Genomic DNA, 56,665 nt, shown 5'->3' with positions numbered 1-56,665 from the left:
AGGGGGCTATCCGCTCCGGATGCCAAAAAAGCCTCTGCGAATTCGGAGAGGCTGCGAGGTGGAGGTTTATATAGATTTGCGCGCCGTATAACCGAAACCGGCTCAAAAGGCCAGAGCACCCGCGAAACTATTTTCGCAGGCGCGAGAGGCAGGGGCGCGGCCCCTGCACCCGTAAGATTGAAGTACGATCAGTGACGTCACTTGAAGACTGATCACACAGTTAGGGCACGATTACCCATCACACTAAGCAACTCATGTTGGTATCGATCGTAAGTTTGTATTAATCGCCTTCAAACTTGGCAATTATTCGCAAAATAGAGGCTCCCAAAGAATCAAACTGTATCGTAAGCATGGACGATGCACGGCCTATATCTAGTTCGCCGCTTCAAGCTATTAATGGCTCGCGCGGCTCGATCTCAAGCTATTCAAATTCGGTTACAGACACATCCTGTAGCCGTTCCCTTTTGGTTGCTTTTATCTTTTCTGATTAGCTTTGGCGCCCCATTACAATCTGCGGTGATGGGAGCAATAAGTCACGACGCCGACACCATATTTGATGCGACAGTTAAGCACGGTTGCGCATGTATTGCGCCCAATTTAGCCTCTTGGATCTCAACAAGCCTATATTGGCCATATCCATTAATAGCAGCTTTGATAACTCTAATATCTATAGGTGCAAAAAGCCAAGGCGCCTTCGCGCTTAGGGTAACTATTTCATCAGCAGTATTTTTGTTAATTAGTGACATAGTGTCGAATATTTTTCAACATTCCGTTGCCTTTAGTTTGTCAGAAAACATTATTGGGAATGTAAGCGGCGGCTTTTTATTGGGGGCTATATCTTTAGTATGTGTAGAATTAATAAATATGATAATGAATAATTCACAATTGAGACCAATCAAAAATACATTCATTATTTCTTTGATTTCAATATTGATTGGGCTATCAACATCTGCAACGTGTTACTATGTAATGGCGTTTATCACTATTCCATTGCCAAAATCTGTAGACTTAGTTGCGAGGGAACCATTGAACTTCGCTTACATTACGTCCAAAAATGAGATGGCTGATTACTATATTCCTTCAACCTATGACGATGACGACCCTAAAGAGCAATTCGTGCTGACGCCACGCAACATAAACTTCTCATCAATCAGCCTAAAATCAAATGATAAATCCGCAGTGGCGTGGAGTAAGGATGCGGGCGACGTAGAGTATGATCTAAAAATTTATGCAGCTGAAATGTGTGAGGGCGATATACCAAACAATTTCAAACATCCAATTATGAGCGTGAACAATATAAACAATGCTGCGATTTATTTGGATAATAAAACAGATAAAATTCGCTTCGAAGCGGCGAACAATATATCAGCATTGGAAAACATAAAAAGCGGAACATCATCTACGTTGTACAGCAACAAGAGCAATGAAAAAATTGGAATTACGCAATTTATAAACTCATCTGACAAAATATCTCTTTATCCACACGGAAAATTTCGCACCATAGTTTCTCTATACCTATTTGACGATGAGGAAAATATGGTAAAGCCATCAAAATCAACTTACTCCATAAAATACAATAACGCTTCAACGTCACACACCTTTGCTTTCGACCGCAGCAAACTTCCAGGCAAGCCATGCCAAGAAATTCAGGTCAGCAAGATCAGTGACTTAGATAACGGCACAACCAAGGTAGGCTCCCCCGAAGTATCTTTGATCGCGGATTTTGTACCTAAAAATACTGACATTATGTCCCTTTTGTCGGACGAGCAAAGGGTCCAATTGAACACAAGTGCCGCATTCATATATTTGGATGGCACAATAAAATCCGAGTTGCAGTATGCAAAAAGCGGCCGCCTTTCGCTTTTTCAGGCAAGAGGAAATGTGGTTCGAATGGATGTCGGAGGTCAACAAATCCCTGTATCTCCGGATGAGATAGTAAATATTGTTGGACATTTAGTCGCAAAATACAATGAAAGTGGAGCGTTAGTTATAAGCTCAAAAGGAGCTTATGCATGGAAAAATCAAGAACGCCTCAACCACACAAAATGGGAAACCTTACAAAATGAATACAAGCTTGCAATTTTGACTGCTATTTTAACGGGCATAGGATTTCTAACACGGTGGTTATTTGTGTCGGTCAAGCCAATGATCGGCAAACCGTTGTGCAGATAAATATGGACAATGAACCGAAACGCGCAGTCATGGAATTACGCTGCAATAGGATAATAATGGCTCCCTTCCACTCCGATTTGGGAATAGAGAGCCATGCAAAATCCCCCTCCCCTCCATCCGCGCTTACCCTATCCGGATGGAGGCCAGCCTCGACACTGACGATCTGCCGGACACCGGCCAAGAGACCGACGCCGATATTTTAAAACGGCGGCGCGAGGCCTTGCGCGCTTTTGTCGACGATATCGCCAGCCATATCCAGACCCTCGACCTGCCCACAACCTATCTGGAGGCCGAGCGCGCCGCGCGGGCGATCACCGTCCATGACCGCGCCATCGAAACCCTGCCGCTGATCCCCGGCGACACCGCCAGCGACCATGCCGATGCCGCCATCAAACCCCTCCGCCGGTTGCTACGCCGCTATGCCGATCGCGTCATGGAGGCGGTTACCCTTATCACCAAACCCGATAGTTTTCTGGAAGGCGAACGCGCCGGGCGCTACGCCCTGGCCGCCGACCGTATGCTCTCCCAGCTCTATGAAGCCCCGCGCGCCGATACGCCCAAACCGGCCAAAGCCGCCCGCTTTGCCGACGATCTCGATGATGAAGACGATCAGGCAGAAGCCACCGATTGGCGCGCTGAATTCATGGCCAGGGTCGAGCGCTACGCCACCGGCTGTGTCCGCAGAAGCGGCATCTGGCCGGACGGCACCGCGTTTGACAAAGACGCCCCCGCACCGGAAGATCCGTGGCGGCTGGCGGACAGCCTCACCATTTTCCAGTGCGAGAGCGATCCGGCGCAAAAGGCGCGCTAGTCGGCCCTGCTGATGCTGAACCGCGCCAATGCGGTCACGCGCGCCATGGCCCGCCGTGATGGCCGCTGGCCCGACTATTCGCCCTTTGGCGAAGACGACCCGGACTATTACAGCCTTGCGGCGGATTTTGACGAACGCGTGCTCAATAAGCCGCCAGCCAAAAGCACGGGCAGACCGCCGCAAGATTACAAGGAACGCCCCAACACCATCGGCTTCCCGGCCTGGCTGGTACGCAAGGTGCCGCCTTGAGAGAGGAAGTAAGAAACCCCACCCCCACTCGTTTCACTCGTGGTCCCCCTCCCCGACAAGCGGGGAGGATCAAGAAAGAGAATATCCTTAATCTTGCACCTCCCCGCTTGTCGGGGAGGGGGACCGCGCCATTCTTCATGGCGGGGTGGTGGGGTATCTTGCTTTTTTAAAACCTCAATTCACCCGCTTGACCGAAACCGCCGTCACGATCTCTTCGAGCTGCTCCATGAGGAACGGCTTGCACAACACCTCGTCCATCCCGGCCAGTTGACACAGCCGGCGCGTCCCCATGTCCGAATGCCCCGTAATCCCCACGATAGGCACCGGCGGCACCAGCCCCTCGCCTTCCTGGCCGCGGATCGCCTTGGTGGCCGCCAGCCCGTCCATGACCGGCATCTCGATATCCATAAGGATCAGGGCATAGGCGCTGATGCCCGACATTTCCAGCGCCTCGCGGCCGTCCCGGGCCCGTTCGACGCCGAAATCCATCAGGTCGAGCATGGATTCGATGACAAAAGCGGTCTCGTCATTGTCATCGACCAGAAGGACGAGACGATTTGTCGCTGCGCTGACCTGACTCATTGCCCGCACCCTTTAAGCTACGCTGTGCGCGAAGGATATAGACCCATCCAAGTAAGGGATCAGTATGGCCTTTTTGCGGGAGACTTGCAGCAAAAATACATTCGCGCCATAATTCCGCACCACACCGGGCGCACTATACCGCGTCGGAGATTTATGATCATGCGCGCCTCCCGTCTTATCCTTACCCTGCCCCTGAGTCTGGCTCTTTTGAGCGCCATCCCTGGCGTTTCGCTGGCCATGGAAGGCGAGGAAGTCGTGGCCACCACCGCCCATACCGTAAAGCTGCCGACCGAGGCCGAACAGGAAAAGGCCAAGGCCGATGCCGCCGCCCGCGCCGAGGCCACGAAGCCAAGCACCGACCCGGCCGTGGTCATCGCCGCGCTGAACGCCGCCCCGGCGATCAAGCGCATCGATCCGGCCACAACCTACGCCACGGCCGAAGACACCCAGACCGGCCCCAGCGACCAGCGCCGCCAGATCCACGGCTCGGCCGGGGTCAGCATCGGCACCGGCGGCTATCGCAGCGGCTATGTCACCTCGATCATCCCGCTCGGTGAAACCGGCACATTGGGTTTAGCGTACAGCCAGACCGACTACGGAAAAAACAACCGCTATTTCGGTTACGGCTATGATGGCTACGGTTACGATGGTTATGGCTATGGAAGATATGGCCGCTATGGCCGCGGCGGCACCTCTCAGTCCTTCGGCGTGTCACTCGACCTGACCGGCAATAACGCCACGGATATTTCGGACGATTGCGCGCCGGGTTTCCGCGCCGGCGCCGAATATATCGAACCCCTGTGGGTCACCCGCATGCGCGGCAATCGCGCCTGCACCGACCTGCTGCCGTAAGCGCTCTATGGTTAAGGCGCTGGCGGCATACCATATCTGGTAGGGAACAGAACGGGTATCTGGCAAAGTCAGTGATTCGGACACGGTTTGTTTCCGGGGCGTTCAGCGATCCGGTAACACCTTGTTCAGATTTGCGATTAGCGCTTTTCAAATGACGGCGGCGCGCCTATTTATGCACCGTGTCAGAGATCGCCCCCCACCAGCCCCGCCCCATTATCCACGCCGTCAGCGACGCGAAGCTGATGGCCGTGCTCGGCCCCACTAATACCGGCAAGACCCACTACGCCATCGAGCGCATGTGCGGCTATGCCTCCGGCATGATGGGCCTGCCCCTGCGCCTGCTGGCGCGTGAGATTTATGAGCGCGTGGTGGCGATCAAGGGCGTCAATGCCGTGGCCCTGATCACCGGCGAGGAAAAGATCATTCCGCGCCTGCCGTCCTATTTCATCTGCACGGTCGAGGCCATGCCGCTGGAACGCCAGGTCGATTTCCTGTGCGTCGATGAAATCCAGCTGTGCGGCGATACCGAGCGCGGCTATGTCTTCACCGACCGCCTGCTGCACGCACGCGGCCGTTTCGAGACCCTCTTCCTCGGCGCCAAGACCTTCGCGCCCCTGTTCCACCGCCTCTTCCCCGGCGCCGAGATCATGATGCGCGAGCGGCTGTCATCGCTGACCTATTCCGGTCCGAAGAAGCTGACCCGCCTGCCGAAGCGCACGGCCATCGTCGCCTTCTCGACCGAGAAGGTCTACGCCATCGCCGAACTGATCCGCCGCCAGCGCGGCGGCGCGGCAGTGGTCATGGGCTCTCTGTCACCCAAAACACGTAACGCCCAGGTCGAGCTGTTCCAGAAGGGCGAGGTCGATTTTCTGGTGGCCACCGACGCCATTGGCATGGGCCTGAACATGGACATCCAGCATGTCGCTTTCTCCGGCCTGACCAAGTTCGACGGCAAGCACACACGCCACCTGACGGCGCAGGAGATCGGCCAGATCGCCGGTCGCGCCGGCCGCCATATGAATGACGGCACCTTTGGCGTTACCGGCGAATGCCATGAACTGGACGAAGACCTGGTCCATGCGGTCGAAAACCATATTTTCCAACCGCTCGATGCCGCTCAGTGGCGCAACCACAAACTCGATTTCTCGACCCTGGAAGCCTTGCTCAAAAGCCTGAGCCAGCCACCGCAGGCCATCGGCCTGCACCTGGCCAAGGAGGCGCTCGATGAAAAGTCGCTGCGTGCCTTGAGCCAGGACGAAGACATCGCCACCAAGATCAGGAACCCGGTATCTTTACGCACCCTCTGGGAAGCCTGCCAGCTGCCCGACTTCCGCAAGATCGGTTTCGATGAGCACCTGAAGCTGGTGTCGCACCTGTTCTGGTCGCGCCTCAGCCCCGGCGGCTTTATCGCCGAGGAGTGGTTCGAGGCCGGCATTCGCGATCTCGACCATATGGATGGCGACATCGATACCCTGTCCTCGCGGCTTTCAGGCGTGCGCACCCTCTCCTATATCGCCAATCGCGGCGCCTGGTTGGCCCGCACCGAGCACTGGCGCGACACGACACGCGATCTGGAAGAGCGCCTGTCGGACAAGCTGCACGAAGCTCTGATGCAGCGCTTTATCGACGCCCGCACCAGCGCACTCCTGAAGGCGCTCGATGCCGAGGAAGCCCCGCGTCCGGAAGTGACGCCCGAAGGTCAGGTGATCATCGAGGGTCATGTGGTCGGCGAGGTCAAGGGCCTGAGTTTCCGGCCGTCCAGCAGCGAAAGCGTGGTCGCCGACAAGGCCCTGCGCCAGGCCGCCAACCGCGCCATCAAGCCCTTGCTGCTCGATCGCCTGCGCGATCTGGCGCAAAGCGCCTCCAAGGCCTTCCATATCCGTAACCACGATGTGCTATGGCAGAAAGAGCCCGTGGCGCGCATAGAACCCTCGGACTGGTTCAATCCGCGCCTGAAGCTGATCGATGCCCCAGATCACCCGGTGCTGGCCGAACGCGCGCTGAAGCGCCTGACCGACTATGTCCGCCAGAGCGCACAATCGGGCCTGAAAAGCCTCTACAAGATGAAGCAGGTGGCCGACGACGAAAGCGTCTCGGCCAATGTCCGCGCCATCGCCTTCCGGCTGTATGAAAATGGCGGGGTCATGGTCCGTGACGAAGCCCTGAAACTGACGGCGGAAGACAAGACAGCGCTCAAAGCCTTAAGCATTGCCGGCCACCGCTATGCCTGGTTCCTGCCGGATATCCAGAGCCCACGGCTGCGCCCGCTGCTGCAGGCCTTCGGCAAGGGCGAAAACCCCGCAGACCATCCACAGCGCAAGCACAGCCTGCGTGGCCAGTTGCTGCTGCCTGATTACGGCGCGGTGGCGCTCAAGACCCTGTCGCAGCTCGACAAGATCATGAACCACGGCCAATGGCAGAAGGGCGCCACCTATGTGCGCGAAGACGCCTTCGCCGTGCTGGCCTTAGGCGAAAAGCAGCGCGACAAGCTGATGCAGGCCCTTGGCCTGGTGAAGGTCGAGCCTATGACCGTCACCGAAACAGTCGCGGCCGCGCCGGTGGCCGGAGAAGCTCCTCCCGAAGGCAAGAAGCGGCGCAAACGCCGCAAGAGCAAGGCGGCAGAGAGCGCTCCTGAGACTACGGAAACCGTTATCGAGTCGGCACCAGAATCAGAGACAGTTCCAGAGATGCCCGTTGAGACGGTTGTCGAAGTGGCGGCGGAAGCGCCCGCAGAAGCTACCAACGAAGCTGCGGCACTTCTGACGGAAACCCGCGAGATCCAGCTGCTGGGCTGGCGGCAGAAGTCGTTCGAACCGCGCCCGCCGCGTGAAAAACCGCAACGCCAGCGTCCGGAACGCAAAGCTCAGGCGCGCAAAGATCAGGGCGATCAGGCCACCGCCCGTTCTGAAGGCAAGCCAAACCGCAAGGGCAAGCCGCAGGGTGGGCCGCGCCCGGAACGTCAACACAAGGACCAGCCGCGTAAGGAACCGACGGTCAATCCCTACTCGCCCTTCGCCGACCTGCGCGCCCGTTTGGCGGAAAAGGTCGGACAGGACTAGGGTTACTTCGCCAGAACCTGCGGCACATACCCTGGAAGGTCGGTGTCGCTGAAGCCGAAGACATAGAGACTGTTCGGATTGGGTTTGCCATCGAGCGTGCTCAGGAAGTCGTTGTCGCTGGCAATCCACAGGGTATGGGTGGCGGCGCCATTGAGGGTCACATCCGGGCCGAAACTGACGCCCTCGATCTTCTCGGGGATGGCATCGTGGTCAATGCCGCCCGCCTTCAGCGTGGCGACCATATCGAGAAACACCGTCTTGCTGACAGCCTTGCCAGCCAGGGCCTCAGCGCCGGTTAGGCCGCTGACATCTACGGCATCCTTCAGATCGATCAGGAACAGGTTCTTGAACGCCGGTTCGCCGCCGGCGCCACGGCCCTTGCCATCGCGTTCATCGATCAGGAACTGGTGGTCATTGACCGCCACGATCTCGCTGATCCCGGCATATTTCGGCTTTTCCGCCGTGCCGATATTGCTCAGCCCATAGGCATATTCATGCGTGGCGCCGGTAGCGATATCCACCGTAAGAATACGCACATAAGGTGCCTTGGTGCCGCCATCCTGTGCCAGTGGACTCTGCATGATGCCGACCAGGGTCCGGCCATCCGGCGTAATCGCCAGGCCTTCCATGCCCTTGTTGGCAACGCGGCCGCTGTCATTGCCGGCGATTTCCTCGTCGCCCTTCGAGGACAGATGGGCCGCCGCGAATTTAGCCGGCAGGACGAAGCTTTTCAGGCGCTGGCCCGTGGCGCGGTCGAACTGGTAGAGACAGGGACCGTATTCATCGGAAACGAAGACGCTTTTGCCATCGGCCGAGACGCGGATGCCTTCGGGATCGAAGCGGGCATTGGCGGGATTGACCGAACCTTTAGCTACATCAAACTGGTCGGAGCGGCCGTTGAAATAAAAACGTCCCGCGGCATTGAGCGTCGGCGCCTCCCCCTTATAGGTCAGGGCCGTAGAACTCCACAGCAGGGTCGTGGCCTCCAGTGTTTCCTTCACCGTAAAAGGCAGGCCCCCGTTGGAGGATTCAAGCTGAAAACGGAAGCTATGGAAGCGGTTATAATAGCGCGTGGTGTTATCGACCGAGGCGTCGTAAGGCGTGGCGTTCGGTCCGCGATCCGGCAGCATCAGGAAGGTATCGCCCCCCGCATAGGCCAGCCCGGACCCCAGACCCCCGAGGATACTACCCGATACGCCATCTTCCAGCGCCCCTTCGGTCTGCGTCGCCAGGTCGTGACGCGAGGCATCGATATCCAGCGTCGCGATCAGACGCGGTTCGGCGGCGGCCGAAGTGGCGGCAAACAGGGCAAACAAAGCGATCAGCGGACGCATGGGCAGGTCTCCATTTCAGGGTCCGCTTATGCGCATACCACGTGACAGGCTTGTGACAGTTACCGCTTCTGCGCCGCCGCCAGGACCAGGAACATGTAGTTGGTTTCACCGCCGCCCATGACATACTCCGTCTGCTGCCAGAAATAGGGCCAGGTCTTCAATTCCGGCAGGTCGGGACGGATCAGGGCTGTGCCGGAAATGACGCCGCCGGGGATATAGGACCAGTCGGCGCGGTTGGCGCCATAGGCCGTGGTCGCCGACTTCGCCCCGACACCGGAGGCAAAAGACTCCGTGTTTTCTCCCGGATGGACTCCCAGCACGAAGTTCAGCGCCTCCATCTGCAGGGTATCGGGCGTATATTGCGGCCAGGCCTTGCGGAAAAAGTATTGCTGAACGCCAAATTCCTGAATCTGCCAGCCGGCGCCCCAGATATAAGGCACATAAGGCACGCCGTAAGGCGTCTTCGTCGCCTCATCAGCCAGCTTCGCCTGATAGGTCTTCACCGCCGCCCCGACATCGTTGATAAAGCGCTTGTCCTTTATCAGCGGCATGGCGGAAGCCAGCATCGCGCCCGTCTGATCGATATGGGTGACAATCTCAGGCTTGAGCGCTACCAGCCGTTTGAGGATGGCCGCATCCTGCGTGGTCTGGGCCAGTTCGGAAAGGACAAAGACCCTGGCTTGCAAATCGGTGGCGCGGTCATAGGCCCTGGCATAGATATCCTGCGCCGCCGACAGCGCATCGGCCGACATCTGCGGATTGGCCGTTTTCAACACGCGCGAAGCCGTGGCCAGTTGCGCGGCCGTGCCCAGTTCGCGATTGGGATTGTCCTCAGTAAAGACCCAGCGGTCATCGGTCAGTGACGAGGTCGTGGCGGTGCGTTCGCCCGATTTCAGCGCCGGGTCGTAGTCGAGATTATCTGTCTGGGTCGAGATATCGCCGAGCAGGGTATATTGCTCAAGCGTCGGCTCTATGATGCCTCGATAGGTCCGCCCCAGCGCCTTGTAGCCGCCCAGCACCGACAGCAGGCCGTGCTCGATCTGCTGGATGGCGTCATTCTGGCCGTCCGGCCGGTGGATGTCGGCTTCCTTCTTCGCCTCGTCGATGGTGGTCGCGTCGTAATTCAGGCCGAACTCCTCAACCATCTTCGACAGCAGCCACACCGTGCCCATCTGGCTCTCGACGCGCAGGTCATAATCGCCGGCATCGTGCCAGCCACCGGAGGCCAGACCCGGCACGCGGTCGCCGGGCTTGTATTTGGTGAGGGTATCAGCACCCTGGTCATAGCCGTCGAAATGATTGCCAACCTGCGCCATGCGGGCATCGTCCTGATGATCGAGACCGTGCCAGGTGCGGTAGTTTTCCCTGACCAGCATATGACACATCTGAACCGGCAGGAAATATTCCAGGGTCGGCTGCCAGACATGGCGATCATAGACATCATCGGCGATTCTGAACGTGCCAGTGTCCGCACCACGATAAGCCAGCAGATACATACCCGGCGTTTTTACCGCCGTCAGGTCGGCGGTCAGGTAATTGTAGCGCAGGAACTGCCCCCATGGTTTCGGTGTATAGCGCGCCACCTCCACGCGTCCTGTCTCCGTCAGTTGGTAAAGTATCAACGGATCGGCCTGCGTGTCGCGCTTATCCTGCTCAATAATGATGGTCTTGGCCTGATCCGGACGGTAACCGACCTGGCTGACCTGCACTATGGGCTTATAACGCCAGTCGGGATCGACATTCGGTGTAATCGTCCAGGTAATCGCGTCTTTGGTAGCCCCCGGACGCGTAACTTCCCGGACTATATACCAGCCATTATTGACATTGCCGCGGCCATCTAACAGTTCCAGCTCGCCGGTCTGGCTCTGAATGGTCATGCGTTGCAGTGGGCTTTCCGGCGCCACGGTCAGGCTGTGGCCCTTGGCCAGCGGGGCGGTGATGGTCTGACCATGATCATCCGACATGCCGCCATTGGCCTGGCGCGGGAAGATGCCGCTCCTGTCATCCATCAGCCAGGACTTGCCGAACAGATCGGTTGGGAACAGCTCGAAATTGAAGCCCACCTTGCCTTCCCAGTCCCTGGGCAGGGGCTTGTCGAGATCGACGGATACCCTGAAGCTATTGCCCTCCAGAGGCGTGACGCGAACCTTATAGCTGAAGTTCAGATCGGGATAATCGATCGGATTGAAGCCCTTTCGGTTCTTGGTCTCGTCCGGATAATGCAACGCCTGGGAAACGCTGTTGGTCGTCGCATCGACCACGGGCTGGCCATCGCCGGCCGGCATGGGCGACCACTGGCCGGGTGAGGGCTCCAGCCGCAAATCGCCATTGGCCGCCACGCGCACGCCATGCTGGATGACCGTCACGCCGGTCTGGTGGCCATCGGGATAGATGTCGGCGAAAACGGTAACGTTCAGTCCCGGCGCTTCGAAATAGCCCTTGTCATTGAGCTTCAGATTGGGCTCGGCCGCCGCAGTTCCCGCCATCAGCGCCAGACATGATACGGCCACCATCCACTTGATCATGATATCTTCTCCCGAATAGCCCTCTCTGTGACGGGGCCTGTTTCTTTTGGCGACTATAGCGAATGACCATGCCGTCACAAGCGCCGGTTTGACATTTGCCCGCGCCGTTCCAATATCTGCGCCATGCAGACAGATTCCTCTTCGGTCCGGCTCGATGTGTGGCTCTGGCGGGCGCGTTTCTTCAAGACGCGGGCGCTCTCCGCCCGAGCGTGCGAAAGCAGCCATATCCGGCTGGAACGCTTCGGCAAGGTGACGCGCATTGAGAAAGCCTCTGCCACTATCAAGCCCGGCGATCGGCTGATCTTCGCTATCGGTACGCGTCTGTTCGATATCGTCGTACAGGAAACCGGTGAGCGGCGCGGTCCGGCAACGGAGGCGCAAGGCCTCTATCTCGTGAAGGCCGCACCAGAAGAGGCCTGAGCATGCCCGCCTCAAAGCACATGAGAATGAGGCGCAAAGTCTTTGCAGGCAAGCTTTCGCGACGATAAGGACGGATACTAATCCGTCGGATTAGAACAAATCAGGTTTTCACAGACGGCGGACTCTTGACATGGCGGCCTTATCTGAGCATGAGGCACTTTCCGCTTTTGTAATCGAGGCTTTTGACTATGACCTACATCGTTATGGACCCTTGCGTGAAGTGCAAGTTCATGGACTGCGTGGAAGTCTGTCCGGTCGACTGCTTCTACGAAGGCGAGAACTTCCTGGTCATCAATCCGGACGAGTGCATCGATTGCGGCGTCTGCGAGCCCGAATGCCCGGTTGACGCCATCAAGCCGGACACCGAGGACGAAGGCACCAAGTGGCTGGAGATCAACACAAAGTACGCCGCCGTCTGGCCGAACATTTCGGAAAAGGGCACCCCACCCGCCGATCGAGAGGAGTTTGAGCGCGAAACCGGCAAGTTCGAGAAGTACTTCTCGGAAAAGCCCGGCGACGGCAAATAGGCCATTGCCCTTCTGGCCGGTCTGCCTGCTTTATGGCGCACTTATCAATCTCGTGACATGGCACGCCTGGCGGCTCGATAAAAAATACGCCGTTATGCGAGAAAAACGTATTTCCGAGCGGACACTCCTGACCCTCTGCTGGCTTGGCGGATGGCCTTCTGCCCTCATCGGATCGCGCGTTTTTCACCATAAAGGCAGTAAAAAAGCCTTTATTCACAAGGTTTATCGCGCAGCAGGCTTTGAATGCGCAACTCTGTGCGCTATCCTGCTACTATTGTGGCGGCCCGTGTGAGCGCTAACGCTCCAGCCCTTTATTTTGCCGTAAATTTGTGATATACACGTCATATTGCAAGAGTCGCACGGCCTTCTTCTGTCCCCGTATAGGGATAAGCCAGACCAATACGATCCGCGCAAATCTTCGTTTGTTTCAGGCGTTCATACCCGCGGTTCCCGCGGGTTTTAAATGCACCATCGACGCAGGTCGGATGACAACCTTGTCTTAGTTAAGAATAGCGCACGCTGACCATCCCCATGAGGGCTCTCTTGAGGATGATTTTGTGCGCTCTAATGTGTCCTTCAGCCCCTCCCCGGTTGCTGGAGCGAGACGTCTTGACACCTAAGAGACCCGATTGTCCGCCGCTTTGCCCCAACCTCTCGAAAGGTTCGCCATGTCCGACACCCTCACCCTTTCCCGTCACGAATTCGCTGTAGGCGACAAGGTTGTCTATCCTGCTCACGGCGTTGGCCAGATCGTTGCCATCGAGACCCAGGAAGTGGCCGGTTATACTCTGGAAGTGTACGTGGTGACTTTCGATCATGAGAAAATGACCCTGCGCGTGCCGACCAAGAAGGCCAAGGTGGCCGGCCTGCGTCACCTCGCCCATGAAGCCGTCATGTCGCAAGCCCTGGTCACCCTCAAGGGTCGCGCCCGCATCAAGCGCACCATGTGGTCGCGCCGCGCCCAGGAATATGAAGCCAAGATCAATTCCGGTTGCCTGGTTTCGCTGGCCGAGGTCGTTCGCGACCTCTACCGTTCGGACAGCCAGCCCGAGCAGTCCTATTCCGAGCGCCAGCTCTATGAATCGGCCCTCGACCGCATGGCCCGCGAAGTGGCGGCCATCGAAAAGATCGACCGTGACTCGGCCGTGGCTATCCTCAACAAGAACCTGACCAAGGCCGCCTAGGCCTTTTTCGGATTCGCTGCGATCAAGCCTCCTGACTCCGGTCAGGAGGTTTTTTGTTTTGCGCGCATGCTGGCTGTAAACCTTGCGACGACTGAGTTTAAGAGTCTAAAAATGCCTTTTAACTCTTGACCTCCCCCTCTCATTTGCCTATAGAACCGCCTCTCGCGCGACGGACAGGTGTCTGGACGTGCTCATATATTCGTTTTAATCGAAGGTATATCCCATGTCGCGTCGTTGCGAACTGACCGGTGTCGGTCCCATGGTCGGCCACAGCGTCAGCCACTCGAACATCAAGACCAAGCGCCGCTTCCTGCCGTCGCTTCGTCAAATCAACCTGCAGTCGGACGCGCTGAACGCAACGTTCCGCCTGAAGATCTCGAACGCCGCCCTGCGCACGCTCGACTTCCGCGGCGGCCTGGATGCCTTCCTGGTCAAGGCCGACGACGAAAACCTGTCGATCCGCGCTCGCCGCATCAAGAAGCAGATCAAGGACAAGCTGGCCGAGAAAGCCGCTTAATCCCTGCGGATTATCGAATACATAAAAGCCCTGAACCATCGGTTCAGGGCTTTTTCTTTGGTTCACAGTGTCCAGTCGAAGACCAGCAGTTTCGGCTTGCCGTCGTCCTTAAGGCTGTCGCTGATCAGAAAGATGCGGTAGCCGGTCGCGGTTTTGACCGCTGATACGCCCTCGAAATTATCGACCGGCAGGGGCGGTGTGATCTTCGCCATGTCGCTGACCACGGCGAGCGTATTGCCCTCCAGATGCAGCAGGCGCAGCATATTGCGCGGGCCGGTGATCGGGTCGTAATAGCGATAGAGACCCAGAATATCGTGATCGCGGCGCGCATCGGCATAATCGACCACAGCCAGCGAGGTCATCATGTAAAGAAAACCCGGCGTGGCGGGACCGTGCACTTCGATGCATTTATTGAGCGCCAGTCCGCAGCGCCAGAAACCACCCGATTCGACGCCGATCAGCAGGGTGTCACCCCTCGCTTCCTGTATGTAGGTCACCGCCTCCATACCCTGATTGGGAGGGAAGTTAGGCAGGCCGGCCAGCGGCAGGGTTTCACTGGCCGCTTTCCAGGGATTGCGCTTGCCGGCGGCCGTAAATCTTAATACCCGCTGATAACCTTCGAAGGAGACATACCGGTCAGACGTCAGCGGATCGACCGTCATGCCTTCGGAATCGGCCAGATCCTTGTAATCAAAGCGCTTGCCGTCGCTGCCCAGCAAAGGGTCAATCTCCAGCGGGCTGTCGAGATAGCCGCCCTTGCCATCCGGCTTCAGTTCGAATTGCGCCATGGCACCGAAATCGCTGACGGCTTCCACCTTGAGCGTATCGCCAGCAGGAACGACATGCAGATCGGACAGGCCCACCAGTTCGGAAGTGCCCTTCGCCTGCAGCTCATAGCCACCGACATAGCGCACTTTCGGATTGACCGGTTTCGGGTCGCTGCCCTCCAGGACGCGAAAGCTGACGGTCGGCTTTTGCAGATAGGGCTGCGGCTCGGCACGGACCGAGGTGGCAAGAAGGGCCAGGCAAACCAGAATAACGCGCATAAAATTTCCTAGCACAGGAAAACAAGAAACCCCACCAGCGACGCGCAGCAATGGTGGTGGGGTTTCTTACTTCTCTTCAAACAACTCGGTGAGCTTATCCATCAGCCCGCCTGCCAGATGCTCTACATCGATCAGGGTCAGGGCGCGCTTGTAATAGCGCGTCACATCGTGGCCGATACCGATGGCCACCAGCTCGACATGCCTTCCCGAGGTTTTGGGCGCCGTCTCGATATCGTTGATCACCTTGCGCAGGTGGTTTTCGAGATAATGCCCGCTGTTGACGCTCAGGGTCGAGTCATCGACCGGCGCGCCGTCCGAAATCACCATCAGGATCTTGCGTTGCTCCGGGCGATTGACCAGACGCGAATAGGCCCATTGCAGGGCTTCGCCGTCGATGTTTTCCTTGAGCAGGCCCTCGCGCATCATCAGGCCGAGGTTCTTGTGCGTCCGGCGCCAGGGATTATCGGCCGCCTTGTAGATGATATGGCGCAGATCATTGAGCCGCCCCGGATTGGCCGGCTTGCCCGCCCGCACCCAGGCCTCACGCGACATCCCGCCCTTCCAGGCCTTGGTGGTGAAACCCAGGATCTCGACCTTGACGCCGCAGCGCTCCAGGGTCCGTGCCAGCACGTCGGCGCAGATGGCGGCCACCATGATCGGCCGGCCGCGCATCGAGCCGGAATTATCGAGCAGCAGGGTCACCACCGTGTCACGGAACTCGGTGTCCTTTTCCTGCTTGAAGCTGAGCGGCGCCGATGGATCGGTGATCACGCGGGTCAGCTTGGCGGCATCGAGCACGCCTTCTTCGAGATCGAACGACCAGGAACGGCTCTGCTGGGCCAGAAGCTTGCGTTGCAGACGATTGGCCAGTCGCGACACCACCGAGGCCATATTGGCCAGTTGCGCGTTCAGGAAACCGCGCAGGCGCTCCAGTTCTTCCGGATCGCACAGCTCCTCGGCCGTGATCACCTCGTCGAACTGCTTGGTATAGACCTCGTAGTCTTTTTTGATATTGGCGTCCGGCTGGTCATTCTCGCGACGCTCGGCCTCACCGGCCTCGCCATCGGGCGTCTCGTCGGTCGAGGATTCGGAGGCCATTTGCGGGTCGCCCTGCATCTGGGTGTAGTCGTCCTCACCCTCCTGCGGCTGATCCTGTCCGGTCTGCTCCTCCGGCTGATCCTGTTGCGACTGGCTATCGTCCTGCTCGTCTTTTTCGGGGGCGTCTTCCTTGGGGCTGTCGCCCTCGCTCTCGCCCTCCTCGCCTTCGTCCTTCTCGTCCTCGGCGTCCTGGCTGTCGTCCTTCAGATCGAGCGCCGTCAGGATATGGCGCGCCTGTTTGTTGAAAGCCTTCTGGTCGTGGATAAGCGCAGCCAGCTTTTCCAGTCCGTCGCCGGTCTTTTCCTCGATTTCGGCGCGCAGCAGATTGACCACGCGCTGCACGGAATGCGGGATCGGATCGCCGGTGACCGCTTCACGCGCCATCAGGCCAAGGATTTCCGGCAGGCCGATATCCGCCTTGTCTTCCTTGCGATAGAGGCCGGAGCGTTCGAGATCGCCTTCCTGCGCCGCCAGCAGATTGCTGCGCACACCCCGCATGGCGCGGGCGCCGATCGCTTCCAGCCGCGCCTCTTCGAGCGCATCGAAGGCATCGGCGCTCATATCGTCACGCGGCCGCGCACGGGCATGAACCGCATCGTCGTGGTGGGCGCGTTTCAATGCCAGTCGGTCGGCCTGGCCGCGCACACGCTGGGCCAGTTTCGGCGCGAGGTCACGCGGCGGGTGCGGCAGGATCAGCTTGTTGCCGTCGATGCGCGGGCCATCGGAGCCGAAAACCACCTCCAGCTCAGCATCCTCCGCCAGGGCGCGGGTGGAATGCACCAGCGCCTTCTTGAACGGTTCGGAAAGGATGGTCGGCTTGTTGGCCATGGTCGGACAGATTTACTCTTCTTTCGCCTGCCCCATTTTGGCTGCCGCCGAGGCTGGGGAAGATGGCATTGAGCGAAGCGAAATGACGGAAGGGGCATAAGACAGAAGCTCCGCCCACCATCGCAAGCGATGGTCCCCCCTCCCCATAAATGGGGAGGGCGAGACAGGATCAGATCACCTTTACCTTCAGGGCACTTTCCTTCACGTCGGTGCCGAAAGCGCGCTGATAGAACTCGGCCAGGGTATGGCGCTCCAGTTCGTCGCTCTTGTTGAGGAACGACAGGCGGAAGGCCAGTTCGGGGTCGTTGTTGAAGATCAAAGTATTTTGGGCCCAGGTGATGACCGTCCGCGGCGACATGACCGTGGAGATATCGCCATTGGCGAAGGCCGAGCGCGACATGTCGGCGACGCGCACCATAGCGTCGATCATGCCCTTGCGTTCGCCGGTGTTGAATTCCGGCACCTTGGCCAGCACGATCTCGACCTCGGCCTCATGGCTGAGATAGTTGAGCGTGGTGACCAGCGACCAGCGGTCCATCTGGCCCTGGTTGATCTGCTGGGTGCCGTGATAAAGGCCAGTGGTATCGCCCAGACCGATGGTGTTGGTGGTCGAGAACAGACGGAAGAACGGGTTCGGCTTGATGACCTTGTTCTGGTCGAGCAGGGTCAGGCGGCCTTGCGCTTCCAGCACGCGCTGGATAACGAACATCACGTCCGGGCGGCCGGCGTCGTATTCATCGAACACCAGGGCGACCGGGCGTTGCAGCGACCACGGCAGGATGCCTTCCTTGAACTCGGTGACCTGCTGGCCGTCCTTCAGCACGATGGCGTCCTTGCCGATCAGGTCGATACGCGAGACGTGGCTGTCGAGGTTGACGCGGACCAGCGGCCAGTTCAGGCGTGCGGCGATCTGCTCGATATGAGTTGATTTCCCGGTGCCGTGGAAGCCCTGCACCATGACGCGGCGATCGAAGGCGAAACCGGCGCAGATGGCCTGGGTCGTCTGCGGATCGAAACGATAGGCCTCATCGATATCGGGCACGTGGCTGTCGCGGTGTGTGAAAGCCGGCACCTGCATGTCGATATCAATGCCGAACACGTCACGGACATTGACCTTTTTATCGGGCACATGGGACAGCAGCGGATCGGGATATTCAAGCTCGGCAGACATATAATCAGGCTTTCGGCAGCAAGGATGTACGGGTTTCAGCTAAGACTTTAGAGATCAGGAAACAACCCGTAATTTCGCGCTGCGCGAAGTTTTTTACTTATCGCTCATCCGGATACTGACGGCTTACCAGCTTGTCGAGAAATGGCGCAGCCTCGATATCTTCCAGCGTCGTGCGGGCGGGCCAGTCATTGACGTGATCGAGCCAGCCGATCCGCGCCTCCGTACCATACTGGATATGTGGCTCCAGCGTTTCGGGATGATCGAAGGCGCCTATCGACACCGCCATGCCGTCCGGCGCTTCATAGGTCAGGGGCGTGCCGCACTCAGGGCAAAAGCCGCGATTGACCAGATTGGAGGACGCGAAACGTTTCGGTTCGGCTTTCGTCCAGCGAAAATCAGTGCCGCGCACCGAGACCAGTGGCGCGAAGACATTGCCGAACGCCTTCTGGCACATGCGGCAATGGCAGATCGAGGCGTCCGGCAGCGGGCCGATCACTTCAAAACGGATGGCGCCGCACTGGCAGCCGCCTTTCAAGAGCTTGTTCATAAGCGCCTCCATAGCCATTTATAGCGCAAGATTCCGGCAGCAGCCGAATGCCTTTTCTGTTAGACGCACCGCATGAAGATCACTGAACTCGATAATCCCGCCTGGTCGGCCTTGACCGCCCGTCATTCGCACCTGGCCATCGGCGACGGACCGGTGCGGCGCTATCCGGCCGAGGTATCTCCCTTCGCCGCCATTGAAACGCCCAACGCCCTGCCGCTTCTCACCGAACGGATGGCCGAGGGCGAGACCGCCGTTTTATGGGCGCCCGAAGAACTGCCGACACCGCAGGGCCTGGACCTGCTCGTCCATTTCCCCATCCTGCAAATGGCCGGATATGATTTCCAGCCGGCCGATGTCGCTGATAACGCCCAACCATTGTCATCTGAAAACGTTGACGAGATGATCGCCCTGACCACCCTGATGAAGCCGGGGCCTTTCGGTACGCGCACCATCGAGATGGGCAGCTATATCGGCGTGTTCGAAAACGGCCGGCTGGCGGCCATGGCCGGCGAACGCATGAAACCGGCGGATTTCACCGAGATCAGCGCCATCTGCGTCCATCCGGACTTCCAGGGGCGCGGCCATGCCCGGCGACTGACATCGATTCTGGGCAAGCGCATCGTCGCCGATGGCCGCGTGCCGTTTCTCAATGTCCTGCCGGAAAATACCCCCGCTATCAGTCTCTATGAAAGCCTGGGCTTTACCCTGCGCCGCCGCCTGCATGTCCATCTGTTCCGCAAACCGGGCGGGGATATGGCGGACGATCCGTTCTTCAGCAGTCTTTAAATGAAAAAACCCTCGCACACCGGCGAGGGTTTTTTACTATGGAAAGGATGGCAAAAATCTATGCCAGGCTCATCTTTTTCAGAATTTTGTACGCCTTGATGACCCGTTGCAGCTTGTCCTCGGCCGAACGGTCGCCACCGTTGTTATCCGGGTGGCAGCGCTTGAGCATTTCGGTATAGCGCACGCGAATCTGTTCGGCCGTGGCGCCGACTTCCAGATCGAGATCGGCAAAGGCGCCGCGTTCGATCTTGCCGTACTGGCGTTCGGACTGAACACCCTTTTCCTTCATCGGGGCTGCGCCTGCGCCAAAGACGCTGTGCGGATCGTAGAAACCGCCGGCCTTGGTGCCCTTGGTGGCGAAGTTCGCCGCTTCCCGGCTGACGCGCGAGGCGCGGAAAGCCCAGGTCGGACGATCACCGGTGGCGATCGATTCGCGGTGGCGGCGGGCCTCGCCTTCGCTCATACCGGCGAAGAAGTTCCAGTTCTTGTTATATTCGGCCGCGTGAGCCATGCAAAAATTATAGTGCTCGTTCATCATTTCGCGCGACTTCGGCGCCTTGGCCGTGGCCGCCTTATGACATTCCGGCCATTCGCAGGGCTTTTCGCCCGGCTTGAGTTGCAGCACGTCGTCTTCGGGACGGCGCGTCTTTTCCTCGCCTTCCTTGGGCGGACGAATGCGCATATCCATGCCCATACGCGGTTTGTACTTAAATCCTTCGCTCATACCTTGAAATATGATCCCTAAATCTTAAAAGAAGCTGACATCCGGTCCATACCCTGAAAGTGAGGCAGAATATGGGAATCATTGCCGACCGCCTGAAGGCGAAGCTCAACCAGGCTCTCGCCCCGCAGCAATTGGAGATTCATGACGACAGCGCTAAACATAGTGGACATGCGGGCGCACGTGAAGGGGGCGAAAGTCATTTTTCCGTGCGTGTGGTATCCGAGCGCTTCGAAGGCCTGAATCGCGTGGCCCGCCAGCGCCTGATCAACAGCACCCTGGCAGAGGAACTGGCCGGTCCGGTTCACGCGCTTTCCCTGCAAACCCTCACTCCGGCGGAGGATGCGGCGCAAAAGCCGCACTGACGGGTCAATTGTGACAGGACGGTTGACGCGGCGCAACAAACGCCCTAGGTCCGCCGCGTGCCAACGGTGCCCGCGCGTCAAACCCGCGGGATAATAGGGAATCGGGTTGAACTCCCGGACTGTCCCCGCAACTGTAAGCGCCGAGCGAGCGACACACGTCACTGAGAGATCGGGAAGACGTCGCCCGCGTTCGAGGCGCGAGTCAGGAGACCTGCCTTGGCTGTCGTCCTTTGCGTGGCCGGGAAGTGCAGCGCAAGCAAGTCAGTTGCTTGAGAGACGATACCTTGTAAGCCGTAAGCGGCGCGGGCTTCGTCAGGCGCGTTTACGGCTTTCGTTTCTGACCGAAAGTCCCTTCGATGCGAAATCGCAAAACCGCCCTTATCCTGTCCACCGCCTTGCTGGCCCTTCCCGTCTTCGCGCATGCGGACGAGACCCCGCAGGAAATCATCGTCACCGTCACACGCGAGGCCCTGCCGGTCTCGAAAGTCGGCCAGAGCGTCGATGTGCTGACCGATGCCGATATCAAATCCTACCAGTCGCTGTTCGTGGCCGACCTGCTGACGCGCACCACCGACCTCAGCATCGCCCGTAACGGTGGCCCAGGCTCCACCACCACGGCCTCGATTCGCGGCGCCGGTGCCGATCACACCCTTTACATGCTGGATGGCGTGCGCCTCAACGACCCCTCGCAGGTCGGCGGCGGCACCAATCTCGGCCTGGTCAGCACGGACGATGCCTCGCGCATCGAAGTCCTGCGCGGACCTCTGTCCACCCTCTGGGGCTCCGGCGCCATGGGCGGCGTGGTCAGCATCACCTCGCGCACCCCGACGGAAAAGCTGGAAGGCGACCTGCGCGTCGAAGGCTTCGACCAGTACGGTTCCGCCCGTGCCGGCATCGGCGGCAAGGTGGATCGTCTGACCTGGCGCCTGTCGGGCAGCACCTATAATGATCGTGGTGTCTCCACCTATGCCGGCGGCAGCGAAAAGGACGGTTTCACCCAGACCACTCTGAACGGCAAGCTGCGTTACGATTTCAACGAGTCCTTGAGCCTGCAGGCCTTTTCGACCACCAGCCACAGCCGCGACGATTTCGACGGTTACCCGGCGCCGGACTATGTGTTTGCCGATACCGGTGAGTTCGGCAAGAACGATACCAGCCTGTCGGTCGTCGGCCTCACCCATCGCTTCGCGAAAGGCGAACAGGTCCTGTCAGTCAGCGTGACCGACAACGACAACACCTATTACAATGATGACCACACGCCGAACTATGACGCCAACGGCCATATTGAGGCCGCCGACTATCACGTCAGCTACCGCCTCGACGCGGCGACCCGCCTGCTTGGCGGCCTGAGCTACGAGCGCGACACCATGCGCATAGCCTATCCGTCCAGCTATGACCCGGATCCGGTGCCGACCCGCGCCTCTTCCACCCTGGCGAGCCTCTACGGCCAGGTGACTCACGATTTCGGCCCGCTCGATGTCGCCTTGAGCGCCCGTCATGACGATGCCTCGTCTTTCGGCGGTAACGACATTGCCCAGGTGACGGTCAATGCGCCACTGGGCGACCATTTCCGCCTCCATGCCAGCGCCGGACAGGGCGTCAAGGTGCCCAGCCTCTACCAGCTCTACAGCGACTACGGCACCTCCGGCCTGACCGAGGAGAAATCGACCACGCTCGATGGCGGCGTCGATTATGATTTCACCGGCGGCGTCTTCAGCGTCAGCCTGTTCACCCGCTCGGTGCGCGACCAGATCGACTTCGTCTATAGCGGCTGCCGCGATGACCAGGTCTACGGCTGCTACGGCAATATCGACCGTACAGAAACGCGCGGCGTTGAACTGGAACTGTCCAAAGACCTGACCGACGCCCTACACCTGCGCGGTAATTACACCTTCCTGCACGCGCGTGACGATGCCGGCAGCCTGCTGCCGCGCCGCCCGGACCAGATGGGCAGCCTCGATCTGACCTGGAATGCCACGGCAAAGCTCGACCTGGGCTTCGGTCTGCGTCATGTCGGCGAAGCGCTCGACACGGCCTATACCGGCATGCTCAAGGCCTACGACCTGGTCGACCTGCGCGCCGATTATGCCCTCAACGATCGCCTGAGCATCTATGGCCGTATCGAGAACGCCGGCGACACGCGTTACCAGACAGCTGGCGGCTACGGTCAGACCGGGCGCCGGGTGTGGCTCGGAATCCACGCCAGGCTCTTTTAAGTCGTAAACTCTTTTTGCAGCGCAGCATTCTTGGTATGTGCGGCGCGTTCGAATATTGTCATTACTGACTATGACTTTTGCGCGGAGGTCTCAGGCCTCCGCGTTTTTTTATGCGCTGCCTATGTTCAGGGCCACTCCGACTTGCCGCCGCTTTTGGCGGTGACTTCGATCCCTTCGATGCGCATGGCCTTGTCGACCGCTTTCAGCATGTCATAGAGCGTCAGGGCGGCAACGCTGGCGGCGGTCAGGGCCTCCATCTCGACGCCTGTCTGGCCGGTGGTGCGCACCTCAGCCTCGATATCGAAGCCCGGCAGGGCATCGTTAATGGCTATTCGCACCGCCACCTTGGTCAGGGCCAGTGGGTGACACAAGGGGATCAGGTTCGCCGTCTGCTTGGCGGCCATGATGCCTGCCAGTTCGGCGGTCGAAATCACCGCGCCCTTCGGCGTCCGGTTCTCGCGAACGAGGGCCACGGTTTCCGCCGCGCAGACCAGCCGCCCCCGTGCGGTGGCGATACGGGCGGTCACCGCCTTTTCCGAAACATCGACCATGCGGGCGCGGCCGGTTTCATCGAGATGCGACAGGTCGCTCATGTCTGGCTCCAGCGTTTCAGGTCTTCACCATCCTTATCCGTCGGCTCGACCCAGTGATCGACCTGCGGACCGACCTCGCGTTTCCACAGGGCAGCCTCGGATTTCAGACGGTCCATCATATAGTCCACGGCCTCGAATGCCGCCCGGCGATGAGCGCTGGCCGCCGCCACGAAGACGATCGGTTCTCCCGCCCGCACCTTGCCGCAACGGTGATGAATGGCCAGGGCCTGGATACCGAATCGCGCCGCTGCGCTCTCGGCAATCGCCTGCATCGTGGCTTCGGTCATGCCGGGATACCAGTCGAGATAGAGATAATCTACCGCTCCCGTTTTCGCTTCACCCCGCACCACGCCGGTGAAGGCTGCTACCGCGCCGGTCGCACCAAAGCACGTCAGGAAATCGCTGTGCGCCTGCGCCGCATCGAGCGCCTCAGGCAGAAGATAGACCGCGATCTGCGCCATGTCAGCCGCCGGAAAAGACAGAGAAGAAGGCGACCTCATCGCCATCGGCCAAAGACTGGTCAGACGTGACCACGACCTGGTTGACGCTCATGCGCAGGCGCGGGTCGCCTTCCGCAAAGAGCTGGTTACGCAGGGTTTCAAGGGTCAGACCGCCTGCAGGCAGAGCCATGTCCATCCGCCGTTTACCCAACAGATCGGCCACACGGCCAAAGAACAATATTGCGATCATAACCCTGTTTACGTGTAAACCCGCAGTCGGTTGTAAAAAAGTGCGTCACGCGCGTGCAGAGGCCTTGCTAAAACCGTCATTACACGCTCAATACGCAATCTAATATCCCAAGCCCGCCGGAATATCCATGAGTCTGTCCAATTATCGACTGTTGCGTTTTCTGGCTCGGCTGGCAGCGTTCGGAAAGAAAAACGGTTCCCTGCCCCTGCCGGAACCGAGCGATCCGGCTTCGTTCAAGGTGCTGCTCCATCGCCCACAGGTTCAGCTCGATACTGAAGGCCTGAAGGCCTTCTATACCGGCAAGCGCATACTGGTGACCGGCGCCGGCGGTTCAATCGGTTCGGAAATCTGCAAGCAGGTGCTGGCGCTCGGTGCGTCGCATGTCAGCCTGATCGATCACTCCGAACTGGCGCTCTACGAAATCGACCGTGACATCAAGCTGGAATTTCCGAACAATGGCGCCGGTGACCGGGCGCGGCCCTTCCTGTGCAATATCCGCAGCCGCGAACGCATTGCCGCCCTGGTGGCCCAGCAGAAGCCGGACGTAATCTTTCATGCCGCGGCGCTCAAGCATGTGCCGATGGTGGAGCTGAACGCCAGCGAAAGTGTGCTGACCAATGTGCTGGGTACCCAGTGCGTCATCGATGCCGCCAAGGCCGCCGGGGTCAAGCAACTGGTGCTGATCTCCTCGGACAAGGCCGTAGCTCCCTCTTCGCTGATGGGCGCCACCAAGCGCCTGGCCGAACACCTGATCCGCACGCAGATTTCCGACACGCACCAGGCCTGCGTCGTCCGCTTCGGCAATGTGCTGGGCTCGACCGGTTCGGTGGTGCCGCTGTTCAAGTCGCAAATCGAGCGCGGCGGACCGATCACTCTCACCGACCGCGATGTCGAACGCTATTTCATGACCATTTTCGAGGCGGTACAACTGGTGCTGACCGCCGCCATGAACAATGCCAAGACGCCGGAGCACAAGTCGGGCCTGTACATCCTGGAGATGGGTACGCCGGTCAAGATCATGGACCTGGCCACGCGGATGATCCGGCTTTACGGCCTGAAGCCGGACAAGGACATCAAGATCACCTTCACGGGCCTGCGCGACGGCGAGAAGATCACCGAGGCGCTGGTGGACGACAATGAGGTGCGCGAACTGGTGCTGCCGGGCATTTTCGAGGTGGTCAATCAGGCGCACGTGCCCCCGATCGCCGAGCCGGTGATGGAAACCCTTTACGGCCTGGCCCAGGGCGGTCACGATGACGAGGCCAAGACCATGGTGTTTAATCTCGTCAATTCATTGCGTGAATAAACAAAAGCCGGCCTGACGAATCAGACCGGCTTCCGGATCGGGTGCGGCAGGGGAAGACCGCGCCTGACATAGCTATTCGGTGTAGGGATCTTCGGCATCCGGATCGTCGGTGGTATGGAATTCATACCAGATGCCATTGAGGATGCCGACGGCGACGGCCAGGCCGACACCCAATATCCAGGAAAAATACCACATGTCTCTTGTCCTTCTGAGGGGCCTGGGGAGGCTCGCCTCCCCAGCCTTGATTAATACAGATCCGGGTTGGTCTTAAGCTGTTCCGTGCTGATCCGGCCGAACAACACCTTGTAGACCCAGGCGGTGTAGAACAGGATGATCGGAAGGAAGACCACGGTCACCAGCAGCATGATGAACAGGGTCAGGTGCGAGCTGGAGGCGGTCCAGATCAGCAGGCTGGAATGGGCATCCACCGTGCTCGGCAGGATGATCGGGAACATCGAACAGCCGACCGTGGCGATGATACCCAGAATCGCCAGGGACGAGCCGCCGAAGGCCAGCCAGTCACTGCGCAGACGTTGACCGGCAATAGCGACCAGCGGTCCGGCGAAACCAAGTAGCGGTGCGGCCCACATCCACGGATACTTGCCGTAGTTGGCCAGCCAGGCGCCGGCCATCGGCACCACTTGCGCGCGGGTGGGATTGGAGGCGCCGGCCGGATTGACCGCATCGACAACGCTGAAACCAAGGCCCGAGAAGCGGACAAAGACGTAGCCCGCGGCGAACAGCACGATCACAGCCAGGGCAGCGAAGAAACCGAAGCGCAGGGCGCGGTCACGGACAATGCCCTTTTCCAGCTTGAGGCCCAGCCAGGTCGAGCCCTGCAGGACCAGCATGGCGGCGGAAACCAAGCCGCACAGCAGAGTGAAGGGCGAGAACAGGCCGAGGAGACCACCCAGGAACATGTCATGATAGGTGGCGCGCAGATCGCTGTCGAAGCTGAACGGGGCCCCTTGCAGCACATTGCCCATGGCCACGCCGAAGACCAGTGCCGGCACGAAGCCACCAACGAACAGCGCCCAGTCCCAGTTGCGGCGCCAGGCCTTGCCGGGACGCTTCGAGCGGTACTTGAAGCCGACCGGCCGCAGGATCAATGCGAACAGCACCAGGAACATGGCCAGATAAAAGCCGGAGAAGCTAACCGCATAGACAAAGGGCCAGGCGGCAAAGATGGCGCCGCCGCCGAGGATGAACCAGACCTGGTTGCCTTCCCAGGTCGCCCCCACCGTATTGATGACGGCACGGCGCTCGGAGTCGTTTTTGGCGACAAAAGGCAGCAGGGCCGCCACCCCCATGTCAAAGCCGTCCATGATGGCGAAACCGATCAGCAGAACGCCGACAAGGCCCCACCAGATGACCCTGAGGGTCGGATAGTCGAAAGGTAATTCCATTAGAGTAACTCCTTATTCCGCGGGGCCGACAACGGGCATGGCGGGATCATCGGTGTGGCTGACTTCGGGATCGTCGTGCATTCGGCCGAGCTTGTTTTCATACGGCCCCTTGTTGATGGCGCGGATCATCAACTTGACCTCGATCACGGCCATGGTGGCGTAGACCGCGGTAAATCCGAAAATGGTGGCCCAGATCTGGCCCTTGGTGAGCGAGGAAGCGCCCATGAAGGTCGGCAGCACGCCATCCACCGCCCAGGGCTGGCGACCGATCTCGGCCAGCAGCCAGCCCGCCTCGATGGCGATCCACGGAAAGGGAATGGCGATCATGCAGGCCAGCAGGAACAGGCGATTGTTGTGCTTCTCGAAGGTCACCATCAGGAAAGCGGTGGCAAACAGCAGGATAAAAGCGAAACCGAGATAGGCCATCAGGCGGAAGGCCCAGAACATCACCGGCACATTGGGAATGGTGTCGAGCGAGGCCTGAACGATCTGCTGATTGCTGGCGGTGCGCGGATCGGAGACGTACTTCTTCAGCAGCAGGGCGTAGCCGAGATCGGCCTTGTGCGCCTCGAATTCGCCCCTGGCGGCCATATCATCGGCATTGACCTTCAGCTTCTCCACGCCGTCATAGGCGATGATGCCGGAACGGATGCGCACTTCCGCCTTGTCGGTCAGGTCGAGGATACCGATGACCGGCGTATCGACGCTGCGCGTGGCGATCAGGCCCAGCACATACGGAATCTTGATGTCGAAGTCAGTGCGCTGTTCCTTGACGTTCGGGATGCCGAAGATCGAGATGCCGGCCGGCGCCTTTTCGGTGTGCCACATCGATTCCAGGGCGGCCAGCTTCATCTTCTGGTTATCGGTGAGCGCGTAACCCGACTCATCGCCCAGCACGACAACCGACAGCGAGGACGCCAGGCCGAAGGCCGCGGCCACAGCCATCGAACGCTTGGCGATGCTGGTCCACTTGTCGTTCCACAGATAGATGGCCGAAACCCCCATGACGAAGACCGCCGCCAGTACGTAACCGGCGCTGACCGTATGGACGAACTTGGCCTGAGCCACCGGATTGAACAGCACCTCGATGAAGTTGGTCACTTCCATGCGCATGGTGGCCGGATTGAACTCGGCGCCCGTGGGATGTTGCATCCAGCCGTTGGCGATCAGAATCCACAATGCCGACAGATTGGTGCCCAGCGCCACCAGGAAGGTCACCATCAGGTGCGCCGGCCGGGAGAGTTTTTCCCAGCCGAAGAACATCAGGCCGACGAAGGTGGCTTCCAGGAAGAAGGCCATCAGCCCCTCGATCGCCAGCGGCGCGCCGAAGATGTCGCCGACATAATGCGAATAGTAGGACCAGTTCATGCCGAACTCGAATTCCATGGTGAGACCTGTTGCCACACCCAGGACGAAGTTGATGCCGAACAGAAGCCCCCAGAAGCGGGTGATCGTGCGCCAGATCTCCTTGCGCGTAAGGACATAGACGCTTTCCATGATGACGAGCATGAAGCTCATCCCCAGGGTCAGCGGAACGAATAGAAAGTGATACATAGCCGTCAAGGCGAATTGCAGCCTTGAGAGTTCTACGGTACTGAGGTCCATAAAGACTTCTCCCCAAAAACTTCGCGTCTCCGGTGAGAAGACACTGAAAAACAGCCCTTAGCAACGCCCAAATTCAACCCTTTGGAGAACGGCGCCGCTAAAACCATATAAACAGTAAGGCTTAATCTTGCGCCGCACAATGAGCATGATGTCGCACCCCCCCAAGCTATCGGAGGCCGATAACAGGTTAGTGACGCCGCGCGATCGTCTGCGCCTGTGGGCGAAGACCGACAGCCGCACGGTGCGGCTTATGGACGGGCTCGCCCTGCTGGAGGGTGTCGCCATCATCGGCTTTGCCTGGGGCCTCAGCCACACCGTCAGCGACCTGTTCGACAAGGGGCAGACTATCAGCCGGCTGGCCTTGCCCGTTGCGATCACGCTGCTGTCCCTGATCCTCAAAGCCGGTTCGGGACTGATGACGCAGAAGCTGGGTCTGGCGTCGGCGCGGCGTATCATCGCCGGTATCCGCCTGGACTTCATGAAACAGGCCCTGACCGGCCGTATCGACGCCGCCCGCCATCAGGGCCGCCTCAATGCCCTGTTCGAGGATACCGAAGCATTGGAGGGGTATTATGCCCGCTTCCGGCAAAGCGAATTTCAGGCGCGCCTGCTTCCCCTCGCCTTTCTCGCCATCATGGCCCTGGCCAGTCCGGTCTGCGCCGGTATCCTGCTGCTGACCCTCGTGCCGTTTGTCGCCCTGATGGCCATACTCGGCCTGAGCAGCGCAGAGGAATCGAAACGGCAACTCGACGCCCTGTCGCGCCTGTCCAATCTGTTTGTCGATCGTATCAAGACCCTGCCGCTCATTCTCAGCTTCGAAGCCGGACCGCGCCAGGTTCGTACCGTGGCGCGCGCCGCCGAAAACGTCGCCGAACGGACCCTCAGTGTCCTCAAGATCGCCTTTATCACCTCGGCCGTGCTGGAATTTTTCAGCGCGCTCAGCGTGGCCCTGATCGCCGTCTATTGTGGCTTCTACCTGCTGGGCGAACTGCCCTTCAAGGTGCCGGAACATCTGACCTTCGCCGCCGCCTTCTTCGTGCTGGCCCTGGCGCCGGAGGTCTATGCCCCGATGCGCCGCCTCGCCGCCGCCTATCACGACCGCCAGACCGCCCTGGCGGCGGCGCAAAGGCTGATGGATATCGACATGCGCCCGGAGCAGCCGGCCTCGCCTTCCCCCTCCGTCGCCCCTGAAATCACCTACGATGCCGTAGCCTGCGGTTTCCCTGACGATCCGGATTTCCATATCGGTCCTGTCAGTTTCACCGCGCGGCCCGGTCATGTGATCGCCCTCAGGGGGCCGACCGGCGCGGGCAAGACCACCCTGCTGCGCCTGCTGCTCGGCCAGGGCCTGAAGCGTGCCGGCGAGGTGCGCATCGATGGCGCGCCCCTGCCGGAAGGCGGCGATATCGGCGCGCACATCGGCTGGGTATCGCAAAACCCGCCGATCCTCGCCGGCAGCCTGACCGATAACCTGACCCTGGCCAATCGCGGCGCCACGGCCGGGCGGATCGCCGAAGCTATCCGGCTGTTCGGCCTCGGCGAGATCGCCGTGCAACGGACGGCAGATCTCAACGAGCGCGGCTCAGGCCTTTCCGGAGGGGAGCGGCGACGCATAGGCCTGGCGCGCGCCTGGCTGAAGGATGCCCCGGTCCTGCTGCTCGATGAACCGACCGCCGATCTCGATGCTCAGGCCGAGGCCGAACTGATTGCCCGCCTGCCAGACCTTTTCAAAGGCCGGACGGTGATCCTCTCCAGCCATTCGCCGGTGCTTTGCGCCCTGGCCGATCAGGTGGTGGAACTGACATGAGCTTCGATACCTATTTCAAAAAACTGATCGACCGGTTCGGCACGCGCCTTTTCCTGACGGCGCTTTTCGCGGCAGGTGTCAGCGTTTCCGCCGTACTGCTGCTGGGAATTTCCGGCTGGTTCCTGACCGGGGCCGCGGTGGCGGGCGCGGCCGGGATCGTGGCGGCGCAGGGTTTCAACTATCTGCTGCCGAGCGCGGCCATCCGCTTCTTCGCCATCGCCCGCACCGTCCTGCGCTATGGCGAACGCTATGCGGGACACTCGGCGGCCCTGCGCGCCATGGCCGAGTTGCGCCCGGCCCTGCTCGGCCGCGTGCTGGCGGGCGATCCGCGCCGTAGTCTGGGTTTGAGCCGGGGCGAGGCCTCCAGCCGCTTTATCCAGGACGTGACCACGCTGGAAAATGCCCTGGTGATGCGCAGCGCGCCGTGGGCCGGTGGCGCAGGACTCCTGACTGCCCTGCTACTGATCACCCTGGCATCGCCCTGGGCAGCGCTGGCTGCAGCGATCGTCATGGGCGTTACCTTTTGGGCAGCGCGCCATATCCATGGCCGCCCGGAAGCAGACGCATCAGAAGGGGAAGCCCTCGGCGCGCTGAAGGATCGTTTCTTCGCCCTGATGCCAGTATTGCCCGATATCCGCGCCTATGACCTGTCCGCTCCGCTGCTTGCCGAACTGGAAGCGCGCGAAGCCGCCCTGCTGGCCGCGAAGACCCGTACATTCGGCAAGGAAGCGATGGTCAATGCCCTGCTGACCGTTCTGACCGGGATTGGCCTGGCCGTCATCGCCTTCACTGGCCTGGACCGGCCCCTGCCCCTGATGGCCCTGGCTTTGCTGGCGGGCAGCATGGGCTTCGAGAGCCTGAACATCCTGACGCGGGCCCTGGCCCAGAAGGCGCTGTCGGATCAGGCGAGGGTCCGCGTGGCGGCGATTTTTGACCACCCGGCGGCTCCGGCCAGCGAAGCACAGACCTTTTTCCGGCTAAACGGCCAATCTTACCCGCTCGACCGCGCCTTACGCCTGCGCATCGATGGCCCTTCCGGCAGCGGCAAGACGCGCGCCATCGAGGCCCTGACCGGGTTGAGGGATCAGGGCGGCGCGCCGGACCTCTTCGCCCTGTGTCCGCAGGATGCTGCCGTACTGACCGGCACGATCCGCGAAAACCTGCTGATGGCCGTGAGCGACGAGCGCTTGAAAGGCCTGGATCGCGCGGCGCAGGAAGCGATGATGTGGGAAGCGTTGCAGCTGGCCTGCCTGAAAGATCGGGTCGCAGCCCTGCCCCGGACGCTCGATACCTGGATCGGCGATGGCGGGGTCACACTGTCAGGCGGCGAACGCAAGCGCCTGACCCTGGCCCGCGCACTGCTGCGCGAGGCGCCGGTCCTGATCCTCGACGAGCCAACCGAAGGCCTCGACCTCGCCACGGAGGCGCACGTGGTGACGAACCTCGCGCGACGGCTGAACGAAAAACCGCAGGGCCTGATCCTGATCAGCCATCGCGAAGCACCGCGCGTATTGGCCGCTCAGGTGATCAGGCTCTAGGCCTTTTTCACGCCATAGGCGGCGAAGAAGACGAACATGGCGGCATTGACCTCGGCGGCAATCTCTTCGTCGCTGGGGGCCGGCATGTAGTTGAGCAAGCGCGCCTTGATCATGCGGCCATGGATCAGCGACGTGAAATGGTGAGCGGCGGTCATGACATCTGGCACCACCAGTTCACCGCGCGCCACGGCCTTTTCGATATAGTCGGCAATGATGCGCGCGCCGGCGAGCGGGCCGCTTTCATAGAACAGCCGGCCGACTTCAGGCGACTTGTGGCTTTCCGCCGAAATGACACGCCAGTTCTGCAGGGCCGGTTCGGCGGTGAAGGCGCGGACATAGCCCTTGGCAAAGGCCGTCATCACCGTGCGAGCATCACCCTCGTCGGTCAGCAGCTCATTGATCTCGCCACGATGGAAGATGCAGCTGCGCTGCACATAGGCCGTGAACAGCTCTTCCTTGCTCTTGAAGTAGTTATAGAGCGTGCCCTTCGAGCCACCGAGCTTCGCGGCGATGGTCGACATCGACGCACTGGCATAGCCTTCTTCCAGAAAGATTTCGGTGGCCACATCGAGGATCGCTTCGCGGCGGTCTTCGCCACTCATGCGCCCCTTATGTTCCGGGCAGGTTTGGTCCTTGGCCTTCAACTCAGCTACTTTTTCGTTTTGCATCGCAAGATTTTTCCTAAACCGTACGGTATGGTCAGTTGACAGATACAGCGTGCCGGACTATATGTCCAGCCAAAATGACCATACCGTACGGTTGTTTCAAGAGTCCGCCCATTTGAGACTTATTATAATGACACATAACATGCCCTCCTCCCATATACCGCGCCCTTTCCCGCAGCGCGGTCTGTTTGTCGCAGCCCTGCTGGCTGCCACGTCGCTTTCCGGTTCTCTGGCGGCCTGCACCACGATTCCACAAAGCGCGCCTTTCGCATCTGAGCCCAGCCAGGCCAAGAAGGTCAACCCCATCAATGCGGTCAGCGAGCAGACCTGGTGGAAGGATCTCGGCGATCCGCAGCTTCAGCGCCTGATGAACCAGGCTTTCAATAATTCACCCTCGCTGGCTATCGCCGAAGCGCGCCTGAACCAGGCGGAAGCCACGGTTTCTCAATACCGCGCCGCCAACCGCCCGCAGGTGGGCACCAGCGCCACCGCTTTCGATGCCAAGCAGAGCGCCAATTTCCTCTACCCGGAAGGTGATTATACCGCCGGCTACATGGATTACGGCCAGACGACGCTGAGCTTCAACTGGGAGCTGGATTTCTGGGGCAAGAACCGCGCCGCTATCGCCGCCGCCAGTTCCAGCGCCGAAGCCGCCGAAGCCGATGCCGCCCAGGCCAGGCTGGTGCTTTCGACCGCCATCGCCACCGCCTATATTGACCTCGACCGCCTCTATCAGGAACGCGACCTGGCCGAGCGCGCCGTCGGCATCCGCACGGACAGCGCCAAGCTGGTGCAGGACAAGCTCAATAACGGCGTCAGCAACAAGGCGCAGGACGCCCAGGCCCAGGCTGGCATCTTCGCCGCCCGGGCCGATCTGGCCGCGCTGGACGAGCAGATCGACCTCAACAAGCACCTGCTCGCCACGCTGACCGGCGCCGCGCCGGACTTCGCCAACACCCTGCAACGGCCAGCCCTGTCGCTTAATCCGCAAGCCTTCGGTTCAGTGCCCAGCCAGGTCAATCTCGACCTGATCGGCCGCCGTCCGGACATCATCGCCGCGCGCTGGCGCGCCGAGGCCGCCTCGGCCCATATCAAGCAGGCCCATGCCGCCTTCTACCCCAATATCAATATCGCCGCCTTCGCCGGCTTCCAGTCTCTGGGCCTTGACAAGCTGTTCTCGCCCGGTTCGGATATCGGCCAGGTCGGCCCGGCCATCAGTCTGCCTCTGTTCGATGGCGGCGCGCTGAAGGCTAACCTGAAATCGGCCGAGAGCGAGCATGCCCTGGCCATCGCCTCCTATAACCAGGGTGTACTGGAAGCCATGCAACAGGTGGCCGACACCCTCTCCAGCCAGAAGGCGCTGCAAGCCCGACTCGACAATTCCGAGAAGGCGCTGGCCGCCTATGAGGACGCCTACAGCCTCAGCAAGCTGCGCTACGATGGCGGCCTGTCCGACTACACCTCGCTACTCGTGGCCGAACAGAGCCTGATCAGCCAGCGCCGGGTGGTGGCCGACCTCAAAAGCCGCGCCATGACGCTCGATATCGCCCTGATCAAGTCCCTCGGCGGCGCCTACAGCTCGCAAAATATTGCCCAAAATTAAGCTCTAACACAGAGATCCGCACATGCCCGATACCGCTCAAACTGCCGACAAGATTTCGGCCGCCCCCGCTGCCCCTTCACAGGCTTCCACCCAGGCCGCCGGCAATGCCAAGCGCAAGCGCCTGCTGACCTATCTCGGCGCCGCCGTGATTGTCGGCGCCGTCGCTTACGGCGCTTACTACGGCCTCGTCGCCGCCCACTATGTCTCGACGGACAACGCCTATGTCGGCACCGATACGGCCCAGGTCAACGCCCTGGTCGCCGGTCCTGTCGCCAGCATCGCCGTTTCCGAGACCCAGGCCGTGAAGGCCGGCGACGTGCTGCTGACCATCGACGATGCCGACGCCAAGATCGCCGTTGCACAGGCCCAGGCCGCCCTGGCCCTGGCCCAGCGCCGCGTGCAGGGCTTCTATGCCAGCGATGAGGCCCTGGCCGGTCAGGTGGGGGCCCGTCAGGCCGATATCGCCAGCGCCGATGCGCAGATCGCTGCCGCCCAGGCCAATCTGAGCAATGCCAAGACCGAACTGACCCGCCGCCAGAATCTGGCGCAATCGGGCGCCGTCTCGCAGGAAGAACTGACCACGGCCCAGAACGCCTTCACCCAGGCTCAGGCCGCGCTGAACGCCGCTCAGGCCGCGCACGCACAGGCCGTAGCCGGGGTTCAGGCCGCCGGTGGCCAGCGCGCCACCAATGCCGCCCAGTTCGCCGGCGTCGACGCCGCGCAGAACCCGGAGATCCTGGCCGCCCAGGCGAAGCTTGACGCCGCCAACCTGGCGCTGGAGCGTACCATCGTCCGTGCCCCGACCGACGGTATCGTCTCCAAGAAGGCGGTCCAGGTTGGTCAGCAGGTTGGCGTCGGCACACCGCTGATGACGGTCGTGCCGATCGCCCGCGCCTATGTCGATGCCAATTTCAAGGAAGGCCAGCTGCGCAAGGTCATTGCCGGCCAAAAGGTTGAACTGCATTCCGATCTCTATGGCAAGGGCATTACCTTCCACGGCACGGTCCGCGGCATTTCCGGCGGCACCGGCTCGGCCTTCTCGCTGATCCCGGCACAGAACGCTTCCGGCAACTGGATCAAGGTGGTCCAGCGCCTGCCGGTCCGCATCGATCTCGACCCGAAGGAACTGAAGGCGCACCCCTTGCGCGTCGGCCTGTCGATGAGCGCCAAGATCGATACCAAGAACTAGGCTTCCCTGGCCCCGCATCTGTTCTTCCCCCCGGATGCGGGGTCCTTTTTCTATTCTGTTTGAGAGGCTTTCCATGTCCTCCCCCGCTAATGCCGCGCCCGCCGGTCCCGCCCCCATGACGGGTGGCCTGCTGGCCATCACCGCCCTGGCCCTGGCGCTCGGCACCTTCATGCAGGTGCTCGACGGCACTATCGCCAACGTTTCTGTGCCTACCATTGCCGGCGATCTTGGCGTCTCGACCTCGCAGGGCACCTGGGTCATCACCTCGTTTGCCGTGGCCAACGGCATTTCCGTCCCCCTGACCGGCTGGCTGATGGGCCGCTATGGCGTGGTGAAGACCTTCACCGCCTCGGTTATCCTGTTCACCATCGCCTCCTTCCTGTGCGGCGTGGCCTGGGACATCAACTCCCTGATCTTCTTCCGCATCCTGCAGGGCGCGGTCTCCGGGCCGATGATCCCCGGTTCGCAGGCCCTGCTGATGATGATCTTCCCGCCCAACAAGCGCGGCACGGCCCTGGCCATCTGGTCGATGACCACCCTGGTGGCGCCGATCTGCGGCCCGATCTTCGGCGGCTGGATATCGGACAACATGACCTGGCCGTGGATCTTCTTCATCAATGTGCCGGTCGGCATCTTCTGCGCCTTCTTCTGCTGGCGCGGCATGTCCGACCGCGAAACCCCGACCTTTCAGCGGCCTATCGACCGCACCGGTTTCGCCCTGCTGGTTGTCTGGGTCGGCGCCCTGCAGGTCATGCTCGATACCGGCAAGGAAGCCGACTGGTTCAATTCGCCCGCCATCGTCGTCGAAACCATCATCGCCATCATCGGCTTTATCGCCTGGGTAATCTGGGAACTGAACGACAAGAATCCGATGGTCGACCTGAGCTTCTTCAAGACGCGCAACTTCGCTTTCGGCACCACGGTCCTGTGTATCGCCTACGCCATCTTCTTCGGGGCCAACCTGCTGATGCCTTTGTGGCTGCAAACGAACATGGGCTACATCGCCACCTGGGCCGGCCTGGCGGCCGCCCCGTCCGGCGCCGTGGCGGTCATTATGACGCCATTCGCCGCACGCCTGCTCAACAGGTATGACGCGCGTATCCTCGGCACGGCGTCACTGCTGCTGTTCGCCCTGTCCTTCTATATGCGCTCGCTTTTCACCACCGATGCCAGTTTCCTGGTGCTGGCCATGCCAATGCTGGTCATGGGCGCGGCGATGAGTTTCTTCTTTATCGCCTTTATCAGCATCGGTCTGAACGGTATTCCGCATCAGCGTGTACCGGCAGCTTCGGGCCTGAGCAATTTCGCCCGGATCATCGCCGGTTCCTTCGCCGCCTCGCTCGTCACCACCCTGTGGGAACGCAGCGAGACCCAGCACCAGACACGTCTGGCCGAGGTGATGGGCATGAACGATCCGACCTTCCTGGAGGCCTTGCGTCAGGCTCAGGACTATGGCCTGTCGGCGGCACAGAGCGTCGGCTCGATTGTACGGCAGGTCACCAACCAGGCCTTCCTGCTGGCAACTGTAGATCTGTTCCGCATTTCATCGATCATTATCCTTCTGCTGGTGCCGGCCGTCTGGCTATGCCGCAAGACCCTGGTCCAGGGGCCGGTTACCCACGCCGCGGATTAAACTTGAAACCTTAAGGGAGAGCGATCATAGGAACGTCCGAAACTATCCGGAGATTCCAATGATCGCTCTCGCCTTACACGGTGGTGCCGGTGCCAAAAAGGGCCGCGACTACTCCGTCGAAATCGCCAATATGCGCGATATCGCCGAAGCCGCCCGCGACCGCCTGAAGGCCGGAGCCACAGCGCTGGATGTCGTCACCGAGGTGGTGCGTCAGCTGGAAGATTCCGGCCTCTATGTCGCCGGCCGGGGCGCCTCGCCCAACCAGGCCGGCAATTATGAACTCGATGCCAGCCTGATGAACGGCGCCGACCAGACCTGCGGTTCGGTCACGGCCCTGCAGGGCTTCGCCAATCCGGTCCTCGTTGCGCGCGCGGTCATGGAAAAGACGCCGCACGTCATGCTGGCCGGCGAGGGGGCAGCGCTTTTCGCCCATGAGCAGGGCTTTGCCCCTATCGCCGATGAGGCCGAATATTTCACCCGCGCCGGCCGCTTCGAATCCAACCATCCGCCCGGCACCCTGGCGCACGGCACGGTGGGCTGCGTCTGTCTCGACAGCCACGGCAATCTCGCCGCCGCCACCTCGACCGCCGGGGTTTTCGGCAAGATGGCCGGGCGCGTTGGCGACACGCCGGTGATCGGCGCCGGCACCTGGGCCGATGGCCAGACCGCCGTTTCCTGTACCGGCCAGGGCGAATACTTCATCCGCGTCAACGCCTCGGCGCAACTGGCCTTTCGCCACGCCGGCGGACAGGCCCTGCCGGAAGCCGCCGACACAGTGCTGCAACAGATTGTCGACATGGGCGGCGAAGGCGGCCTGATCGCACTCAGCCAGCAGGGTGAAGTGATCGTGCCCTTCCGTTCGCAGGGCATGAAGCGCGCCTGGTTCTGCGGTGACAGCGAAATTGTCTCGGAAGCTTTCTGATTAGCGGCAGACCGCGTCGAGGTTGCTGATATCAACATCGGGCGGGGCGTCGCTCCACAGGTCGATACCCTTTTCCTTGGCCACGCGTTCGAGCAATATGCCCTCGCCCTGATGAGCGCTCGGCGCGCTGTAGGCCGAATCGCTCTGCGCCTGGTCGAGCGTGACGAAATGCGCCCCCTCTTCCTCGAACGCGGTCAACACCTCCGGCAGCATCATGGCGGTAAAGGCGCCTTCGTGGATTAGCAGGACGTGCGAAATCTGCCGCCCATAGACCTTCTGCGAGGCGATCAGGCCCCGCGCGATGGAGGCCTTCACCCCCTGCATGTACTGGATCTTCATGGCCTCGATCGCCGCCGTATCGCCCTTGGTCACGCAGCGCGTATAGGGCTCGGTATAGGCCCAGTCGTTAAAGCTCATGGAAACGTCGGCGATTTTGTAATCGTGCGCCTTCAGGTAGGCAATGATCCCGGCATGATGCGCGTCGTCGCCGGCGCTGAGATAGGGAAAGCGCAGATAGCGCCAGTTCTCACCCTGCATGCGGTCGCGGATCGCCGGCTCCCCCTTTTCCAGATCGGCCTCGAAGGCTTCCAGCGTCCCTGAATTGATGTTCATATGGGTGTAAGTGTGATTGCCGAGCGGATAGCCGGCCGCCCGCCACATATCGAGCGCCGCCCCACTGCCCGGCTCGCGCTCCAGGGCCACGGCATTTACGAAGCCATAGACGGCCGGGACATTATGCGCTTTCAGCGCCGCCAGATAGTCGCGCGCCACATCGGTGCGACTGATGCCCGGCGGCACGCTGCCATGCGCCGGCAGGTCATCAACCGTGATGGCGACATCGAAACCCGGCTGGGCCAGGCTATGCGAAGGCAGGGCAGCGACGACGCCCAGACACAGGGCAGCGGAAATCAGGGCGGCGGCAGTCTTCATAGGCAATCTCTCCTCAACCCGCCTCTCTTGTTTTCCCGGTGGGCGTTTCAGGGCGGTATCCTGACTTTGCGCCGGAATGCCCCGGCTGACAATCGACACCAAAGCGTAATTTGCAGAAATATCGCGGTTACGTTAACCATAAGCCGTTTCAGCAAGCCAGAACAGGCTCATAAAGGGGGACTATCATGAATGGCAATCTGTTCCTGCGTACCAGTGTCGTGTTCCTGTGCATCGGAATTGTGCTCGGTCTTTTCATGGGCGCCACCGAGGACTTCACCCAGGCGCCGACCCACGCCCATATCAATCTGGTGGCAGGCGTGTGGATGTTCCTGGCAGGGCTTTATTACAATGCGCATCCGCATACCTCGCGCAAGGCGATTGCCATCCACTACTGGCTGACCGTGGCGGGTCTGGTTTTCTTCATCCCCGGCATTTGGGGCGCCCAGATCCGTACCCCCTGGTTCATCCCCGTGATCGGCATAGGCAGCCTGCTGACCACGGCGCAGATCGTCTTCTTCGCGGTCATGGTCTTCCGCGGCACGGGCAAAAAGGCCTCGCTCACGCTGTCGTGACGTCCAGAGCGTCATAAGGCGCAAAAAAGACCGCATGCGGGTATTGCCAGATGGTAACAACAGGGATAGTTTCAATAGATACCATCTTTGTGAGCCACCATGACCGCCGATACCCGCGCCACCCTTTCTCACCCGCCGCTCTTCGACGCCCTGGACAACCAGGCGCTTGACGCCATGCTGACCCTGCTCAAGCTGCTGCGCGACGATCCGCGCGACGGCAAGATCGATCTCGGCATCGGCGTCTATGGCGATGAACTGGGCCGCACGCCGGTCATGCAGGCCGTCCGCCAGGCTGAACACATCGTGGCCGATGCGCAGACCACCAAGGCCTATGTGGCGGCGGAAGGCGATATCCGCTTTGTCAATCTGCTGACTCCGCTGGTGCTGGGGGCTGAGCGCGCCGCCGATGACCGCTACTGCGGCATGCAGACGCCGGGCGGCACCGGCGCCCTGCGTCTGGCGGCCGAACTGATCGCCCGCGCCAACCCGCAGGCGCGCATCTGGCTGGGCGCCCCGACCTGGGTCAATCACTATGCCCTAATGCGCTCCACCGGCCTGCAGGTGCTGGAACATCCTTTCTTCGATCAGGCGACTCAAACTGTCCTGTTCGACGAAATGATGAGCGCGCTCAAGGCCGCCCGCCCGGGTGACGCCCTGCTGCTCCACGCCTGCTGTCATAACCCGACGGGCGCCGGCTTCAGCCCAGAGCAATGGCGGACCATCGCCACCTTCTGCGCCGACAATGGCCTGTTGCCTCTGGTCGATATCGCCTACCAGGGCTTGGGCCACGGTCTCGAAGAAGACGCCGCCGATCTGCGTGCCCTGCTCGACCTCGTGCCGGAAGCCATCGTGACCGCCTCCTGTTCGAAGAATTTCGGCCTCTACCGCGAACGCCTCGGCGCCCTGTGGATCAAGGGCAGCAACGCCCAGGCCGCCCAGCGCGCCCGCGCCACCTGCGTCAAGGCCGGCCGCTCGATGTGGTCCATGCCGCCCGACCATGGCGCCTCTGTGGTCCGCACCATTCTGGAGTCGACCGAGCTGACCGCCAGCTGGCAGGCCGAACTGGCCACCATGCGCACCCGCCTGAACTCCATGCGCGCCGAGCTGGCTCACGCCGTGCCGCAACTGGCCTCGGTGGCGCAGCAGACCGGCATGTTCGTCCTGCTCCCCTTGAGCCGCGAGGCCGTGACCGAGCTGCGTGTCCGCGACGGCATCTACATGGTCGAGAACGGCCGCATGAACATTGCCGGCCTGCGACCGGAAAACCTGCCGCGCTTCGCGGCCTGCCTGAAACCCTACCTCTGAGAACAAGGAGAATTAAAATGAATGCCAATCCTTTAGGTCTCAACGGTTTTGAGTTTGTCGAATTTACCGGCCCGGATACCGAAGCCATGGCCGGTCAGCTGGAAATGCTGGGCTTTGTCGCCGCCGCACGCCACAGGACACGCGATATCGTGCGCTACAAACAGGGCCATATTAACTTCCTGCTGAGCACCGCCGGCAGCCCGCAGGCGGAGGATTTCGCGGCGCACCATGGTCCTTCGGCTAATGGTATGGCCTTCCGCGTTGCCGATGCGAAAGCCGCCTATGACCTGGCCTTGCAGAATGGCGCGCAGGCGGCCGATGCATCGCAGGGCGCCCTCGGCGAAGGCAGTTTCGCACTGAAGGGCATCGGCGGCTCGCTGCTCTATCTGGTCGATCATGACATTTACGCAGATTGGGACGCCATCCCCGGTGCCATCGACGATGAAGCCCTGAACAGCGTCGGTTTCCAGGTGCTCGATCACCTGACGCACAATGTGGCGCGCGGTCAGATGCGCACCTGGTCGAGCTTCTACGCGCAGATCTTCGGTTTCGAGGAGCAGAAGTATTTCGACATCAAGGGACAGGCGACCGGTCTGTTCTCGCAGGCGATGATAGCCCCGGACGGCGCCATACGTATTCCGCTCAATGAGAGCCAGGACGATACCAGCCAGATCGAAGAATTCCTGCGCCAGTATAATGGCGAGGGTATCCAGCATCTCGCGCTTACCACCGACAATATCTACGAAACAGTCGAGAAGCTGCGCGCCCGTGGAGTGAAATTGCAGGACACGATCGAGACCTATTATGATCTCGTCGACAAGCGCGTCCCCGGCCATGGCGAGGATCTCGAACGCCTGAAAGCCAACCGCATCCTGATCGACGGCAATGTCGGCGAAGAAGGCATCTTGCTGCAAATCTTCACCGAGAATACCTTCGGGCCGATCTTCTTCGAGATCATCCAGCGCAAGGGCAATGAGGGCTTCGGCAATGGCAATTTCCAGGCGCTGTTCGAGTCGATCGAGCTGGACCAGATCCGGCGCGGGGTTATTAAAGTCGCTTAAGTCAGATACCCCACCACCCCGCCCTTCGGGCGCGGTCCCCCTCCCCATCAAAGATGGGGAGGTATAAGAAAACGGGAGGCGCAGATGTCAGATTACATGACCGGCTTCGGCAACCATTTCTCGACCGAGGCCGTGCCGGGTGCCCTGCCGGTGGGGCAGAACTCGCCGCAACAGGTGCCGTTCGGTCTCTATGCCGAACAGCTTTCCGGCTCGGCCTTTACCGCGCCGCGTAACGAAAACCGCCGGTCCTGGCTCTATCGTCTGCGTCCGTCGGCCAGCCATGCGCCCTTTACGCCGCTGCGCGAACCCGCCACCTTCGCACAACCGACGCCCAATCGCCTGCGCTGGTCGCCACTCATCGCGCCCGATGCCCCGACCGATTTTATCGACGGGCTGACCGCCTATGCCGCCAATGGTGATCCGGCGGCACAGACCGGGGTGACCGTCTGGCTCTATGCCGCCAACCGTTCCATGGACCGCGTCTTCTTCGATGCCGACGGCGAACTGCTGATCGTGCCGCAATCCGGCCGGCTGGTGATCTTTACTGAAATGGGCAAGCTGGAAATCGAACCGCTCCAGATCGCCATCATTCCGCGCGGCGTGAAGTTCCGCGTCGCCCTGCCGGACGATCAGGCGACGGGCTATGTGCTGGAAAACCATGGCCATCCGTTCCGCCTGCCCGACCTCGGCCCGATCGGCGCCAATGGCCTGGCCAATGCCCGCGATTTCGAAACACCCGTCGCCGCCTTCGAGGACATCGATGGCGATGTCGAACTGGTGCAGAAATTCTGCGGCCGTCTGTGGACCACGCGCATCGACCACTCTCCGCTCGATGTCGTGGCCTGGCACGGCAATCTGGCGCCCTATCGCTACGACCTGCGACGCTTCAACGTCATCAATACGGTCAGTTTCGATCATCCCGATCCGTCGATCTTCACCGTCCTGACCTCGCCATCGGAAACGCCTGGCACGGCCAATGCCGATTTCGTCATCTTCCCGCCGCGCTGGATGGTGGCCGAACACACCTTCCGCCCACCATGGTTCCACCGCAACATCATGAGCGAATTCATGGGCCTGATCACCGGCGCCTATGACGCCAAGGCAGACGGCTTTGCGCCGGGTGGGGCAAGCCTGCACAACTGCATGAACGGCCACGGCCCGGACAAGGCCAGCTACGAGGCCGCCATCTCGGCCGACCTCAAACCGCACAGGATTGAGGGGACGATGGCCTTTATGTTCGAAAGTCGCCTGCCCTTCATTCCCTCGACCTTCGCCATGGAAACGCCCCTGCTCCAGCGCGATTACGATCACTGCTGGGACAACTTCAAAAAAGCCGAACTGCCTAAATGATTGACTCAACTCACGATCCGAAACTGACCTCATGGGTCTTAAGCGCCAATGGCCATACGGATTTCCCAATCCAGAACCTGCCGCTCGGCCTATTCTCGCCGACCGATGAAGCCCCGCGTCCGGGTACGGCCATCGGCGGCCAGATCGTCGAATGGCAAGCGCTGGTGGCCGCCGGTCTGATGCAGGACAGCCTGACGATAGAAGCTGTGCTGGCTACGCCCGCCCTGCGCAAATCCCTGCGCCGGCAACTGTCGAAACTGCTCAGCGATCCGCAATACCGTGAAGCCGCCGAACCCTACCTCCACGCCGCCGCCGATTGCACCCTGCATCTGCCGACGCGCATCGGCGACTACACCGATTTCTATGCCGGCATCCATCATGCGGTCACTGTCGGCAAGCTGTTCCGGCCGGACAACCCCCTGCTGCCCAACTACAAGCATGTGCCGATCGGCTATCATGGCCGCGCCTCCTCCATCCGCCCCAGCGGTGAGCCGGTCATCCGCCCCAAAGGCCAGACCAAGGCGCCGGAAGCCGAGACACCGTCTTTCGGCCCCAGCAAGCGTCTCGATTTCGAGCTGGAACTGGGCATCTGGGTCGGCCCCGGCAATGACCTCGGACACCCCATCGATATCGCCACTGCCGCCGACCATATCGCCGGCTACTGCCTGCTCAATGACTGGTCGGCGCGCGATTTTCAGGCCTGGGAATACCAGCCGCTCGGTCCCTTCCTGGCCAAGAACTTCATGACGACGATCTCGCCGTGGATCGTCACGCCGGAAGCCCTGGCACCGTTCCGGCTGGCGCAGGCGCCGCGTCCGGAAGGCGATCCCAGCCCCCTGCCCTATCTGTGGGACGAGACCGCTCAGGCCGGCGGCGCGCTGAAACTGTCGCTTGAGGTGTGGATCGAAACCGCCGACATGCGCGCGCAAAACCTGCCACCCTTTACCCTTAGCCACAGCGAGGCGCGGCATATGTACTGGACGCCGGCACAGCTCGTCACCCATCACGCCAGCAATGGCTGCAACCTGCAAACCGGCGATCTGCTCGGCACCGGCACTATTTCGGGCCCAACTTCGGATAGCGCCGGCAGCCTGCTGGAACTGTCCGAAGGCGGTAAAAAGCCCGTGAGTTTACCGTCAAATGAAACACGCAGCTTTCTTGAAGACGGCGATGCGCTTATCTTAAGCGCGCGCGCCGAAGCAGACGGCTATGTCAGCATAGGCTTCGGCGAGTGCCGCGGGCGCATTTTACCCGCCGCATAACCAGAAAGCAGGCGAGGATGCTCAAGCTGCATGATTACTGGCGCTCCAGCGCCGCCTACCGGGTTCGGATCGCGCTTAATCTCAAGGGGCTTGACTACAAGCAGGACAGTCACGACCTGCGCACCAATGCCCAGCATCTCGATAGCTACAAGGCGCTCAATCCGCAAGGCCTTGTCCCGGCGCTCGATATCGGCGGCCACATCCTGACGCAGAGTTCGGCGATCATTGAATGGCTGGAGGAAACCTGCCCCGAACCGCCGATTTTGCCGCGTGCCGCCGCCGACCGGGCCGTCGTCCGGGCGATGGCGGCGCTGGTCGCCTGCGATATCCACCCGCTCAACAATCTGCGGGTGCTACGCGAACTGAAAAATGACTGGGGCGCCGACGACGCCCAGACGAAGATGTGGGCCAGGGGCTGGATCGCCGAGGGCTTCACCGCCCTGGAAAGTTTGATCGCCCGGCATGGCGGCGGCTATTGCTTCGGCGAGCGCCCCACCCTGGCCGACTGCTTCCTGGTGCCGCAGGTTTTTTCCGCTCAACGCTTCGGCGTCAGCCTCGATCCCTACCCGAATATCCGGGCGGTCAATGAGCGCTGCGATGAGCATCCCGCCTTCGCCCGCGCCCATCCGGCGCACCAGCCCGATGCCGATACGGTCGATTTCAATACCAGATGAATTTACGCGTTTACGCCACCCCCGCCGGCGTTAAACTGGGGCTGAAGGATCTGATCGCGCCCGATAGCGCGCGGAATTTCGTTCTCGAAATCGGCGAAGCGCATTTTCATGGCTTCGTGGTGCGCAAGGCAGATGACTATTACGGCTATGTCGATCACTGCCCACACGCTGGCCTGCCGCTGGCGCAGGAACTGGATGATTACCTGACGCCACAGGCCGACCTGATCTCGTGCAGCTGGCATGGCGCTCTGTTTCGCATCGCTTCCGGTCAATGCGTCGGCGGTCCCTGCGCCGGGCAAGCGCTGACGCCATGGCCGGTACGAATCGAAAATGGTTTTATCGTCACAGCCTAGTTTGACGCGCATCTTAATCCGAAAAGTGCGTTACACTTTATCGGGATGCGCTAAGCCGTCGCGTCGTTCGATCCGCGTTTCGCCGTCAGGCTGGAGCCGGCCGAGGCGATGATGACCAGTGCCACCGCCAGCCATTGCAGCGGCGTCAGAAGCTCGTGCAGCAGCACGAGACCGAACAGCGCCGCGGCGGCCGGTTCGAGGCTCATCATCAGGCCAAAGGTCTTGGCCGGCATAGCCTTCAGGGCGACCATTTCCAGCGCATAGGGAATGGCGCTGGCCAGGATGCCGATGCCCACACCGTAGAGCAGGATGACTGGCGACAAAAGCGAGGCGCCGGCAAAGGCAACCCCGATCGGCACGGTGAAGAGCGTCGAAAACGCCATGCCGAGCGCCACGGCCTTGCCGCCATGAACGCGATCGCCGACCTTCTGGCCAACGATAATGTAGAGCCCCCACAGCACACCAGCGATCAGGGCATAGATCACGCCCAGCGGATCGAGCGCGCCGGCGCCATCGCCCCCCAAACCCTGCCAAGGGATAAGGATCAAAAGCCCGCCGACAGCGCAGGCCACCCAGATGAAATCGCTCCACCTGCGTGAACCGAAGATGGCTACGGCCAGCGGTCCGGAAAATTCCAGCGCCACGGCGATCCCCAGCGGGATGCGGGCGATCGAGGCATAGAAGACCAGGTTCATCACGCCCAGGATCGCGCCATATAGCGCCAGCACCGGCCAGTGCTTGCGCTCCGGCCCGTTGCGCCACGGTTGGAAGACGATCAGCAGCGAAACGGTAGCGAAGAACTGGCGCAGCGCCGTGGTGCCTTCGGAACCGACCAGCGGGAAGACGTGCTTACTCAGCGTCGCGCCCAGTTGCACCGAGATGATGGCAATCAGTATGGCGATGATCGCCCATAATTTTGGATTTTTGGACATGGCTCGACTCCGGTTTGGCGTCGTCTTTTCGTAACCGGGTACGGCGCACCTCGTCCGGAGAATATCTGCGGCAACCATAGCCACGGCAGGTGACAATCTCAACTCAGGGAGAAAATAAAATTGGTCTGGTTGCTTATGACCAATAGGTAGGTCACCATTCCAGAAAAATGGAGGAAACAATAATGAAAGCGCTTGTCGACCTGATTGCGCCAATCCTTCTGGCTGTATCTGCTACCTTGATTGCCATGCCGGCCACGGCCAGGCCAGCGCCAAAGCCGGTCATGATCGGTTACCTGCCGGCCTTCAAGGGGCCCATGCTGCCTTATCTGGATACGATCGACCTCAGCAAGGTCACCCATATCAACCTGTCCTTCGTCAATCCCGATCCGCAAGGCCAGATCGTCAATGGCGACCTGATGGCCTGCATGGATACGCACGACCATAGCCCCCTGCCCGTGGCCGATGTCCAGGCGGTGATCGATCGCGCCCACAAAGCGGGCGTCAAAGTGCTGGCCTCGCTGGGCGGCGGCACCCTGCCCAAATGTTCCGGCGACTGGCCGGCCCTGCTCAGTGCCGACAATCGCGCCCATACCGTGAATACCCTGATCCGGTTCCTTGACGATACCGGCCTCGATGGCCTCGATGTCGATCTCGAATGGGCAGTCCTGACCGAGATTGACCGCAGCGGTGAATATACCCCTTTTATCCAGGCACTGAGCGCGGCCCTGAAAAAGCGCGGCAAGCTGCTCACCTGCGCCACAGCGGCCAATGAAGGCGGCATGGTGCCGGTCTCCTCCGTGCCCTATTTCGACTATGTGAACATCATGTCCTACGATGCCATAGGCCCGGACTGGGGCACGCCGGGCGACGAACACGCCACGCTCGAAATGGCCCGGCACGATATCGCTGTCTGGCAGGCGCGCGGCACGAAAAAGAGCCAGATCGTGCTCGGCATTCCCTTCTACGGCCACGCCTTCGGCAGCTATCAGGCCGGTTTTCATGACTATAAGAGTCTGCTGGCGCAATATGGCGAGGCGGTCGCTGAAAACGATATCCTCGGCAAGGCCTGTGCCGGCTGCGATTACGTCACCTATAATGGCCGCCCGACCATCCGCGCCAAGGCTGAACTGGCGCAGGAATTGGGTGCTGGCCTGATGATCTGGGAACTGACCGCCGATCAGCCCGGTCCGGACAGCCTGCTTGATGCCGCCTATGAGACGCTTAATTGGAGTAGAAAATGATGTGCGCAGCATGAAAATTGCCGCATCGCACAATGAGAAATTCTCTCAAACTGTCGTCAATTTTCCAAATTTGACATTAATGTCAGTTTTTGAAATTGACCGTGAGTCCGAACGTTTGTATTGTGTTTTCAATAACAAGAGAAAACGCCACATACCACACCATGTTTACGCCTCCGCTCTCACGCCAGGATTCGGGCACCACCTCGAAGCCAAGCCACACCCAGACAGCAGACGTAAACCCGGCGGCGCGCCTCGCCAGACCTCTTAAAAATGCTGCATCACGCCCCGATGCAGCATTTTTTGTCTGAAGCGTCAAAAAATAGCCATCCAGGCATGATAATGAAAAGGGACAGGGAACAAACACCATGAAAACAAATGCGAAAATCAAGCCCACACTCCGAACCGACGATGCGGCCTTCGAATATGCGCTGCGCCTGGGCGATGACGCCCTCATTCTCGGCCAGCGCCTGAGCGCCTGGTGCGGCCACGCCCCCAGCCTGGAGGTCGATCTCGGCCTGTCCAGCCTGGCGCTGGACCTCGTCGGACAGGCCACCTTCTGGCTCGAACTCGCGGCCAGAACCGACGCACGCGGCCGCGATGCCGATACCCTGGCCTTCCGCCGTGACCTGCACGATTTTCATAACTGCCTGCTGGTCGAGCAGCCGAACGGCGATTTCGCCCAGACCCTGGCGCGGCAGTTCCTGTTCTCGAACTACCAGCTTCTGTTCCTGGAAGCGCTCAAGGGTTCGTCCGACAAGGCCATGGCCGACATCGCCGCCAAGTGCGTCGGCGATGTGGCCTATCACGTCGATTTCGCCCGCGACTGGATGATCCGGCTGGGCGATTCATCGTGCGTCAGCCATCAGCGCCTGGTGAAGAGTCTCGACTTCATGAACCATTTCGTCGACGAACTGTTCATCATGGACGAGGTCGACGAGGCCCTGCTGGCGGACGGTATCTCGATCTGCAAGGCGTCCTTGCGCGACGAATACGATCAGCGCATTGCCGCCGTGCTCACGGAAGCCAGCCTGACGCCGCCACGCGCCCATCGTTCGGTCATCCTCGGCCGCAAGGGACACGACAGCGAGCACGTCGCCCTGCTACTGCACGACATGCAGATCCCACCACACGAGTCCGATCCGCGCTGGTAATCAGCCCACAGCGAGCGATGCCGCCGCCAGGTCCTGCGCGGCATCGCCCACGCTCTTGAACAGGGTGATGCGGCTTTCCCGATCGGCCACGGCCTCGCCGGCGCAAAGCGTCTGCAAGGTGCCCCTGATCATCTCATGATGCAGCAGCCCCCCGGCGATAGGCTGGGTCAGGTCGCCGGCTTCGCTCAGGGCAGCGAAGGTATCGACCCAGATCTCGGCGCGGGTCATGGCGGCATCATCAGCCTCCCGCATATCCTTCAGATAGCCACCGATCAGCGCCACATGCTGGCCGTTGCGCAACCATTCCCCCTTGATCAGCGGTTCGGTCGAAAGCGTGGCGCAGGCGATGATATCGGCTTTTGCCACACCGGCCACCAGATCGGCGCAGACCTCAGCCTGGAAGCCGCCTGCCTTCAGCGCCGCCACCAGCTTTTCGGCATTGGCGAGGGTGGGGCTGAAGACCTGGACCGTTTCGATCCCGCGCACCGCCCGATAGGCAAAGGCCAGTTCCGAGGCGATCCGGCCCGAGCCGACCAGCAGCAGGTGTTTCGCGCCGTCAATCCCCAGGCGATCCGCCGCTATGGCCGCCACCGCCGCCGTCCGCCGCGCCGTCAGTTCGCCGCCATCGAGCAGGGCCATGTGTTCACCGGTCACCGCATCGAATAACAGATAGCTGGCCGTCACCGCCGGCAGGTGACGTCGCGCATTGCCGGGCGTGACATTGACGACCTTCACACCGCCCATACCCTGGCTCCAGGCCGGCATCATCAGCAGGGTCGCATCTGGCTCGCCCTCATTGCTAACCGTATGGACATGGCGCTGTGGCGAGGTCGTCTCCCCTTGCAACAGCTTCGGCAATTGCGTCGTCAGTTTGGCATAGGGCAGGCGGTCGATCAGGTCGTGCGCGGTCAGGTTTTGCATTTTTTATTGTCCGTTATCAGCGGCAGTTTCGGTAACGAGCCAGTCGCGGAAGGCGACCAGCGGCGGGTGGTCGGCGCGGTCTTCCGGCCAGGCCAGATAGTAGGCTTCGGCGTTCTTCATGGGGAGGTCGAGCGCCCGCACCAGCTGGCCGGTGCGCAGCTCCTCCTCAATCAGAAAGTCCGGCAGCAGGGCCACGCCGAGACCGGCGCGCGCCATCTGGGCCATGGTGGCGAACTGGTCGAACAGCATGCCCTGCACATGCTCGGCCGGGGCCTCATTCTGGCGCAGCCAGCGTTCCCAGGCGTCCGGCCGGGTGGTGATATGCAGCAGTGGCGCCTTGCGCAGGTCCGCCGGCGCCTCGAAGCGGTAGCGTTCCAGCAGGGCCGGACTGCATGCCGGCACGACATATTCTTCGCGCAACAGCAGGGTCTCGGCGCCCGGCCAGTCACCCGTGCCGTGGTGGATGGCGGCGTCCATGGCTTCCTGACGGAAATCGAAGGCGGTCAGGCGGGTCGTCAGGTTGAGCGTGGTGCCCGGATTTTGACTGAGAAAGCCCGGCAGGCGCGGCGCCAACCAGCGCGCGCCAAAGGTCGGCAGGACGGCGAGATTGAGCGTCCCGCCAAAGGGATTGGCGCGCAGATTGAGCGAGGCGGTGCTGATCTTTTTCAGCGCATCGCGGATTTCGCGGGCATAGGCTTCGCCGCCGGGGGTCAGGCGGATGGTCTGGCGTTCGCGGTGGAACAGCTCGACCTCTAACTGGTCCTCCAGGGCCTTGATCTGGCGGCTGACGGCGCTTTGAGTCAGGGCCAGCTCGCGCGCCGCCGCCGTAATGCTCCCGGTGCGCGCCGCGGCCTCGAAGGCCTGCAGGTGGGCGGTAGGCGGCAGAAAGCGGCGCGGGGCTAACATAGGCTCATGTCATTCCAAATTAGAATGATGTAATGCCGAAATGGCAATGGATAAGACCCATATTAGCGCGTATAAGCCAGTTGTCCATACAGATACGGAATGACATGCAGGGTAGCACGAAAACGCACGGTCTCTGGGAAACCACCGCGCCGCCGGCGCCGGAAACGGCCGCACTGACCGGCGATGTGCGCACGCAAGTCTGTATCATCGGCGGCGGCTATACCGGCAATTCGGCGGCCCTGCACCTGGCGAAAAAAGGCGTGGCCTCGGTCGTTCTGGAAGCGAAGGAGATCGGTTTCGGCGGCGCCGGGCGCAATGTGGGGCTGGTCAATGCCGGCATGTGGGTCATGCCCGATGAACTGCCGAACGTGCTGGGCGAGGTCCACGGCGACCGTCTGCTGAAGCTCTTGGGCGATGCCCCTTCGGCCGTTTTCGATATTGTCGATAATTACGGTATCCAGTGCCAGCTGCAAAAGCACGGCACCCTGCATTGCGGTGTCGGTCAGGCGGGTCTGGAAGAGTTGCAGCAGCGCGAACAGCAATGGCAGGCGCGTGGCGCGCCGGTGCGCCTCCTCTCCGCCGAAGAAACCGCCGAAAAGGTCGGCTCCACCGCCTATACCGGCGCCCTGCTCGATCTGCGTGCCGGCACCATCCAGCCGCTGGCCTATGTGCGCGGACTGGCCACGGCAGCGCTGAAAGAAGGCGCGACACTATATACCGGTTCTCCCGCGCTGGAAGTGACGGCCAAGGGTTCGCAATGGCGGGTGAAAACGCCGCAAGGGTCCGTTACCGCCGACTGGGTGATCATGGCGACCGACGCCTATACGCAAGGCCCGTGGGAAATCATTCGCCGCGAACAGGTCCACCTGCCCTATTTCAACTTCGCCACCGTACCACTGCCGGAAGATATCCGCGCGACCATTCTGCCCGGCAAGGAAGGCGTGTGGGATACGAAAGAAGTCCTGTCCTCCTTCCGCATGGATATCCATGGCCGCCTGATCTTCGGCAGCGTCGGCGCATTGAAGGGCGTCGGCGAAGCCATCCACCGCACCTGGGCCCTGCGCGCCCTGCACAGGATTTTCCCGCAAATCGGCAATGTGAAGTTCGAGGCCGAATGGTACGGCCAGATCGGCATGACCGACGACAACCTGCCGCGTTTCCACAAATTCGCACCGAACGTCATTGGCATCAGCGGCTACAATGGCCGCGGCATCGCGCCCGGCACGGTCATGGGCCGCACCCTGGCCGAACTGATCGCCGGCGAAAAGGCCGAAGCCGACCTGCCCCTGCCCGTCACCACGCCCACTGATGCCAAGATGCGGGCGCTCAAGGAAGTTTTTTACGAGGTCGGCGCGCAAGCGGTGCACCTTACCGATTCACGTTTCTAAGGAACCGAACCATGATCACCGACACTACCAAGACCGCCGCGGAAGTGGCCGACCTGCTGAAAGCCCTCGGCGTCGACGCCAAATCCTATACCGGCGGTTCGCTGGCCGTTCATTCGCCGGTCAATGGCGACCGCATTGCTGATGTCGTCGAGACCTCGGCCGCCGACGCCAAAAAGGCTATCGACGCCGCACACAAGGCCTTTCTTGACTGGCGCGTCATCCCGGCCCCGAAGCGTGGCGAACTGGTCCGCATCTTCGGTGAAGAACTGCGCGCCCACAAGGCCGAGCTGGGCAAGCTGGTGTCGCTCGAAGTCGGCAAGGTGACCTCGGAAGGCCTGGGCGAAGTGCAGGAAATGATCGACATCTGCGATTTCGCCGTCGGTCTCTCCCGCCAGCTTTACGGCCTGACCATCGCCACCGAACGCTCCAGCCACCGCATGATGGAAACCTGGCAGCCCCTCGGCGTGGTCGGCATCATCTCGGCCTTCAACTTCCCCGTCGCCGTCTGGGCGTGGAACGCGGCGCTCGCCCTGGTCTGCGGCGACTCGATCGTCTGGAAGCCATCGGAAAAGTCGCCGCTCACCGGCCTGGCCACCCACGCCCTGTTCGAGCGCGCCCTCAAGCGCTATGTCGATGAAGGCTACGATGCCCCGGCCGGCCTCTCCGCCCTGATCATCGGCGCCCGCGAAATCGGCGAAGTCCTGGTCGATCACGAAAAGGTCGCTCTGATCTCCGCCACCGGCTCGACCGCCATGGGCCGCGCCGTCGGTCCGAAGCTGGCCGCCCGCTTCGCCCGTTCGATCCTCGAACTCGGCGGCAACAATGCCGCCATCGTCGCGCCAACCGCCGACCTCGACCTCACCCTGCGCGGCGTCGCCTTCGCCGCCATGGGCACGGCCGGTCAGCGCTGCACCACCCTGCGCCGCCTGTTCGTTCATGACAGCGTCTATGACACCCTGGTGCCGCGCCTGAAGAAGGCCTATGCCTCGGTCAAGATCGGCAACCCGATGGAAGATGGCACCCTGGTCGGTCCGCTGATCGACAAGTTGGCCTTCGACGGTTTTGAAAAGGCGCTCGGCGAAGCCAAGGCGGCCGGTGGCGTCGTCACCGGCGGCGAACGCGTCACCGTCTATGGCGACAACAGCTATTATGTCCGCCCGGCGATTGTTGAAATGGGCAAGCACGAAGGCCCGGTCCTGCGTGAAACCTTCGCGCCGATCCTCTACATCCTGCGCTATTCCGATGTGACCGACGCCATCGCCATGCAGAACGATGTCGGCGCCGGCCTGTCCTCCTCGATCTTCACCAACGACATCCGCGAAGCCGAACTCTTCATGTCGGCCGCCGGTTCGGATTGCGGCATTGCCAATGTCAATATCGGCACCTCGGGTGCGGAAATCGGCGGCGCCTTCGGTGGCGAAAAGGAAACCGGCGGCGGCCGTGAATCGGGCTCCGACGCCTGGCGCGCCTATATGCGCCGCACCACCAACACCATCAATTTCGGCAGCACCCTGCCGCTGGCCCAGGGCGTGGTGTTTGATGTCTGATTTTAATTGGGAAGATCCGTTTCTCCTTACCGAGCAACTGACGGACGACGAGCGGATGATCATGGAGGCGGCGCGCGACTATGCGCAGGGTTCCCTGATGCCGCGCGTGCTGAAGGCCTATGGCGAGGAGCACACCGACCGCGCCATCTTCAACGAGATGGGCGAACTCGGTCTGCTCGGCGCAACGCTTCCGGAACAGTATGGTGGCGCCGGCGCTTCCTACGTCGCCTATGGCCTGATCGCCCGCGAGGTCGAACGCGTGGATTCGGGCTACCGCTCGATGATGAGCGTGCAGTCGTCGTTGGTCATGTATCCGATCTATGCCTATGGCACCGAAGACCAGCGGATGAAATACCTGCCCAAGCTGGCCTCCGGCGAATGGGTTGGCTGCTTCGGACTGACCGAACCCGACGCCGGTTCCGATCCCGGCTCGATGGCCACCCGCGCCGAGAAGATTGATGGCGGCTACCGCCTCAACGGCACCAAGATGTGGATCTCCAACTCGCCGATCGCCGATGTCTTCGTGGTGTGGGCCAAGCTTGATGGCGTCATCCGCGGCTTCGTGCTGGAAAAGGGCCTGAAAGGACTTTCCGCGCCGAAGATCCACGGCAAGCTGTCGCTTCGCGCTTCGATCACCGGCGAGATCGTCATGGATGGCGTCGAGGTCGGTGAAGACGCGTTGCTGCCGAATGCCTCAGGCCTCAAGGGGCCTTTCGGCTGCCTGAACCGTGCGCGCTACGGCATCGCCTGGGGCGCCATGGGCGCCGCCGAGGATTGCTGGCACCGCGCCCGCCAGTACGGTCTCGACCGCAAGCAGTTCGGCAAGCCGCTGGCCCAGATGCAGCTTTTCCAGAAGAAGCTCGCCGATATGCAGACCGAGATTACGCTCGGCCTGCAAGCCGCGCTGCGTGTCGGGCAATTATTCGATGCCGGGAAGATGCAGCCGGAAATGATCTCGCTGATCAAGCGCAACAACTGCGGCAAGGCTTTGGACATCGCCCGCCAGGCGCGTGACATGCACGGCGGCAACGGCATCCACGAGGAATTCCACGTCATGCGCCATGCGCAGAACCTGGAGTCGGTCAATACCTACGAAGGCACCCACGATGTCCACGCCCTTATCCTGGGCCGGGCGCAGACGGGATTGCAGGCGTTCTTTTGATGAAAAGTAAGATACCCCACCACCACGCCTTTCAGGCGCGGTCCCCCTCCCCGGCAAAGCCGGGGAGGTATGATTTTCTTGTACCTCCCCAACTGATTGGGGAGGGGGACCGCGCCTCTCTTGAGGCGTGGTGGTGGGGCGTCTTGCTTTCTTTTACGGGTCTTGCCGCATGAAGCCTTTGGCCGGCCTTAAAGTCCTGGAACTTGCCCGTATCCTCGCCGGTCCGTGGTGCGGACAATTGCTGGCCGATCTCGGCGCCGAAGTGATCAAGATCGAGCGCCCGGAAGTCGGCGACGACACCCGCACCTGGGGGCCGCCCTTTGTCACGGATACCGCCGGCAACAGTTGGGGTGCGGCCTATTTCCACGCCACCAATCGCGGCAAGTCCTCCGTCGCCATCGCCTTCGAGACCCCCGAAGGCCAGGCCGCCATCCGCCAACTGGCATCCGAAGCCGATATCCTGATCGAGAATTTCAAGGTCGGCGGCCTGAAGAAATATGGCCTCGACTATGACAGTCTGAAAGCCGTCAATCCGCGCCTGATCTATGCCTCTATCACCGGCTTCGGTCAGGATGGCCCCTATGCCGCACGCGCCGGTTACGACTATATCATCCAGGGCATGTCGGGCCTGATGGACATCACCGGCGAACCCGAACGCGAACCGCAGAAGGTCGGCGTCGCCGTGGTCGATATCTTCACCGGCGTCTATACCTCGACCGCCATTCTGGCTGCCGTGCGCGGCCGCGAGGTCAGCGGCGAAGGGTGCCACATCGACATGTCGCTGTTCGATACCGCCACCTCGATCCTCGCCAACCAGGCCAGCAACTATCTGGTCTCCGGCAGGTCGCCCTCACGCCTCGGCAATGCCCATCCCAATATCGCGCCCTATCAGGTGTTCAGGGTAGCGGATGGCCATATCATCGTCGCCGTTGGCAATGACGGCCAGTTCCAGAAATTCTGTGCGGCATTGGGCGCCACGGATATCGCCGCCAATCCGGACTATGCCACCAACGCCCAGCGGGTCGGTCTACGCCTTCAATTGCAGACCGAACTGGCGCCTTACCTCGCGCAAAAGACCCGCGCCGACTGGCTTGACGCGCTGGAAGCCGCCGGTGTCCCGGCCGGGCCAATCAACCGCATCGAGGACGTCTTCAACGATCCGCAGATCATCCATCGCGGCCTGAAGCTCGACCTGACCGCCGCCGATGGCTCAAAGGTCACCGGCGTCGCCTCGCCCATCGTCATCAATGGCGAACGTATGTCCGCCACCTCCCCCTCCCCCATGCTCGGCACCGGGCAAGCCCAATGGACTTCCAAATGACTTCACGTACCGGCGGCCAGATCCTCGTCGATCAACTGAAAATCCAGGGTGTCGATCGCGTCACCTGCGTGCCGGGCGAAAGCTACCTGGCGGCGCTCGATGCTATGTACGACGCCGATATCGACGTGCTGATCTGCCGCCACGAAGGGGGTGCTGCCATGATGGCCGAGGCCTATGGCAAGCTGACCGCCCGCCCCGGCGTCTGCTTCGTCACGCGCGGCCCCGGCGCCACCAATGCCGCCCACGGCGTCCATATCGCCCAGCACGACTCGACGCCGATGATCCTGTTAATCGGCCAGGTGGAGCGCGCCATGCTCGGCCGTGGCGCCTTTCAGGAAATGGACTACCAGCAGGTGTTCGGCAGCGTCGCCAAATGGGTGGTCGAGATCACCGATGCGAAACGCATCCCCGAAATCGTCGCCCGCGCCTTCCGCGTCGCCATGCAGGGCCGCCCCGGTCCGGTGGTCATCTCCCTGCCGGAAGACGTACTGACGGATATGGAAGACGTGACCGATGCGCCGGTCCTGACCTTCGCCAGGCCGGAACTGTCCATCGACGTCTTCCAGCAATTCGAGCAACATCTGCTGGCGGCGAAGAAACCGCTGATCATACTGGGCGGCAG

54 protein-coding genes and 2 riboswitches (1 of these 56 running past the window's edge) are annotated in these 56,665 nt (G+C 61.1%); of the genes, 34 read left to right on the top strand and 20 right to left on the bottom strand.

Annotated features, from left to right (window positions below):
* Nucleotides 1–396: 396 nt before the first annotated feature.
* From QM647_RS12995 to QM647_RS12985, 3 genes are all read left to right on the top strand, one after another.
* Nucleotides 397–2,172, top strand: a complete 1,776-nt coding sequence (locus QM647_RS12995) for a hypothetical protein (protein ID WP_414995951.1) — start codon at nt 397–399, stop codon at nt 2,170–2,172.
* A gap of 220 nt (nt 2,173–2,392) precedes the next feature.
* The gene (locus QM647_RS12990) at nt 2,393–2,983 is read left to right on the top strand and encodes a hypothetical protein (RefSeq protein WP_414995950.1); all 591 of its coding nucleotides are present in this window, start codon (nt 2,393–2,395) and stop codon (nt 2,981–2,983) included.
* A gap of 12 nt (nt 2,984–2,995) precedes the next feature.
* The gene (locus QM647_RS12985) at nt 2,996–3,232 is read left to right on the top strand and encodes a hypothetical protein (protein ID WP_414995949.1); all 237 of its coding nucleotides are present in this window, start codon (nt 2,996–2,998) and stop codon (nt 3,230–3,232) included.
* A gap of 174 nt (nt 3,233–3,406) precedes the next feature.
* Here the strand turns inward: QM647_RS12985 and QM647_RS12980 are convergent, their stop codons facing one another.
* Entirely contained in the window at nt 3,407–3,814 is a 408-nt protein-coding gene (locus QM647_RS12980) for a response regulator (RefSeq protein ID WP_414995948.1), read from the bottom strand.
* 159 nt (nt 3,815–3,973) lie between these two features.
* Here QM647_RS12980 and QM647_RS12975 point away from each other — a divergent pair, with 159 nt between their 5' ends.
* Entirely contained in the window at nt 3,974–4,666 is a 693-nt protein-coding gene (locus tag QM647_RS12975) for a hypothetical protein (RefSeq protein ID WP_414995947.1), read from the top strand.
* A 179-nt stretch (nt 4,667–4,845) separates the two neighbouring features.
* Nucleotides 4,846–7,725, top strand: coding sequence for a helicase-related protein (locus QM647_RS12970; protein ID WP_414995946.1), 2,880 nt, complete (start codon nt 4,846–4,848; stop codon nt 7,723–7,725).
* 2 nt (nt 7,726–7,727) lie between these two features.
* Here QM647_RS12970 and QM647_RS12965 read toward each other — a convergent pair whose 3' ends face one another.
* Nucleotides 7,728–9,059, bottom strand: coding sequence for an esterase-like activity of phytase family protein (locus QM647_RS12965; RefSeq protein ID WP_414995945.1), 1,332 nt, complete (start codon nt 9,057–9,059; stop codon nt 7,728–7,730).
* Between the two features lie 59 nt (nt 9,060–9,118).
* Complete coding sequence (locus QM647_RS12960; RefSeq protein ID WP_414995944.1) at nt 9,119–11,584, bottom strand: glycoside hydrolase family 9 protein; 2,466 nt, start codon at nt 11,582–11,584, stop codon at nt 9,119–9,121.
* A 123-nt stretch (nt 11,585–11,707) separates the two neighbouring features.
* Here QM647_RS12960 and QM647_RS12955 point away from each other — a divergent pair, with 123 nt between their 5' ends.
* From QM647_RS12955 to rpmB, 5 genes are all read left to right on the top strand, one after another.
* A complete protein-coding gene (locus QM647_RS12955) occupies nt 11,708–12,004 on the top strand; it encodes an RNA-binding S4 domain-containing protein (protein ID WP_414995943.1) in 297 nt (98 codons plus the stop codon).
* A 188-nt stretch (nt 12,005–12,192) separates the two neighbouring features.
* Entirely contained in the window at nt 12,193–12,531 is a 339-nt protein-coding gene (fdxA, locus tag QM647_RS12950) for a ferredoxin FdxA (RefSeq protein WP_414995942.1), read from the top strand.
* Nucleotides 12,532–12,583: 52 nt separating this feature from the next.
* Nucleotides 12,584–12,823 carry a DUF1294 domain-containing protein gene (locus QM647_RS12945; protein WP_414995973.1) on the top strand — a complete coding sequence of 80 codons (240 nt, stop codon included), beginning with the start codon at nt 12,584–12,586 and terminating at the stop codon, nt 12,821–12,823.
* 376 nt (nt 12,824–13,199) lie between these two features.
* Entirely contained in the window at nt 13,200–13,715 is a 516-nt protein-coding gene (locus QM647_RS12940; protein ID WP_414995941.1) for a CarD family transcriptional regulator, read from the top strand.
* Nucleotides 13,716–13,938: 223 nt separating this feature from the next.
* Entirely contained in the window at nt 13,939–14,232 is a 294-nt protein-coding gene (rpmB, locus tag QM647_RS12935; protein WP_414995940.1) for a 50S ribosomal protein L28, read from the top strand.
* 62 nt (nt 14,233–14,294) lie between these two features.
* Here the strand turns inward: rpmB and QM647_RS12930 are convergent, their stop codons facing one another.
* From QM647_RS12930 to QM647_RS12915, 4 genes are all read right to left on the bottom strand, one after another.
* Nucleotides 14,295–15,278, bottom strand: coding sequence for an esterase-like activity of phytase family protein (locus tag QM647_RS12930; RefSeq protein WP_414995939.1), 984 nt, complete (start codon nt 15,276–15,278; stop codon nt 14,295–14,297).
* Nucleotides 15,279–15,344: 66 nt separating this feature from the next.
* Nucleotides 15,345–17,204 (bottom strand): cobaltochelatase subunit CobT, encoded by a 1,860-nt coding sequence (gene cobT / locus QM647_RS12925; RefSeq protein ID WP_414995938.1) that lies wholly within the window; start codon nt 17,202–17,204, stop codon nt 15,345–15,347.
* A gap of 169 nt (nt 17,205–17,373) precedes the next feature.
* A complete protein-coding gene (gene cobS, locus QM647_RS12920; protein ID WP_414995937.1) occupies nt 17,374–18,375 on the bottom strand; it encodes a cobaltochelatase subunit CobS in 1,002 nt (333 codons plus the stop codon).
* 97 nt (nt 18,376–18,472) lie between these two features.
* Nucleotides 18,473–18,922 carry a GFA family protein gene (locus QM647_RS12915; protein WP_414995936.1) on the bottom strand — a complete coding sequence of 150 codons (450 nt, stop codon included), beginning with the start codon at nt 18,920–18,922 and terminating at the stop codon, nt 18,473–18,475.
* Between the two features lie 72 nt (nt 18,923–18,994).
* Between QM647_RS12915 and QM647_RS12910 the strand changes: the two genes are divergently transcribed.
* Nucleotides 18,995–19,708, top strand: a complete 714-nt coding sequence (locus tag QM647_RS12910; protein ID WP_414995935.1) for a GNAT family N-acetyltransferase — start codon at nt 18,995–18,997, stop codon at nt 19,706–19,708.
* A 58-nt stretch (nt 19,709–19,766) separates the two neighbouring features.
* Here the strand turns inward: QM647_RS12910 and QM647_RS12905 are convergent, their stop codons facing one another.
* On the bottom strand, nt 19,767–20,432 hold the full coding sequence (locus tag QM647_RS12905) for a J domain-containing protein (RefSeq protein ID WP_414995934.1): 666 nt from the start codon (nt 20,430–20,432) through the stop codon (nt 19,767–19,769).
* Nucleotides 20,433–20,503: 71 nt separating this feature from the next.
* Between QM647_RS12905 and QM647_RS12900 the strand changes: the two genes are divergently transcribed.
* A complete protein-coding gene (locus tag QM647_RS12900) occupies nt 20,504–20,794 on the top strand; it encodes a BolA family protein (protein ID WP_414995933.1) in 291 nt (96 codons plus the stop codon).
* 47 nt (nt 20,795–20,841) lie between these two features.
* A riboswitch (cobalamin riboswitch) is annotated at nt 20,842–21,028 on the top strand.
* Nucleotides 21,029–21,150: 122 nt separating this feature from the next.
* A complete protein-coding gene (locus QM647_RS12895) occupies nt 21,151–23,010 on the top strand; it encodes a TonB-dependent receptor plug domain-containing protein (RefSeq protein WP_414995932.1) in 1,860 nt (619 codons plus the stop codon).
* Nucleotides 23,011–23,135: 125 nt separating this feature from the next.
* Here the strand turns inward: QM647_RS12895 and moaC are convergent, their stop codons facing one another.
* The 3 genes from moaC to QM647_RS12880 are packed head-to-tail and all read right to left on the bottom strand — an operon-like array spanning nt 23,136 to nt 24,293.
* Nucleotides 23,136–23,603, bottom strand: a complete 468-nt coding sequence (gene moaC, locus QM647_RS12890) for a cyclic pyranopterin monophosphate synthase MoaC (RefSeq protein WP_414995931.1) — start codon at nt 23,601–23,603, stop codon at nt 23,136–23,138.
* Nucleotides 23,600–24,064, bottom strand: a complete 465-nt coding sequence (locus QM647_RS12885) for a molybdenum cofactor biosynthesis protein MoaE (RefSeq protein ID WP_414995930.1) — start codon at nt 24,062–24,064, stop codon at nt 23,600–23,602. The genes moaC and QM647_RS12885 overlap by 4 nt, the downstream gene beginning before the upstream one ends.
* Nucleotide 24,065: 1 nt before the next feature.
* On the bottom strand, nt 24,066–24,293 hold the full coding sequence (locus tag QM647_RS12880) for a MoaD/ThiS family protein (protein ID WP_414995929.1): 228 nt from the start codon (nt 24,291–24,293) through the stop codon (nt 24,066–24,068).
* Between the two features lie 127 nt (nt 24,294–24,420).
* Here QM647_RS12880 and QM647_RS12875 point away from each other — a divergent pair, with 127 nt between their 5' ends.
* Nucleotides 24,421–25,599 (top strand): SDR family NAD(P)-dependent oxidoreductase, encoded by a 1,179-nt coding sequence (locus tag QM647_RS12875; RefSeq protein ID WP_414995928.1) that lies wholly within the window; start codon nt 24,421–24,423, stop codon nt 25,597–25,599.
* A gap of 72 nt (nt 25,600–25,671) precedes the next feature.
* Here the strand turns inward: QM647_RS12875 and cydX are convergent, their stop codons facing one another.
* Genes cydX through QM647_RS12860 form a run of 3 tightly spaced genes read right to left on the bottom strand, consistent with a single transcriptional unit; the run spans nt 25,672 to nt 28,610 of the window.
* A complete protein-coding gene (cydX, locus tag QM647_RS12870) occupies nt 25,672–25,794 on the bottom strand; it encodes a cytochrome bd-I oxidase subunit CydX (protein ID WP_414995927.1) in 123 nt (40 codons plus the stop codon).
* 50 nt (nt 25,795–25,844) lie between these two features.
* Nucleotides 25,845–27,005, bottom strand: coding sequence for a cytochrome d ubiquinol oxidase subunit II (gene cydB, locus QM647_RS12865; protein ID WP_414995926.1), 1,161 nt, complete (start codon nt 27,003–27,005; stop codon nt 25,845–25,847).
* A 12-nt stretch (nt 27,006–27,017) separates the two neighbouring features.
* On the bottom strand, nt 27,018–28,610 hold the full coding sequence (locus tag QM647_RS12860; RefSeq protein ID WP_414995925.1) for a cytochrome ubiquinol oxidase subunit I: 1,593 nt from the start codon (nt 28,608–28,610) through the stop codon (nt 27,018–27,020).
* 145 nt (nt 28,611–28,755) lie between these two features.
* Between QM647_RS12860 and QM647_RS12855 the strand changes: the two genes are divergently transcribed.
* The gene (locus QM647_RS12855; protein ID WP_414995924.1) at nt 28,756–30,417 is read left to right on the top strand and encodes an ABC transporter ATP-binding protein/permease; all 1,662 of its coding nucleotides are present in this window, start codon (nt 28,756–28,758) and stop codon (nt 30,415–30,417) included.
* Nucleotides 30,414–31,955 carry an ATP-binding cassette domain-containing protein gene (locus QM647_RS12850; protein ID WP_414995923.1) on the top strand — a complete coding sequence of 514 codons (1,542 nt, stop codon included), beginning with the start codon at nt 30,414–30,416 and terminating at the stop codon, nt 31,953–31,955. Before QM647_RS12855 ends, QM647_RS12850 begins: the two co-directional genes overlap by 4 nt.
* On the opposite strand, the gene QM647_RS12845 is transcribed toward QM647_RS12850, so the two are convergent.
* Nucleotides 31,952–32,623 (bottom strand): TetR/AcrR family transcriptional regulator, encoded by a 672-nt coding sequence (locus tag QM647_RS12845; RefSeq protein WP_414995922.1) that lies wholly within the window; start codon nt 32,621–32,623, stop codon nt 31,952–31,954. The genes QM647_RS12850 and QM647_RS12845 overlap by 4 nt on opposite strands.
* Nucleotides 32,624–32,762: 139 nt before the next feature.
* Between QM647_RS12845 and QM647_RS12840 the strand changes: the two genes are divergently transcribed.
* The 4 genes from QM647_RS12840 (at nt 32,763) to QM647_RS12825 (ending at nt 37,967) form a co-directional block, all read left to right on the top strand.
* Nucleotides 32,763–34,223 carry an efflux transporter outer membrane subunit gene (locus tag QM647_RS12840; RefSeq protein WP_414995921.1) on the top strand — a complete coding sequence of 487 codons (1,461 nt, stop codon included), beginning with the start codon at nt 32,763–32,765 and terminating at the stop codon, nt 34,221–34,223.
* 22 nt (nt 34,224–34,245) lie between these two features.
* Entirely contained in the window at nt 34,246–35,412 is a 1,167-nt protein-coding gene (locus QM647_RS12835; protein ID WP_414995920.1) for an HlyD family efflux transporter periplasmic adaptor subunit, read from the top strand.
* Between the two features lie 73 nt (nt 35,413–35,485).
* Nucleotides 35,486–37,045 (top strand): DHA2 family efflux MFS transporter permease subunit, encoded by a 1,560-nt coding sequence (locus QM647_RS12830; RefSeq protein ID WP_414995919.1) that lies wholly within the window; start codon nt 35,486–35,488, stop codon nt 37,043–37,045.
* Between the two features lie 58 nt (nt 37,046–37,103).
* On the top strand, nt 37,104–37,967 hold the full coding sequence (locus QM647_RS12825) for an isoaspartyl peptidase/L-asparaginase family protein (protein ID WP_414995918.1): 864 nt from the start codon (nt 37,104–37,106) through the stop codon (nt 37,965–37,967).
* Here the strand turns inward: QM647_RS12825 and QM647_RS12820 are convergent, their stop codons facing one another.
* Nucleotides 37,968–38,897 (bottom strand): polysaccharide deacetylase family protein, encoded by a 930-nt coding sequence (locus tag QM647_RS12820; RefSeq protein ID WP_414995917.1) that lies wholly within the window; start codon nt 38,895–38,897, stop codon nt 37,968–37,970. It lies immediately after the preceding gene.
* Between the two features lie 185 nt (nt 38,898–39,082).
* Between QM647_RS12820 and QM647_RS12815 the strand changes: the two genes are divergently transcribed.
* From QM647_RS12815 to QM647_RS12785, 7 genes are all read left to right on the top strand, one after another.
* Nucleotides 39,083–39,469, top strand: coding sequence for a hypothetical protein (locus QM647_RS12815; protein WP_414995916.1), 387 nt, complete (start codon nt 39,083–39,085; stop codon nt 39,467–39,469).
* Between the two features lie 99 nt (nt 39,470–39,568).
* A complete protein-coding gene (locus QM647_RS12810) occupies nt 39,569–40,774 on the top strand; it encodes an aromatic amino acid transaminase (RefSeq protein ID WP_414995915.1) in 1,206 nt (401 codons plus the stop codon).
* Between the two features lie 17 nt (nt 40,775–40,791).
* Nucleotides 40,792–41,835, top strand: a complete 1,044-nt coding sequence (gene hppD, locus QM647_RS12805; RefSeq protein ID WP_414995914.1) for a 4-hydroxyphenylpyruvate dioxygenase — start codon at nt 40,792–40,794, stop codon at nt 41,833–41,835.
* Between the two features lie 84 nt (nt 41,836–41,919).
* A complete protein-coding gene (gene hmgA / locus QM647_RS12800) occupies nt 41,920–43,185 on the top strand; it encodes a homogentisate 1,2-dioxygenase (protein WP_414995913.1) in 1,266 nt (421 codons plus the stop codon).
* Complete coding sequence (gene fahA, locus QM647_RS12795) at nt 43,182–44,447, top strand: fumarylacetoacetase (RefSeq protein ID WP_414995912.1); 1,266 nt, start codon at nt 43,182–43,184, stop codon at nt 44,445–44,447. The genes hmgA and fahA overlap by 4 nt, the downstream gene beginning before the upstream one ends.
* 17 nt (nt 44,448–44,464) lie before the next feature.
* The gene (maiA, locus tag QM647_RS12790; protein ID WP_414995911.1) at nt 44,465–45,121 is read left to right on the top strand and encodes a maleylacetoacetate isomerase; all 657 of its coding nucleotides are present in this window, start codon (nt 44,465–44,467) and stop codon (nt 45,119–45,121) included.
* Nucleotides 45,118–45,474, top strand: a complete 357-nt coding sequence (locus tag QM647_RS12785; protein ID WP_414995910.1) for a Rieske (2Fe-2S) protein — start codon at nt 45,118–45,120, stop codon at nt 45,472–45,474. The genes maiA and QM647_RS12785 overlap by 4 nt, the downstream gene beginning before the upstream one ends.
* 50 nt (nt 45,475–45,524) lie before the next feature.
* Here QM647_RS12785 and QM647_RS12780 read toward each other — a convergent pair whose 3' ends face one another.
* Complete coding sequence (locus tag QM647_RS12780; protein ID WP_414995909.1) at nt 45,525–46,406, bottom strand: EamA family transporter; 882 nt, start codon at nt 46,404–46,406, stop codon at nt 45,525–45,527.
* Nucleotides 46,407–46,420: 14 nt separating this feature from the next.
* A riboswitch (guanidine-III (ykkC-III) riboswitch) is annotated at nt 46,421–46,487 on the bottom strand.
* 101 nt (nt 46,488–46,588) lie between these two features.
* Here QM647_RS12780 and QM647_RS12775 point away from each other — a divergent pair.
* Nucleotides 46,589–47,647, top strand: a complete 1,059-nt coding sequence (locus tag QM647_RS12775) for a glycosyl hydrolase family 18 protein (protein ID WP_414995908.1) — start codon at nt 46,589–46,591, stop codon at nt 47,645–47,647.
* Between the two features lie 82 nt (nt 47,648–47,729).
* Here QM647_RS12775 and QM647_RS12770 read toward each other — a convergent pair whose 3' ends face one another.
* Nucleotides 47,730–48,035 carry a hypothetical protein gene (locus QM647_RS12770; RefSeq protein WP_414995907.1) on the bottom strand — a complete coding sequence of 102 codons (306 nt, stop codon included), beginning with the start codon at nt 48,033–48,035 and terminating at the stop codon, nt 47,730–47,732.
* Between QM647_RS12770 and paaC the strand changes: the two genes are divergently transcribed.
* Nucleotides 48,013–48,798: a 1,2-phenylacetyl-CoA epoxidase subunit PaaC gene (gene paaC / locus QM647_RS12765; RefSeq protein ID WP_414995906.1), complete on the top strand. Its 786-nt coding sequence runs from the start codon at nt 48,013–48,015 to the stop codon at nt 48,796–48,798. The genes QM647_RS12770 and paaC overlap by 23 nt on opposite strands.
* On the opposite strand, the gene QM647_RS12760 is transcribed toward paaC, so the two are convergent.
* Both QM647_RS12760 and QM647_RS12755 read right to left on the bottom strand, forming a co-directional pair.
* On the bottom strand, nt 48,799–49,719 hold the full coding sequence (locus QM647_RS12760) for an ornithine cyclodeaminase family protein (RefSeq protein ID WP_414995905.1): 921 nt from the start codon (nt 49,717–49,719) through the stop codon (nt 48,799–48,801).
* A 3-nt stretch (nt 49,720–49,722) separates the two neighbouring features.
* Complete coding sequence (locus tag QM647_RS12755; RefSeq protein WP_414995904.1) at nt 49,723–50,625, bottom strand: LysR family transcriptional regulator; 903 nt, start codon at nt 50,623–50,625, stop codon at nt 49,723–49,725.
* A gap of 104 nt (nt 50,626–50,729) precedes the next feature.
* Between QM647_RS12755 and QM647_RS12750 the strand changes: the two genes are divergently transcribed.
* The 5 genes from QM647_RS12750 to QM647_RS12730 all read left to right on the top strand — a co-directional run.
* Nucleotides 50,730–52,013, top strand: coding sequence for an NAD(P)/FAD-dependent oxidoreductase (locus QM647_RS12750; RefSeq protein WP_414995903.1), 1,284 nt, complete (start codon nt 50,730–50,732; stop codon nt 52,011–52,013).
* Between the two features lie 11 nt (nt 52,014–52,024).
* The gene (locus QM647_RS12745) at nt 52,025–53,560 is read left to right on the top strand and encodes an aldehyde dehydrogenase family protein (protein WP_414995902.1); all 1,536 of its coding nucleotides are present in this window, start codon (nt 52,025–52,027) and stop codon (nt 53,558–53,560) included.
* Nucleotides 53,553–54,722, top strand: coding sequence for an acyl-CoA dehydrogenase (locus QM647_RS12740; RefSeq protein WP_414995901.1), 1,170 nt, complete (start codon nt 53,553–53,555; stop codon nt 54,720–54,722). The genes QM647_RS12745 and QM647_RS12740 overlap by 8 nt, the downstream gene beginning before the upstream one ends.
* A gap of 169 nt (nt 54,723–54,891) precedes the next feature.
* Nucleotides 54,892–56,043, top strand: a complete 1,152-nt coding sequence (locus QM647_RS12735) for a CaiB/BaiF CoA transferase family protein (RefSeq protein ID WP_414995900.1) — start codon at nt 54,892–54,894, stop codon at nt 56,041–56,043.
* On the top strand, nt 56,040–56,665 hold the 5' end (the start) of the coding sequence (locus QM647_RS12730; protein ID WP_414995899.1) for a thiamine pyrophosphate-binding protein. 1,030 nt of this gene lie beyond the right edge of the window; only the first 626 of its 1,656 coding nucleotides appear in the window; its start codon is at nt 56,040–56,042; its stop codon lies beyond the right edge, outside the window. The genes QM647_RS12735 and QM647_RS12730 overlap by 4 nt, the downstream gene beginning before the upstream one ends.

The sequence above is a fragment of the Asticcacaulis sp. genome (genome assembly GCF_047605585.1).
Classification (GTDB): domain Bacteria; phylum Pseudomonadota; class Alphaproteobacteria; order Caulobacterales; family Caulobacteraceae; genus Asticcacaulis.
This window is presented reverse-complemented; position numbering and strand designations above follow the sequence as displayed.

Bases quoted from the DNA above. Each gene is read 5' to 3' on its own strand.
- QM647_RS12995 (WP_414995951.1), top strand. From the start codon at position 397: ATGGCTCGCGCGGCTCGATCTCAAGCTATTCAAATTCGGTTACAGACA.
- QM647_RS12985 (WP_414995949.1), top strand. From the start codon at position 2,996: ATGCTGAACCGCGCCAATGCGGTCACGCGCGCCATGGCCCGCCGTGAT.
- QM647_RS12980 (WP_414995948.1), bottom strand. From the start codon at position 3,814: ATGAGTCAGGTCAGCGCAGCGACAAATCGTCTCGTCCTTCTGGTCGAT.
- QM647_RS12975 (WP_414995947.1), top strand. From the start codon at position 3,974: ATGCGCGCCTCCCGTCTTATCCTTACCCTGCCCCTGAGTCTGGCTCTT.
- QM647_RS12965 (WP_414995945.1), bottom strand. From the start codon at position 9,059: ATGCGTCCGCTGATCGCTTTGTTTGCCCTGTTTGCCGCCACTTCGGCC.
- QM647_RS12960 (WP_414995944.1), bottom strand. From the start codon at position 11,584: ATGATCAAGTGGATGGTGGCCGTATCATGTCTGGCGCTGATGGCGGGA.
- QM647_RS12955 (WP_414995943.1), top strand. From the start codon at position 11,708: ATGCAGACAGATTCCTCTTCGGTCCGGCTCGATGTGTGGCTCTGGCGG.
- fdxA (WP_414995942.1), top strand. From the start codon at position 12,193: ATGACCTACATCGTTATGGACCCTTGCGTGAAGTGCAAGTTCATGGAC.
- QM647_RS12940 (WP_414995941.1), top strand. From the start codon at position 13,200: ATGTCCGACACCCTCACCCTTTCCCGTCACGAATTCGCTGTAGGCGAC.
- rpmB (WP_414995940.1), top strand. From the start codon at position 13,939: ATGTCGCGTCGTTGCGAACTGACCGGTGTCGGTCCCATGGTCGGCCAC.
- QM647_RS12930 (WP_414995939.1), bottom strand. From the start codon at position 15,278: ATGCGCGTTATTCTGGTTTGCCTGGCCCTTCTTGCCACCTCGGTCCGT.
- cobT (WP_414995938.1), bottom strand. From the start codon at position 17,204: ATGGCCAACAAGCCGACCATCCTTTCCGAACCGTTCAAGAAGGCGCTG.
- cobS (WP_414995937.1), bottom strand. From the start codon at position 18,375: ATGTCTGCCGAGCTTGAATATCCCGATCCGCTGCTGTCCCATGTGCCC.
- QM647_RS12915 (WP_414995936.1), bottom strand. From the start codon at position 18,922: ATGAACAAGCTCTTGAAAGGCGGCTGCCAGTGCGGCGCCATCCGTTTT.
- QM647_RS12910 (WP_414995935.1), top strand. From the start codon at position 18,995: ATGAAGATCACTGAACTCGATAATCCCGCCTGGTCGGCCTTGACCGCC.
- QM647_RS12905 (WP_414995934.1), bottom strand. From the start codon at position 20,432: ATGAGCGAAGGATTTAAGTACAAACCGCGTATGGGCATGGATATGCGC.
- QM647_RS12900 (WP_414995933.1), top strand. From the start codon at position 20,504: ATGGGAATCATTGCCGACCGCCTGAAGGCGAAGCTCAACCAGGCTCTC.
- QM647_RS12895 (WP_414995932.1), top strand. From the start codon at position 21,151: ATGCGAAATCGCAAAACCGCCCTTATCCTGTCCACCGCCTTGCTGGCC.
- moaC (WP_414995931.1), bottom strand. From the start codon at position 23,603: ATGAGCGACCTGTCGCATCTCGATGAAACCGGCCGCGCCCGCATGGTC.
- QM647_RS12885 (WP_414995930.1), bottom strand. From the start codon at position 24,064: ATGGCGCAGATCGCGGTCTATCTTCTGCCTGAGGCGCTCGATGCGGCG.
- QM647_RS12880 (WP_414995929.1), bottom strand. From the start codon at position 24,293: ATGATCGCAATATTGTTCTTTGGCCGTGTGGCCGATCTGTTGGGTAAA.
- QM647_RS12875 (WP_414995928.1), top strand. From the start codon at position 24,421: ATGAGTCTGTCCAATTATCGACTGTTGCGTTTTCTGGCTCGGCTGGCA.
- cydX (WP_414995927.1), bottom strand. From the start codon at position 25,794: ATGTGGTATTTTTCCTGGATATTGGGTGTCGGCCTGGCCGTCGCCGTC.
- cydB (WP_414995926.1), bottom strand. From the start codon at position 27,005: ATGGAATTACCTTTCGACTATCCGACCCTCAGGGTCATCTGGTGGGGC.
- QM647_RS12860 (WP_414995925.1), bottom strand. From the start codon at position 28,610: ATGGACCTCAGTACCGTAGAACTCTCAAGGCTGCAATTCGCCTTGACG.
- QM647_RS12855 (WP_414995924.1), top strand. From the start codon at position 28,756: ATGATGTCGCACCCCCCCAAGCTATCGGAGGCCGATAACAGGTTAGTG.
- QM647_RS12850 (WP_414995923.1), top strand. From the start codon at position 30,414: ATGAGCTTCGATACCTATTTCAAAAAACTGATCGACCGGTTCGGCACG.
- QM647_RS12845 (WP_414995922.1), bottom strand. From the start codon at position 32,623: ATGCAAAACGAAAAAGTAGCTGAGTTGAAGGCCAAGGACCAAACCTGC.
- QM647_RS12840 (WP_414995921.1), top strand. From the start codon at position 32,763: ATGCCCTCCTCCCATATACCGCGCCCTTTCCCGCAGCGCGGTCTGTTT.
- QM647_RS12835 (WP_414995920.1), top strand. From the start codon at position 34,246: ATGCCCGATACCGCTCAAACTGCCGACAAGATTTCGGCCGCCCCCGCT.
- QM647_RS12830 (WP_414995919.1), top strand. From the start codon at position 35,486: ATGTCCTCCCCCGCTAATGCCGCGCCCGCCGGTCCCGCCCCCATGACG.
- QM647_RS12825 (WP_414995918.1), top strand. From the start codon at position 37,104: ATGATCGCTCTCGCCTTACACGGTGGTGCCGGTGCCAAAAAGGGCCGC.
- QM647_RS12820 (WP_414995917.1), bottom strand. From the start codon at position 38,897: ATGAAGACTGCCGCCGCCCTGATTTCCGCTGCCCTGTGTCTGGGCGTC.
- QM647_RS12815 (WP_414995916.1), top strand. From the start codon at position 39,083: ATGAATGGCAATCTGTTCCTGCGTACCAGTGTCGTGTTCCTGTGCATC.
- QM647_RS12810 (WP_414995915.1), top strand. From the start codon at position 39,569: ATGACCGCCGATACCCGCGCCACCCTTTCTCACCCGCCGCTCTTCGAC.
- hppD (WP_414995914.1), top strand. From the start codon at position 40,792: ATGAATGCCAATCCTTTAGGTCTCAACGGTTTTGAGTTTGTCGAATTT.
- hmgA (WP_414995913.1), top strand. From the start codon at position 41,920: ATGTCAGATTACATGACCGGCTTCGGCAACCATTTCTCGACCGAGGCC.
- fahA (WP_414995912.1), top strand. From the start codon at position 43,182: ATGATTGACTCAACTCACGATCCGAAACTGACCTCATGGGTCTTAAGC.
- maiA (WP_414995911.1), top strand. From the start codon at position 44,465: ATGCTCAAGCTGCATGATTACTGGCGCTCCAGCGCCGCCTACCGGGTT.
- QM647_RS12785 (WP_414995910.1), top strand. From the start codon at position 45,118: ATGAATTTACGCGTTTACGCCACCCCCGCCGGCGTTAAACTGGGGCTG.
- QM647_RS12780 (WP_414995909.1), bottom strand. From the start codon at position 46,406: ATGTCCAAAAATCCAAAATTATGGGCGATCATCGCCATACTGATTGCC.
- QM647_RS12775 (WP_414995908.1), top strand. From the start codon at position 46,589: ATGAAAGCGCTTGTCGACCTGATTGCGCCAATCCTTCTGGCTGTATCT.
- paaC (WP_414995906.1), top strand. From the start codon at position 48,013: ATGAAAACAAATGCGAAAATCAAGCCCACACTCCGAACCGACGATGCG.
- QM647_RS12760 (WP_414995905.1), bottom strand. From the start codon at position 49,719: ATGCAAAACCTGACCGCGCACGACCTGATCGACCGCCTGCCCTATGCC.
- QM647_RS12755 (WP_414995904.1), bottom strand. From the start codon at position 50,625: ATGTTAGCCCCGCGCCGCTTTCTGCCGCCTACCGCCCACCTGCAGGCC.
- QM647_RS12750 (WP_414995903.1), top strand. From the start codon at position 50,730: ATGCAGGGTAGCACGAAAACGCACGGTCTCTGGGAAACCACCGCGCCG.
- QM647_RS12745 (WP_414995902.1), top strand. From the start codon at position 52,025: ATGATCACCGACACTACCAAGACCGCCGCGGAAGTGGCCGACCTGCTG.
- QM647_RS12740 (WP_414995901.1), top strand. From the start codon at position 53,553: ATGTCTGATTTTAATTGGGAAGATCCGTTTCTCCTTACCGAGCAACTG.
- QM647_RS12735 (WP_414995900.1), top strand. From the start codon at position 54,892: ATGAAGCCTTTGGCCGGCCTTAAAGTCCTGGAACTTGCCCGTATCCTC.